The sequence below is a fragment of the Amygdalobacter indicium genome, from assembly GCF_029101545.1.
Taxonomy (GTDB): domain Bacteria; phylum Bacillota; class Clostridia; order Saccharofermentanales; family Fastidiosipilaceae; genus Amygdalobacter; species Amygdalobacter indicium.
Genome location: NZ_CP118866.1, coordinates 1,508,860 through 1,553,485 on the forward strand (window position 1 = coordinate 1,508,860; position 44,626 = coordinate 1,553,485).

Consider the following 44,626-nt stretch of genomic DNA (forward strand, 5'->3'; position numbering starts at 1 on the left):
TACAACAGGACCAACGTTTCCGTATCTGAAACTGAGGTAACGGCAAGCGAAAAAGCTCCGGCTGCAACAAGTCAAATCGAGCCGCAAGTTACGCAAACTGTCACTCCGAGTAAGCTTAAGCCCGAGGAAACCGGCAAAAAGCCGCTTTTGCGTCTGCCCGTTGCTCAAGCTCAAAGCAAAAGTGCTCCGGTTCAAACTGAACTTGTTCCTGTAAATAATGAGCAGGAAGCGGCGAATGAAGATCTGCCCGTTTCCGCCTCGAACGGCGCCTCGAACGCCGGCACGAATGCCGGTAACACAGCCGGCAGCGAAAATACCGCCGATGGCGCGCAAATGCCCCGCCCTGCAGACAAGCAGGAAGAGCCGGCAGGCGTACCGGATACTGATAACTCCGCCCCGCAAGACACACAGGACTCAGCTGATACTGCGAATGATCATGACCGCCAAAACCCGACAGGCAACAGCGAGCCTGAGGTCGACCCCAAGCAACATGACCCGGAAAGCACCCCCAATCCTGCCGATACTCCCGAGCAAGGCCCGGCAACTCCCGGCCACAAGCAAGCGGAAAACACACCGACAGATACGCCGAACGAACAGCAAACAGTAAAGCCGGAAGAACAAAAGAAGCAGGAAATCCAAGCTCTGGCCAAAGAAGCAAAAGCAGCCGACCTCAATTATCTCGCCGACTTTATCAGCAAATCTCAACACAGCTCTATCGCCGCCCTGAAGAACTTACTCGACTTGGCCAAGCAGGCGAAAAAAGCCCAAGGAACTGCTAAACCTCCCCAAAAGCCGAACGACTCTTCCAATCCTACCGGCACAGGTGCACAGCCCGGAACCCAAAAGCAAACTCCGGCAGTCATCCCGGAGCAGCCGCAACCAACCGAAGAGAACTTAGAAGAGCTCAAAGCTTTACTTACAGCCCACAAGGCCAAACTGGATGCCGCCGTTAAAGCCGATTTAACTCAAGGATTCAATGAATTCCTGCAATACGTCATCAGCGACAATTCTTTCAGCGCCCAACAGAAAAAGGATGCCGAAAGAGCCTTGAATGTTCTGCAGGGACGAGCCGATAAAGAAATCGTGCGCCAAAACATGCCGCCTGCCAAACCGTCCTGGTATGATGAGCGTGTCAAATTGGGTACTGAAGATCCGAATAAAGGCGATGATATGCGTAATCTGAAAGCTTCCGTATCTTATATGAAGACGTTGAATAATTATCGCCAATCCCGCAAATTAAACTCCTTGAACGTCAGTTTGACCAACGTCGCTACAGCCGTGATTAATTCTTTTTACTCGGATGAAAATATTGCCCATTCCAAATACTATAACGTTTATGAAAATCTGGCCTGGAATCCGAAAGTTCAAGTTGCTGCGGACTACAGCGGCGATCCTGCGGCGGTAAAGGAAGAGCAATTAAAAGATTTCTACGAGCAATGGATCAGCAACGAAAAGAAAGTTTATGATGCTGCCGTGGCTGCCGGAAAAACGAAAGAAGAAATGAATAAAGAAGCGGCACAAGATAACCAAAAACAAGTCGGTCACTACTTGAATTTCATCGAACCCTCTATTCATTCCATGGGTTTCACGCTGGCACATAACGCCAAAAATGCTTACGGCACAACAGGTGTCTGGAATGCCGGTTTTGCTGCAAGCGACATGACAGTTCAGGATTACGAAAATGCAATCAGTCGCTTTGCCATAGCCAAAATGACGGAAAATAAGCGGGCTTCTGCACAAAAAGAATACGATACTTATATTGCTACTTTGGCAAAAATTGAAAAAATCGAGCAAAAAGCGCAAAAGGTCGAAGGAAAACAGAAGACCCCCTCTTCGCCTGTTGTCAACCCGGCGACCGGCACTGAGAAAAGCAACTGAGTTTTGAAACTCTCCTCCAAAGCACAAGCCTGATAAGCAAAACTTATCAGGCTTTTTTTTTGTTAGATTTACGGTCTACTTATTGAAATACACTAAATTAAAGGTGGATAACTATCACGATAATCATTTCAGTACTTCTTCTGATTTGCAAGCGGCTTAATATTTATTTCTCATTTTGTTTGAAAATAAGAAATAAAAAAAAAAAAAAAAAAAAAAAAGCAACAAATAACGAAAGTTGAGCATAACATGAATTTATGCATCAATTATATCAATTGGCAAACGGTTGGATAATTGATCAACCAATAAGTGGGAGGAATCCGTAATGAAGAAAACAAAAAGAATCATTTCTGCGGCGACCGCCTTGGCCCTCGCTTGCGGATTAGTTGCTTGTAATAGTCACCATAAGGATGTTTCGGTTAATAAAAATCGTTCATCAGTGACAGCAACACAAGAAGAAAAATCAACCGCTGATGCACCAACAGCCTCTGACGCTGATAAAAATAGCGAAGCTGCAAATAAGAGCGAAAAGAAGACTGAAACTGCAAGTCCAAAAACTAATGCAGTAAAAAAGGTCAACCCTCAAACAGCTAAACCGGTTTTGTCTATGGGCACCGACAAATCTGTTAACGAAGAGCAATCAGAGCAAAGCTCTGCAGTGATTTCTGACAACGAACCGGAGGAAAATTCATCAGTAACACCGGATGACAATCCGACAGTAACACCGAATGACAACCCGACAGTAACACCGGATGACAACCCGACAGTAACACCCACCCCGGACAAAGAACTTAAACTTCCTCAAGAAGTTCTCGCTTTGATAAAAGAAGCGGAAGATGCAGGCTTACACTACACAGCTGAAATTATCCGCAATTCTAAACACAGTTCTACCGCCGCTTTAAGAAACTTGCTCGATGAAGCTGAGAAAGCGCAAAAAGAACAGATGGAGCAGGCTCGAGAAGCTTTGGCTAAAGAAGCTGAAGCTAACGGTTTAAGCGATTTTGCTAAGCAAATCCGCGATTCAAAAAATCAAAGTCTTGTTTTGTTGCGCAACTTATTGAATGCTAAACTGCAGGAGAATTTAGTAAAAGAAGCTGAAGCTGCCGGTTTGAGCTACACAGCAGAGCTTATCAATAAATCCAGTAAAAGTTCTATCGCCGCTTTAAGAAATCTCCTCGATGAAGCTAAGAAAGCGCAAAAAGAACAAAAAGAAAAATTGGAAGAAGCTGCCTTGGCACGGGAAGCTTTGGCTAAAGAAGCTGAAGCTAACGGTTTAAGCGATTTTGCTAAGCAAATCCGCGATTCAAAAAATCAAAGTCTTGTTTTGTTGCGCAACTTATTGAATGCTAAACTGCAAGAGAATTTAGTAAAAGAAGCTGAAGCTGCAGGTTTGAGCTACACTGCTAAGATTATCAACCGTTCTTCGCACAGCTCAATTACAGCATTACGGAACTTGCTCGATGAAGCTAAAAAATCCAAGAAAAATCAAGAAGTTCTCGCTTTGATAAAAGAAGCGGAAGATGCAGGCTTACACTACACAGCTGAAATTATCCGCAATTCTAAACACAGTTCTACCGCCGCTTTAAGAAACTTGCTCGATGAAGCTGAGAAAGCGCAAAAAGAACAGATGGAGCAGGCTCGAGAAGCTTTGGCTAAAGAAGCTGAAGCTAACGGTTTAAACGATTTTGCTAAGCAAATCCGTGATTCAAAAAATCAGAGTCTTGTTCTATTACGCAATTTATTGAATGCTAAACTGCAAGAGAATTTAGTAAAAGAAGCTGAAGCTGCAGGTTTAAGCTACACAGCAGAGCTTATCAATAAATCCAGTAAAAGTTCTATCGCCGCTTTAAGAAACCTCCTCGATGAAGCTAAGAAAGCGCAAAAAGAACAAAAAGAAAAATTGGAAGAAGCTGCCTTGGCACGGGAAGCTTTGGCTAAGGAAGCTGAAGCTAACGGTTTAAGCGATTTTGCTAAGCAAATCCGCGATTCAAAAAATCAAAGTCTTGTTTTGTTGCGCAACTTATTGAATGCTAAACTGCAAGAGAATTTAGTAAAAGAAGCTGAAGCTGCAGGTTTGAGCTACACTGCTAAGATTATCAACAAATCAAGTAACAGTTCAATCGAAGCTTTAAAGAACTTGCTCGATGAAGCTAAAAAATCCAAGAGAGCTCAGGAAATTCTCGCTTGGGCTAAAAAAGCGGAAGATGCCGGCTTGGACTACGTTGCTAAAATTATCCGTAATTCTAAAAACAGTTCAGATGCTGCTTTAAGAAATTTGATCGTTGAAGCTTTGGCAAAGCAAGCTGAGGAAGCCCAATTAGACTACACTGCTAAAATTATTCGCAATTCTCAAAACAGTTCAATCGAAGCTTTAAAGAATTTGCTCGATGAAGCTAAAAAAGCCAAGAGAGCTCAGGAAGTTCTCGCTTGGGCTAAAAAAGCGGAAGATGCCGGCTTGGACTACGTTGCTAAAATTATCCGTAATTCTAAAAACAGTTCAGATGCTGCTTTAAGAAATTTGATCGTTGAAGCTTTGGCAAAGCAAGCTGAGGAGGCCGGTCTGGATTACGTTGCTAAGATTATCCGTGATTCTAAGCACAGTTCTATCTCAGCCCTGAAATATTTGCTCGATCAGGCGAAAAAAGGTAAATCTCAACAAGCCACCGAGGAGCAGCGAAAAGAATTAATAAATGAGGCCAAAGAGTTCGGCATTAACGACGATTTTGTGGAACAAATTGTTAACGCCGAGGCAAAAAGCTTGCCTGCTTGGCGCGCAATTCTGAAGACAAAGATTCAAGAAAAGCTGGTAGACGAAGCTCAAAAGGCCGGCTTGAATGACGTTGCCCAAAAGATTGCAATGGCAATCGATAAGCCTGTTACAGAATTAAAGAAAATGTTGGATGATGCACTCAAACTGAAACAAGCTCAGGAAGCCGAGAAAGCTAAAAAAGCCAAGAGAGCTCAGGAAGTTCTCGCTTGGGCTAAAAAAGCGGAAGATGCCGGCTTGGACTACGTTGCTAAAATTATCCGTAATTCTAAAAACAGTTCAGATGCTGCTTTAAGAAATTTGATCGTTGAAGCTTTGGCAAAGCAAGCTGAGGATGCCGATCTGAAGTACGTTGCTAAGATTATCCGCAATTCTCAAACCAGTTCAATCGAAGCTTTAAAGAATTTGCTCGATGAAGCTAAAGAAGCGCAAATGAATGCAAAACGGGAAAATTTGGCTAAAGAAGCTGAGGATGCCGATCTGAAGTACGTTGCTAAGATTATCCGCAATTCTAAACACAGTTCTATCTCAGCCTTGAAATATTTGCTCGATCAGGCGAAGAAAGGTAAATCTCAACAAGCCTCTCAACAAGCCACCGAGGAGCAGCGAAAAGAATTAATAAATGAGGCCAAAGAGTTCGGCATTAACGACGATTTTGTGGAACAAATTGGTAAAGCCGAGGCAAAAAGCTTGCCTGCTTGGCACGCAATTCTGAAGACAAAGATTCAAGAAAAGCTGGTAGACGAAGCTCAAAAGGCCGGCTTGAATGACGTTGCCCAAAAGATTGCAATGGCAACGGATCAGCCTGTTACAAAATTGAAGAAAATGTTGGATGATGCACTCAAACTGAAACAAGTTCAACAACTTGCTAAGGAAGCTAAGGATAACGGTTTGAGCTACACGGCTAAAATTATCCGCAATTCTAAACACAGTTCACCCGAAGCTTTAAAGAATTTGCTCGATGAAGCTAAGAAAGAGCACCAAGCGCAAAGAGAACCGCTGGCTAAGGAAGCTGAGGCTGCCGGCTTGAACTACACGGCTAAAATTATCCGCAATTCTAAAACCAGTTCACTCGAAGCTTTGAGAAATCTGCTCGATCAGGCGAAAAAAAATAAAGCACAACAAGACGCACAACAAGCCACCGAGGAGCAGCGAAAAGAAGTAATAAATGAGGCCAAAGAGTTCGGTATTAACGGCGATTTTGTGGAACAAATTAATAAAGCCGAGGCAAAAAACTTGCCTGTTTTGCGCACAATTCTGAATACAAAGATTCGAGAAAAGCTGGTAACCGAAGCTCAAGATGCCGGCTTGATTGACGTTGCCCAAAAGATTTCAATGGCAATCGATAAGCCTGTTACAGAATTGAAGAAAATGTTGGATGATGCACTCAAACTGAAACAAGCTCAACAACTTGCAAAGTAGAAAAAGGCAGAAACCAGGGAGAAAAATTAACAGCTGAAATGCAAGAACAAAAGCAGGATATTATCAAAGTAGCAAAAAGTTACAATTTAAATAATTTAGCTGATAAAGTTTGCAAAGCGGATGCACAACAACTTCCGAGTTTACTTAACAAATTGAAAAGTAAAATCAGAGAGCAGTTGATAAAAACCGCTGAAGCAGAAGATTTGCCTCCTAATGTGGCCGAAATGATGGAAAATTCTCCTCTGCCGGTTACAACTTTGAATGCTATATTGCAGGAACAAATTGGAGAGCAAAAAGCGCAAAGAGCGAAAGAAGTTGCACGACTGCTACAAGAAGCTGAAGCTAATGCTTTGGAATCTGTTGTTAAAGTTATAAAAAGCTCGCCCAACGCTTCAATCACGACTTTAAAAACTCTTCTCGAGGTTGCCAAGGAAACTGCTGCCAAGGAAAATAAAGTCATATTTTTGACTGAAGAAGTTGCTAAAAACAAATCGGATATAGCAAGTAGAATAATTACGAAGGCCGCTCTGAATACTCCCTTTGCGATTATGAAAAATGTTTGGGATGCGTCTGTTGCAGCTAAAGAGGCTACAGAAAACAAAAAAGCTGAATTATCTAAACGTGCCGAGGAGTACGGATTCAAAGATTTAGTTGAGAATCTTAGTCAAGCGGGCAGCAAAAATATCGGCGTTTTGAATAATATTCTGGATTCCAGAATTAAAGTCAGGCTGGTAGACGAAGCTGAAAAGGCCGGTTTGCACGATTTAGCTGTAGAAATTGCCACGTCAACGCAAGCTGTTAATGCCTTAAAGAGCAAGCTTGATGAGCAAATTAAAGCTAAGAAAGCTGCAAATGCGGCCGATGAACAAAAGGAACAAAGCGAAAAAGAAATTACGGCGCCTGTAAAAAAGCCGGAATCAAAGGATAATACCACCGCTCCCGCTCCTTTTGTCAACCCGGCGACCGGCACTTAGAAAAGCAACTGAGTTTTGAAACTCTCCCCCAAAGCGCAAGCCTGATAAGCAAAACTTATCAGGCTTTTTTTGTCAGATTTACGGAGAAAACGGATTATGACTTATAGCCGCTTAACTCAATCAAAGCTTCGGCGATATCCTCGGCAGCTTTGGGGAACGCCAGTTTTTCAGCTTGCTTACCCATTTGCTCTACTTTTTGCGGATCGGCAGCCAGTTTTTGCCAAGTTGCTTCCAGGAAATCTGCCGTAAGTTCATTGTCCGGACACAAAAGCGCCGCCTGCGCCTCCACAAAAGCACGGGCATTATACGTTTGATGGTCATGAGCAGCATAAGGATAGGGTACGAAAATTGCCATTTTACCGGTAGCTGCTATTTCTGCCAGCGTTAAAGCTCCGGCTCGACAAACCAGCCAGTCACAGGCTGCATAATATTTTTCCATATCATAAATATAATTGCGACAATCAATCAGATCCCCGTATTCCTGCACTGCAGCAGTATACTGTTCACTACCTTTAGCTCCAAGCGCCAGAATAATGTGATAAGGCAGCGGTTTGCGGGCCGCACGATAGCGGCGGGCCAGTTCAAAGACCGCATCATTCAGGCGTTTGGCCCCCAGACTACCGCCGACGACCAAAATATATTTACCGTTTTGGTCCAAGCCCAATTCTTCTCTGGCTTGACAGCGATCCTGATGAAAGAAACGTTCCGGCACGGGATTGCCTGTAAGCTCAGTACGCTTGGCGGCACTGAAGGCAGCTGCCGTAGCAGGGAAGCTGTAACAAACTAAATCAATATTTTTGGCCAGAAATAAATTGCTTTTACCCGGGAAAGCATTCTGTTCATGTAAGGCCGCCTTAATATGAAGCGCCTTGGCCGCACTGATAAGCGGGGCTGAAACATAACCGCCGGTACCGAAGACCAGCAAAGGTTTCAGTGCTTTGATCAAACATCTTGCCTGCATGTGGCTGCGTGCCAACGTCCACACGGCGCGCATCAAAGCCGTCGGATTTTTATGGAACGGGCGAGCCGGCAAGGCAAAAAAAGGATAACCCGCTTTTTCTACCAGATGGCGTTCCAGTCCTTGCGGGCTGCCGACAAAAACAATTTGCAACGCGGGATAATTTTGCTTAATATATTCCGCCACGCTCAACGCCGGGTTAATATGTCCGCTTGTTCCGCCGCAAGTAAATAATAAAGTTGCCTTGCTGCTGTCCAATCGCTTTTGTAAATCTTTTAATTGTTGTCCGAAATTACTCATTTTCCAGCCTTTCCCTCTTTCATTGCGTCACTTATTCTGCTCCTGATTGCTGTCCTGCACCGGCTTAACTATTGCTGAAACCGCTGCTAAACACGAACGCCCTTATCTCGATATTTCTGCTTGATTTCCGCCTCCACCTGCATAATTTCCTGTCGTTTGGCAAGTGAAGGGCGAACGGCGAATTTTGAAATAGATAATATACAGCCGGCAGCAAAAAGGAAGAATACATTTGAAGTACCGCCGAAGCTGAAAAACGGCAGAGAAATACCTGTGGGCGGGATAACTCCGACATTAACAGCGATACTCAGTATGCCCTGAATCGTTAAAAGGAAAATATAGCCTAGACTTATCAAGCGTGGGAATATACCGACGGTTCTGGTGACAATCGAGCAGCCGATTAAGAAAAAGACGACAAACATGCCCAAAACGAAAACGCCGCCGATAAATCCCAGTTCTTCCACAATATTGGAAAAAATATAGTCGTTATGTCCCTCCGGTAAATAATTAAGTTTCTGTTTGCCCTGACCTAAACCTACACCGGTCAGGCCGCCGCCGGCAATGGCGATAAAAGCTTGCGTGCTGTGATAAGTATCAACATCACTTTTAACGGAAACTTTCGCCTCCTCATCCGCCTCCTTGTTTTGCACACGGAAAATTTCCAAGCGCTTGGTTAAATGGTCCCAGCGACGAGTAAAATTAGCCGGCAAAAACGGCCGAGCCAACAGGACCATTAATAAAAAGGCCAGCAAAGCGCAGGTCAACTCCGTCCCGCCGAACAGCCAGGAACGCCAAGGTAAGCGCATGGCCAGTAAGAGTACAAAAGTCAAAAGCAACATAATAAAAACTGCCGACATATGTGACTGCATAGAGATTAAGGCACACCAGGAAAGGACAATGGCGACAGGAATTACGACATCGACCAGGCCGTCGAACCAACGCTGCTTCCATGATCCGTTAAGCGTCAACCCGCCCTGCTCGCGAATTTTTTGTAAGCGGGAAAAATAAAAAGCTAAAACAAAGGGTACTCCTACTTTAGCTATTTCCGACGGTTGGAACGTCGTGTTGGACATAAACGGTATTTTCAGCCATCTTCTTTGGCCGTTATAGTACGTCCCGATGCCCGGGATTAAAACGAGAAACAGCAGGCCCAAGGTGCCGATATAATACAATTTCACCCAAATGGCGCGATTAAATGCCCGAATATCAATATTCGCCACGACAAACATTACAACTAAACCCAACATGGTCGCCATATATTGCCGTTTGATATAAAAGAAAGGATTGTTCTGACTGTACATGCCGACATTCATGCTGGCGCTGAAAATCATCACCATCCCGAAACAAAGCATGGCAATAATCATCAACAGGATTCCCAGATGCATATGTTTTTGCTGTAATAAAAGTTGGGTACCGTCAACGGTGGCATAGTCAATCGGCTTCGCTCCCGGTAATTTCCAGCTTTTGCGCGCACCGACGGGATTAGTCGTTTTACCGTCGGCCGGTGCAGCGCTCATAGCGGCCGGTGAATCTGTTGTCGGTTTGGAAGTTGTAGCGGCTTTTTTCCTCGAAGATTCGGCAAAATCGAACTTCAAAGCCTCACCGGGGCGGCGGGCTGAAGCACTCTCACGCTTAGGAAGCTGCTTTTTACCGCCGGCAACATAAACGTCATCCAAACCGTCTTTAAATTCCAACTCGTTATTATTCACTTTTTTCATAATTTACCTGCATGCCGATTCAAAGGCTGAAAAGCCAAATCCCCAGGAAACAGCCTACTGCCGTAACTGCGGAAAAAACTGCAACAATCTTAACTTCCGACCAATTACTTAATTCAAAGTGATGGTGAATCGGCGCCATTTTGAAGATTCGCTTACCGCCGGTTTTGCGGAAATAAATAAATTGAATAAGGTCGGATAAAATTTCTACCCAATAAATTACGCCCAGGAACAGGAAAGCGAGCATCCACCCGAATTGCAAAAGATACAGAGATACGACCGTTCCCAAGGCTAAACTGCCCAAGTCGCCCATAAACACCCGTGCCGGATGAAAATTGAAAACCAGAAAAGCGAGCAGACAGGCAATTAAAGTAACGGCTGAAAAAGCGAAATTATCCAGCTGAATAAAATCCCTGAGATTCGAAGCTTTCCCTATTTGCAAGTGCAGCATATATGTCAGAGCTGCCAGTACCACTATAGTTACCGAAGAGCAAAGGCCATCTACGCCGTCGGTAATATTGACGGCATTGGAACAACAATACAAATAGAAAACAACAAATAAAACAAAGAGAATTTTTAACGGCCAGGCGCTGAACGTTACCGTCCCGTAAAAAGGTAAAACGAAGAAACTTTGCGGATTTTGCTGGACAAAAACAAAATACAGCGCATAAAGCAGATAAATCACCAACAAATATTGACTTTTGCGTTTCGGGGTCAAGCCCTCCTTATCTTTGCGCACTTTCACATAATCGTCGTAGAATCCCAAGATTGCCGTCAACACGATACAGAGCAGAGCCGCTGCAAATTCGTAAGTTACGCCGCCTGCGATATTGTTGTGCCACCAGTGTAGAAGCGAAATGAAAACGAAGGGAATTAAAAAGATAAAACCGCCGAATGTCGGTGTCCCCTCCTTGACCAGATGCGAGTTGGGGCCTTCCAATCGTTCATGCTGACCTAAATGCCACGAGCGCAAATAAGGTAAAATAATGCAACCGATTAATAAGGCGGCAGCAAAAGCTATCAGAATCAATATTCCCTGACCTTGCAAAATAAACATAACAATTCTCCTTAATATTTCCCGTTTTGGACCCGATAATTCAGCTCATCCCAAACTTTTTCCACACTTTCGCCCAAAGCAAAACTGTGCGAACCTTTGAAAAATATCAGTTCGTCCCGCTGTAATTCCCGCAGCAAATCTTCATCCAAGTCTTCCCTTTGCCGATACGTCTTGCAGCGCGCCGCTTTGCGACCTTTATCTTCACAAGCTGTGAGATACGCCGCCTGCATATAGTAGGCTCCATGACCGACAAAATAAATTCGTTCCAGGTTATGCTCCGCCAGATAAGTTCCGACTTTGCAGTGTTCACTTTCGCTATATGCTCCCAGTTCATTAATTGAACCGCAGACAGCTACCATCTTGGGCAATCTGTATTGACGGCACAGCAGTTCCGCCGTATCAAGCACCGCTTTGAAAGAGCTGCTGGCAGCATTATAAGAATCATCTAATAAAACCGTATTGGCAATTTTCAAAATTCGTTCTCTGCCGTTGGCCCCTTTGTATTCGGCCAAATTACGGGCTGCCGGTTCAATCGGCAGATGCAAAGCGACGTTGCAGGCAATAGCCAAACAGGCGTTTTGGGCGTGATGTTGCGCCGGTGTAGCCAAAGTAACGCTTGTCGTTTGACTTATTTCCTGCTTATCACCTTGGAAATGAACAATATTGACTTTAAAAGTCTGCTGCAGCTGTCCGGCGGCATTTTCCGCTAAAGTTCTCTGACCGCCGATAACCCAAGTAACATCGGCCGGAAATTCAGCTGCCTTGGCCGGTACAAAATCGCTTTCCAAGCCGTACAAATAAAGATGCAGATGAGCGGCCAACTTATGAAATTCAGCATACTTGATAAGTAAGTCGTCGTTAAAAGGCAATAATAGGCTGCCGTCGGGACGCAGACCGTTAAGGATACTGGTTTTTTCACGTAATAGTATTTGGCGATTCTGGAAATGGTCGATATGCGAAAAGCCGATACCAGTAATTATCGCCACATCCGGTTGTACCAAAGCTGTTTCGCGCGCCATTTCGCCGATGCTGTCAATTCCCATTTCAACAATCGCATAAGCAGCTTCCTGTTCGTGGAGTCGTTCCAACGTTTGGCTGATGCCGACTTCATTATTAAGGTTGTACTCCGTCTCGACAATATTTCCCTGCCCTTTGAGGCTGCGGCTGATCATACAGCGGGAAGAAGTTTTACCGACAGAACCGGTCACGGCTATTACCGGTCGATGAAATTCACTGCGGCAAAATGCTGCAAATTTATAAAAGGCGGCCCAAGTATTAGGAACTTTAACAACTGAACAATGCTGATTATCAGCTGTCTGCTGCAGCTTTTCATCCAACTTGGAACTTTGATCGATGACTACCGCCACCGCGCCCCGCTTGATTGCCGGCAGCAGATAATCATGCCCGTCGAAGCGTTCCCCTTTCAAAGCAATAAATACCTGATTATGTAAATCTGTCCGGCTATCTGTCTTAATATTGGCAAAAGTTTGTGTCGCCTGTCCGCAAATTAATTGGGAATCAGGCCATATTTCGAGTAATTTTGCAATGGTCAATGTCTCCATATTTTACCTTTCAGTGCTTCTTTGTGCCTTTTACCGGCGGCTGTTGTCCGGCTGTTTTACCTGTTTTTTTCCCTGTTGCCGTACCTGCAGGCGGCGAAGCGTCGGACTTATTTTGAGTCGGTCTGACTTGTGCCTGCTTGAAATTCGAAACAACATCATCTACCTCCGGGTCATAAGGTTTTGCTGTAAAGCGCAAACGAACTACGGCCCATTTACGAATTTGATTGACAACGCCCGCTTCATTATAGCGACTTATATCCTGGGAAATAACCACACCCTTAGGGTCAACGCCGTCAATACAAATATTGATATGGGCAGCCTTCGCCAAAGCTTTGGCTTGGACGATATTCAAACCGGTAAAGTCCGGCACATCCGTATTACCCTGAATATTTAAGGACGAAAGCGGATGCTTGGCCGTACCGACGAAGACCTTGCCGTCATCTATCATTCTCGCGTCAGGCGCCGGCCACTGTTCGGTAATCGGCTCATCCAGAGGGTCGGTCCCAATCGGCCACACCAGCTCCAGGCCGCGAACTTCCGTAGCATCCATATAAGCATGTTGCAGTGTTAAGCCTTTATAATTCAAAACAATATGTTTACGCCAGGCATTACTATAATCGTAATCGGTAAATTCTGCTTTTTTATGCAACTCATTGTGCGTAATTAATGCCAATCTTCTGGCCGCAGTCTGCACTGCCCAGGTACCGTAGGAGTTATTGTCCAAAGGCTGCAAAGTCGCTATTAAAATAATGTATTCCGGATTAGAAGCCGAGCCGATAACCACGGTAGAAAAACAGGACAGATCATCTTTGCCGTCACCGTCGACATCGACAGTCGAAGTACCGGTTTTGCCGGCTAAATCCAAACCGGTAGAATAAATATACTGACCCGGATAGCCGTCATGGGTCGTACCGCGCATCAGCTCCACAACTTTACGGCTGATTTCCGGCGAGAAAACACGGCGGACGTTCTTGGGACGAATTTCTCTCTTAATATTACCGTTGGTATCGGTAATTTTGCTGACAATATGCGGTTCCATCATATTACCGCCGTTGGCCAGCGCAATGTAGGCGTTCATAATCTGCATCGGAGTCGCCGTCGCCTGTTCGCCGAAAGCTAAAGTTGCCAAATCCGCCATGTCCAACGAATTTAAGGCATGTTGTACGCCCACACCTTCTCCGGGCAAATCGACACCGGTTTTATCATAGAAGCCCAACTTAACCACATATTCAAAGAACGGATCCAGCCCGATTCTCTCCGCCAGTCTGGAAAAAGGCGGGTTGCAGGAATACCACAGAGCCTGAGAAATCAGTTCCGTCCCGTGATTGACGCCGAACATATTTTCCGACCAACATTTAATCGGATAAGCCGTCCAACCCTCAACCCACAAAGGGGAATCCGAGAAATAATCTTTTTCCAGATCCACAGCATTGCGCTGCAGGGCGATTGCCAACGTAAAAGGCTTAAAAATGGAGCCCGGTTCGTACGATTTCTGCACGCAGAAATTAGACCAGACTTCGCCGGTCAAATACGCCATATCCTGTTCGTTCTTGAAAGGATCGAATTCCCCGGTAATACTTCGCTCTATATCCGCTCTTTTTTTGATTTCTGTCGGATCCAACGTAGTTTCTGCCGTTGTCGGCAAAGTTTCGCCGCGAATTTTCGCCCAGGTCTCATCATATTCCCGTTTTTTCCGCGCCTTTTCTTCCCGCTTTTTCCGGTCCTCAATATCCTTAATCAAATATTTGATGCGTAAATCATTAAGACGAGGTTTCTCGTAAGGTTTGTTCAAATTAAAAGTCTGACTTTGGGCCATCGCCAATATTTCACCCGTATCAGGTTTGGCAATCAGGGCAAAAGCGCCAAGACGCGGTTCGGTTATATTTGTCAGCGCATCTATCTGCCGCTGAGCCTCTTCCTGAATATTTTTGTTAATTGTCAAATAAACATCATCGCTTTTTTGCGGATTGATATCCAGATTAAGCGAGTTATTCAACGGTTGGCGGTTAAAATTGTCCACTTCTTTGTAACTGACACCCTTTTGCCCGGACAATTCGGCATTATATTGACGTTCAATGCCCGTCACACCTTCAATCATATCGTCCTGCTTGGAGGTAAAGCCGATAACCTGCGATAAATATTCATTCTGCGGATAATAGCGGGTCATAACCGGGTCGACAACAATGCCGTAAATGTTCTCCTGCGTCAAATACTCCTGCAATTTATTTTTTACTTCCGCCGCTACATTACGTTTTAATTGAATATACGGCTTGTCCGTCTGCTTGATTATTTCCTGCATTTTGCTGTTGTCTATTTCCAGTATTTTACCAACCTGCTCGGCAATTTCGCTGCGTTTGGGCGCCCGGTCGATTAAATAGGAGCGCAAAGCGGAAGGGGAAATACCGATATTGTAGACATAAGTAGTTAATGCCAGCAAAGTGCCGTTACGATCATAAATATTGCCCCGCTCGGGATAAGAAACACTGCGTTGTAAGCGTTGATTCGCCGCCTTGCCGACATATTCTTTGTGCTTAATAACCGTTAAATCGAACATTTTGACAATACTGGCCAAAGACAATACAGCGACCAGGGCAAAAATTACCAAAACATAAGTGATGCTGTTTTTGCGACTTTTGTCCGTTTCGCTGCGATAAGTAGCATAGGCATTCTGATTGGCGGTATTGGCTTCGGTAAATTTTTTTATCGCGCCTTTATGTGCTTTCCAGTTCCACAAAGTCCGACTGTGCCGTTTGATTTCAGTTGCCGTCTTTGATGCTGCCTGCTTGGACAAATTTCGGGCGGCGGACGCCGGCATGCGCCAATGCAAATCCGTATTATAACCGGCAGGTGCGTATACCTGCGGCTCTTCCTGTCCCTTTTCGGATTTTTTTGAATTTGAAAAAGGCAATTTCATCAATGCGCTTCTCCTTGTTTCCTACTTTGTTTATTATTCGCTTCCGCCCGGCTCGTTCGCGGCTGCATTGGTCGCCCGGATTATCGCCCGGACTTTAAGATAAGCTTCGCCGAAGCACTGCACTTTACTTAGCAGCCGTCGTTTCAGTACTGCCTGTTTCTCCAGGAGCCGAGCTTGCTGCAGGCTCGCTTGCCGTTACGTCCGTTGTCGGCGCCGGCTTTTCTGTTTCGGCCGCAGGCGTAGCCGGGGTTCCGGACGTTGCTTTGGCTGCATTCTCTTTCACTTTACGCAAATACTCCGCATCGACCTGATTCGGTTGCCGTAACAAAACACCGTCAGCACTCTCGTCGGCATAGTTAATGTCACTTGTCCCGGCAGAATTCTGCGTCTGCGCTCCCCCTGCCTTTCCTCGGTGCAACTGTTCATAATAGTCCGCCAAATTTTTATATATCAGCTTATAGTCGACCGCCGAATTTTTCTTTTGCCAGTTCTCGGCATTAGCCGCCTGTAAATTTATCGCCAGTTGGTTTATTTGCGGCACGGGCACATAAATTATCTGCTCCTGTCCCGGCTTTTCCAAACCGATTTCATTCGCCTTTTCCGTTAAAGTTTTGGCATCGAACAACTTGGCCAATTGCTCTTTGCGGCTCTCATTCGCCAGCTTCAAATCCTTAATCTTTTTCGTCAACTCGGCGTTGGCATAGCGCTGCCGTACCAAATTCGTTTCACGCAACAGAACAAAGACAAAGCTCGCCATCACAATAGCAATAATAATCAAAGTAGCACGTACTACCCGATTACGCTTGCTCTTAAAACGTTGAAACAACAAACGATTAATACCGCGTTTAATTTTTTTATCGCTGTCGGCCTGTATTTTTTGCCGCTCATTGCTACCTAACATTATCTGCTCGTTCTCTTACCTTCACACTCATATTCATTTTATCTTAGTCTCTTTTGGCAAAAAAAGTAATACAAGCTAATTACATTTTTTCAAATATTCTCAATTTCGCCGAATGGGCCCGGAAATTAGCCTCGCATTCAGCGGCAGAAGCTGTAAGCGGTTTGGGGGTCAAAACTCTACCTGCAGGTTGGCGACCGCAACAGCAGGGCAAATCCGGCAAACAGGTGCACGGATGAGCAAAAGCATGGAACTGCCGTTTCACAATCCGATCTTCCAAAGAATGAAAACTGATAACCGCCAAACGACCTCCGGGCGCCAATAAATTAACGGCAGCCTGCAACATCTCCTGCAAAGCCGTCAATTCATCGTTAACATAAATGCGCAAAGCCTGAAAAGTTCTCCTGGCCGGATCCTGTTTTTCTTTCAAAGCCGCTTTCGGTACAGCCGAACGAACTATATCCGCCAAAGTTAAAGTATCCGTAATTGCCCGTTTTTCACGATAAGCGACAATTTTAGCGGCTATTCTGCGACTGTAACGCTCTTCTCCGTAAAGATGAATAATATCGGCCAATTGTTCGTAAGTCAGCGTAGCCAGAACTTCAGCGGCACTTTGACCGCGACTTTGATCCATCCGCATATCCAAAGGTCCGGCCAAACGATACGAAAAGCCGCGCTCCGGTAAATCTATTTGCGGCGAAGAAACACCGATATCGGCCAAAATAAACTGCGCCTGTAACGAAGGCTGCGTCGAAGCCCACTGCCCCAAAGCGGCAAAATCATTTTTTACCAGCGTCAATTCGACCCCGGCCGCCTCAGCTTGCGGATAAAGCAACTTACCTGCATAATCCAGGGCACTTTGATCTTTATCCATGCCGATTAAGCGGGAGCCTTGCGGCATTGCAGCCAAAATAGCCGAACTGTGGCCACCTAAGCCTAAAGTCAAATCAATTACCGTATTTAACGGCGTCGGTAAATTCTGCAGCACCTCCTGTAAAAGGACCGGGACATGCAACAGCCTGCCTTCAGCTTCGTTCACTCCGCTTTCTCCTCTACTTTAACTTGAAGATACTTTTTACCGTAAAGAACATAGACAAAGCAGTAAATTATCCCGGCTATCAGCATAATCAAGGACAATAACTGCGAAACTCGCAAATTGCTCGTGCCGATATACAACGCGTCCGTCCGCAAACCTTCCACTACAAAACGCAAAGCGCCGTAAAGCATCAGATAACCCGAAATTATTAAACCGGCGTCAAAGCCCAGCCATTTATGATGCGCCTTCAACAGCAGATTCTGTCCGACAAGCAAAGCGGCGAAAATCAGCAAATTACCTAAAAATTCATAGAAAAAAGTCGGATGTACCGGAAGGTCGGGGTTAAGATTCGGCAAATTCAAATACTCCAGATACGACCTTGTACCTTCAGAAATCATGCCCCAAGGTAAATTCGTATTGCAGCCGAATGCCTCCTGATTGAAGAAATTGGCAAAGCGTCCCACACCCTGACCGAGAGCTAAATAAGGAGCCATATAGCCCATCAGCTTCAAAACATTCTGCTTTTTATACAAACTGACACAATACAAGCTGATACAGCCGCCGATCACGCCGCCGTAAAACGCCATACCGCCGCTTCTGATATCCGGAATTGCCCATAAATTGGAGCTGAAATCACGCCAGCTGAAAGCCACATAATAAATTCTGGCGCCTACAAGACTGCAGGGAATTAAAAACAGGAAGTAATCGAGCAGATCCTCCTGCTTCCAGGCAAATTTCTTACTCCGATTAAAAGCAAGCGTCATCGCCAGGGCCAAGGCCAAAGCGGCAACTACTCCATACCACTTAATGGAAAACCCGAAAATATTCACAAATTCACGGCTTATAGGTAAATCATGGATACCTAAACCCGGAAAACTGACATTATAATCCATATATTCCTCTTTCTTACAACTTGTATACCGTCTCGGCAGCCTCTGCCGGTTCTTCCGGCTTTTCCGACTTCTCCGTCGACAACGGACTGACTATGTGTAAAGATTGCAGACTTTCGTTCAGAACAAACTCCGCTTTTTCCCACAAACTCTGCACGTCCAGTTGATTATAAATAGATAACTCATCAAACAGATCCAAATTGCGCAGCAGCAACTCCGCCATCTTATAGCCGCTGGAACTGATGCTGTCCAACGACAACAGAAACGCTCCCGTTTCCGCCTTCACTTTCAGGGCAAAATCAGCTCCGCCCAAATCCCGATTTCTGACTGCCTGTTGCAGAGCCTGATAAATTGCCGTTGCCGCTTTGTGCGGATCTTCCGAATAGCTGGCACACATCCAATAGGCGTAGTCGCTGCCGACTTTGAACTCGTGATAAAAGCTCTCATCAATCAAGCCTTCAGCGAACAATTCATTATAAACCCGGGAACTCTCGCCGATCAGCAGATCAAACAACAGGCTCAAACCGATTTCATAGCCTACAAGTTCTCGTCCCTGCATACTGAATTTGGAGTTGACATCCGGATCTTTAATGCCGAAACAGAAATACGGCCGGGCGATTTGCATACTTGAGCTGCTGACGGTTTTGCCGGCGGCAGAAGGCTCACTGACTTTGGTCGTCAAAACTTTAGGCAACTTCTCATCCTGCATATGCGGCTCAAGAATCGCAAAAATTTTGGCAATAACTTCTTCTTCGTTCACATCGCCGACAATTGAAATCTTCATATTACTCGGGCGATAAAAACTGCTGTGCAGTTTTTGCAAATGTTCCGGCAAAATCGCCGCCAGAGATTCGCGCGTTCCCACAATATCATTACGCACCGGATGATTGACATACAAAGAGCAAAGCAGTTTTTCGGCGGCAAAACCGGCAACATCGTCCTGATACATTTCCAATTCCGACAAAATAATTCGCCGTTCTTTGTCGACTCTCTCCGCCGTCAAATCAGGGCTCAGCAAGGACTCCAGAAAGAGCTGCAAACCTTCATAAAGGTGGTCGACGCATGAGAAAAAATAAAGTGTATGGTCATTGGTCGTATAAGCATTGGCATTGATACCGTAACCGGCCATCACATCGTCAAAATTAAAATCATGGCCGTGCTTGAACACGCAATGTTCCATAAAATGCGCCGTTCCGGCAGGCACACATACAGGCTTACCGGCTTTAGCATAGAAGTTAAGATGATCTGCTCCGACAGGCAGCGCAATGGAAACAAATTTACGATTAAATCCGGGTTTCGGTACAAAACTGATTGTTAAACCGGAATAATGTTCATAAACATGCTGACTGGTATGCGTAAAATTTTCCACTCTTTCACGCTTAATCATTTTTCGCTCATTATTCATTACCCTGTTTCTCCTCGTTCTTGCGACTTTCAATCAAATGATAAAAACCGCGATAGGTCATTTCCCGCGCTACCTGAATAACCTGCTCTTTCGTTATCGCCTGTAAGCTGTCCAAAAGTAACGTTTTGTCCGTAATTAAATTGCGCAACTGCTGATTCATATAATACGACATCAGTCCGAATAACGAGTCTGTCGTGTTAAGTATTTCATTGCGCAAAAGTAATTTCGTATTGTTGAATAATTCATCACTCAATTCCCCGGCCTGCAACATCTGAATAATCTTCATAGTTTCGACTTTCGCCAATTCCACCTTATCTTCGTTCAAGGCCAGAATAAGCACCAGACAATCCATAAAATTCAGCAAGTCATAATTTATTCCGTAAACCAGACCCAATTCTTCCCGGATTTTCTTAAACAGCAAAGACTGCACATCGCCGACCAGCAAACTCAGCAACAGCTGTAAAACCAGGCTGTCATTGGAAGAATAGCGGGGTAAATTGCCGAAGAACAGCAAATAGCGGCTGCGGACAAAACTGCAATATTCCGTCTGCTGCAACAATTTCTGCAAGCGGAAAGGCCGTGGCTGCACGTTGGCCGTCATATGATAGCGGACGGTGGAAGACGGGAAATCATCCAGATGTTTTTTCAATCCGTACAAAGTCTTCTGACCGATATTACCGCCGGTAAAAAGCATTATCTGCGCCCGCTGCAACAAATCCTGCCAAAAAGCGCTTAATTCCTCCAAAGTCAAAGCCTGCAGACAAGCTATTGCGCCGTGCGGATCGGCGGCATAATCAGTTCCGGCGTATAATTCTTCCAAGGCTTTCTTCAAAGCATAACTGTCCCGGTCATCAATTTTAGCCTCCAAATCCGACAAAAGATTTTTCTTTTCCTGCTCGAAAACCCGCCGATTCAACAACTGCGGTTCTTCTTCATCCATTAACGGATGAAAAATACTGTCAAAAAGTAAATCCGTGCCTTCTCTGAAAGTACTTGTGCCGTCGGGCGCTCGGAAAATAGATTGTAAATCCAACTGCAAAATTTCCACATTACCCAAAGCGCAAGTATCAGCTCCGATTTCCACGCCGTACAATTCATCCAGGCGTTTCAGATACTCCTGATGCGTCGGATAAGCGGCACTGCAGGAAGTTAAAATGTTGCCCAATAAAGTCATGCAGGTAGCATTACGTTCAGTCAAAGGCAGGGCCAGCAGCAAGCTGAGATTGCCGGAAATAAAGCGTTTGCTCGGCAAATGATAAAACGGTGTATCCTTGCTGTCATAGTAGCGATAAAATTGTTCCAAGCTGTCGTGATAATTGCGCGTCTGCTGCACATCTTCCTGAATTGCCGCCGTCAACACCAAAAAAGACGGATAACATTTTTCCACCCGTTGGAAATTCAAAAATTCAATTGTAATATCTTTATTATACAAATTCATTCGGACATCCAACAACGAAGTTTCCACCGTCGGTTCGTCCGTCGCATTGCTGACTGTCGGTCTGACGCCGAAATTGGATATGGCATTATAAGCGACATTATTAACTGTCGCTCTGGTAGCATAAACACCGTGGGGTAATTTAATTTGTTCCTCATTCCAGGCAGTATTCGCCGTAGGGAAATTAAAATAGCGGGCCAGGCCGCGGCCGTTTTTCACATGCCCGGCAACTTTGAAATTATGCCCCATCAACATGTTGGCCAGCTGAATTTCGCCCGCCTGCAATAATTTTCTAATCCAGGTAGTAGAAATAACTTCGCCGTTATAGCGCATCAAAGGAACTGTTTCCAGCACAATACCGTGTTGACGGCACAGCGCCGCAAGCTCCTCAACACCGGCCGACTGGCCCTGCGCGAAGCGGAAATTCTCGCCGACAAATAAATATTGAGTATGCAATTGAGCAACCAAGATTTTTTCAACAAATTCCGCCGCACTCAGGTTGGCAAAATCCGGATTGAATTCCTGTTCAATATATTCTTCCACACCCAAGCGCGCCAATTCCTGCCGTTTGTCCTGTTCGCTCATCACTTTGCCCTGCTGTTTCAACTTGGGCAATTTATCGAAGCTGTAACAGGTAGCAATCATAGAATGTAAATTAGCTGTATAAACCAGACGATTGATAATTTCCTGATGTCCCCGATGAACGGAATCGAACATGCCGATAGTCACAACCCGCTTAGCAGCGGCTGCCTTACCATCGGGCACAGGCATAGAGAAATTTTCGACGTTACTGACTGCCCGACCGACAGCCTCCTGCAGATCCGGACGGGAATTTCGTGGTAAACAGGCGGTAATCTCAGCGGAATTGCTTTGAATCAAATCTTCTTTATCACAGGCAGCCTTCTGCCCGTCAGCATTCACTTCGCCCAAAGCGGTTAAGCGGATTTCGCCTTCGTGCTCGATTTCCTGGAATATTTCTTCATACTGCCGCAGCATCTTACTGACCAGTTCCTCGGAACTTTGAGTAATTTTGGCACATTCCTCCACCAAATTAATTGCCCCCGTCTCATAGCGCAATTTATATATCTTCATGACTAAGCAACATCCTTTCAGCTTTGAGAACATACACAGGTTCAGCCTGAGCGGCAGTCGCAGAATCCTGCACTGCAAGACGCAACATCCCGACAACTTCGTCATCTTTGAGCGCCACAAGCAAACCGCCTTGTTTAATTATACTAGAAAGATTGGCGTTCGTTATTTTTTTCTGCAAATATTCAGTAGAAAATTCCGGCCTTTCAGCTGCATTTTTCGGATAAAATGTCAATAAACGGCCGCAAACGAAGGCGCGCAAACTTTCAGCGTCACAATTGAATATCGGATAAGCCGCTAACAAGCGGCGCAAACTTAAAGGTTCCGCTTGGCCCGCTGCCGCCAACTCCTGCCACTTCAGCTCGGAATTGGCTTGTTCCAGCTGCATTTCCCCGATGCGAGTCCTTAACAGGCGCAACGTACAGGCACCTGTCTGCAGACGGCGACCCAATTCATGCACAAGTGCCCGAATAAAAGCCCCCTTACTGACTGTAAACTCGATATCAAGATAAACATCGCACGGTACCTTGCTCCAAGCGGCAATTTCTGCCGGTGCCAAATATTCCGGCAAATATTTATCCGCCAGTTTCGCCTGCGCCGCTGGAAAAAGGCCGTCCCTCATCCAAGCTTGCTGTTGCTGCAACAACGCCTTTCGCCGATTATATAAACTTTCGGCCTCCGCATACGGTAAATCCCTTAACTCCGCCGCACTGATATAGCTTTGCCAGCCGTTAAGTTGAACCTTCTCCACCGTAATCGTCTTATATTGTTTTTCTAAATCTATTTGCCGACGAGCATACTCATACATCTTTTTGCCCTTAACTTTTTTCGCCGAATAAAGCGGAATTTCCTGGCGATTAACCCCGACAAAGTCCTGCAAAGCCTGCACAACTTTCTCCGCCCTGCCATGAAAAAGTTCATAAAACTTATCGAAACTCACCCCGGAAGCTGCACTTAAACGGCCGTTAACATCCAAGCTTTCGCTGCTCAAACCCAACGCTGCAAGGGCCCGATAAGTTTTCGTCCCGTTTTCCACATAAGGAATCATCCTTGTCGCCCGGTTCAGGAAAATCGGCAACAAGCCCTCGGCAAAAGGGTCCAAGGTCCCTAAATGTCCCGCCTTATCCGCCTGTAACAAGCGCTGCATCTGCGCAACGCAGGCAAAAGACGAAGGCCCGATACTTTTGTAGACAAGATACACACCCTGTTTGTTCCGTGTCATTGCTCTCCACTCTCATCCGTTCGCTCCAATTGTTCCCGACAAGCTTGCAGGAAAAGCGGTTCAGCTGCTTCCGGCGTACTGTTATAAATAGTAAAACCGCTGGCTCTTTTATGCCCGCCGCCGCCCAATTGCAGCGCAATTTTCTGTGCATCCGCCGTTAAAGAAGTACGAATCGAACCGATAACATTACCTTTAGGTGTCTGCCGTAACAAAACGGCAATTTCAACACCTTCCACTTCCCGCAACTTGGAGCTGATTCCGTCTATATCCTGGTCAGTCGCCTGCACGGCCTGAATTTGTGCCGCACTCAGTTTAGCAACCAGACAGCGATTGGCGAAAAAATACTTCGTTTGCGTAAAAGCCAAAGCTTCAATTTGCAGTTGCCGCCTGGAGCAAAGATGATAATGCAGACGATTAATCAGTTCCTGATCGGCGCCGCGATTTTTTAAGATTGCCATGATTAAATAGACTTGGGCACTCATGGCTTCATAACTTAACTGCCCGCTGTCGGTGACTATTCCGGTCATCAGACATTCAGCTGTATTTTTGTCAATCAAGTGACAATTCTCCGCCGCCTCCAACGCCAGCAGTAATTCACTTACCTGAACGCAACAAGCCACAATATCCGGCGCAATATCGTAAGCGGCTGATGCCGTAAATTGCGAAATATGATGATCAATAATTATTCTTCTCGCCGGTAAACAGGCATTGAACAAAATTTCCCGTGCACCTAAACGCGTAGACGGGGCGGAATTGTCAACTAAACAGACATAAGCCTTTTCCCGTATAATTCGCTCCCGCCAACACTCCGCTTCCTCCGCCGTTGCGCACACAGCATAATCACGGCAATCCAAATAATCATAAAGTCCGGACAAAGGTTCAGCAAAAACAGCCTGAGCGGCAAAGCCCTCCTGACACAAAGCCCGCTGCAAAGCCATAGCAGACCCGATCGCATCACCATCCGCCCGATGATGCGGCAAAATATAAAAATGCACCTTCTCGCCCTTAGCAGCCGCCTCCGCCTTAATTTTCAATAAATGTTCCGCCAAAAGCAAAGTTTGGCGGCGCCAATGCCACTGCAGTTGCGGTTCTTTCAACTCCATACGATTCTCCCGTAAATATAAATCTTCTGCAAAAAAGGACAACTATCCTCCGACAATTGCCCTTTAATTAATCAATTGATTTATTTGACCTCTTCGGTCGGTTCAGTCGGTTCAGTCGCAGACGTTACCGGCGAATCAGCCTGCTGCGCCTTAATCTCAGCCAATTTGGCATCGATCTGCATACCGTACTCCAAAGACGTATCCAAATAAAAGCGTAAATCCGGCGCCTGGCGCAAAGTAATCTGCTGCATAATTTCATGCCGCATAAAACCCTTCAGCTTTTCCAGGCGTTGTAAAGTCGCCTTTTTCACAGCCTCGGAACCGGGAATACTCATATAGCAACGAGCATAAGTCAAATCACGATTCATCTCAACCGCCGCACAATTAGTCAAAAGCGGTAAATTCCTCAACGTGCCGTCCGTGCACATCTTTGCCAAAATACGACAAATCTCATCTCCGACCCTTTTCTGTCTAATTATATTTGCCAAGATTATTCCTCCTTGACCTCTACCATCTCAAACAATTCCAAAGTATCTCCGACTTTAATATCGTTGTAATTCTCGATCGATAAGCCGCACTCATAACCGGCGTTAACTTCCTTCACATCATCTTTGAAACGCTTCAAGCTGCCGAGTTTTCCTTCGTAGATAATTTTATCGTCACGCAAGAGGCGCACACCGGCGTTTCTTGTCGCTTTGCCGTCCGTCACATAAGCACCGGCAATTGTACCGACGGAAGAAACTTTGAAAGTCTCTCTGACTTCTACATGACCGAGCACTTTCTCTTCATAAGTAGGAGCCAACATACCTTTCATAGCTTTCTCGATATCTTCGATCGCATTGTAAATGACCCGATACAAACGAATATCTACACCCAACTCTTTCGCCAAATCCGTAACATTGTTGTTCGGACGGACATTGAAACCGATAATAATAGCATCGGAAACTTCCGCCAAACGGACATCCGATTCTGTAATACCGCCGGCCTGGGAGTGAATAATATTAATCTTCACCTGGTCGTTGGACAACTTCTGCAAGCTCTGATTCATCGCTTCCACGGAACCGACAACATCGCCCTTGACAATAATATTCAAATCCTGCAGTTTACCCTCTTCCAAACGATTATACAAAGCGTCCAGACTGATTTTCGGATTTTGCCGAATTTGTTCTTCTCTGGCCGTATCACGCCGTTTATCGGCCAGCTGTTTCGCCATTTTTTCATCGGTAACCTGGTAGAAAGTTTCACCGGCTTCAGGTATTTCAGGCAAACCGATAATCTGCACGGGTACCGAAGGTCCGGCCTGCGCAATATGTTTACCGCGCGAATCGATCATCGCTCTGACATTACCGACAATTGAGCCGGTAACAATCGTATCGCCTTTTTTCAAAGTACCGCGCTGCACCAATAAGGATGCGATAACGCCCTTGTTTTTATCCAACGAAGCCTCCAGCACAATACCCTTGGCCTGACGATGCGGATCGGCTTTCAATTCCATCATATCGGCCGTCAGCAGTACCATCTCCAGCAACTTGTCGACATTTTCACCGGTCTTGGCGGAAATGGGCACCATAACGGTCGAACCGCCCCACTCTTCGCACAGCAAATCATAAGTGGCCAATTCCTGTTTCACCCGATCGGGATTGGCTCCCGGCTTATCCATTTTGTTAATTGCCACGATAATCTCGGTTTTAGCCGCTTTAGCATGGTTAATAGCCTCGACTGTTTGCGGCATGACGCCGTCATCGGCAGCAACCACCAAAATAGCAATATCCGTCGCCTGCGCACCTCTGGCCCGCATCGTCGTGAAAGCTTCATGTCCCGGGGTATCCAGGAAAGTGATGCGGCGATTATTCAAGCTGACTGTGTAAGCGCCGATATGCTGTGTAATACCGCCGGCTTCACCGGAAGCGACATTGGCATTACGAATATGATCCAGTAAAGTAGTTTTACCATGATCAACGTGACCCATAACAACCACTACCGGCGGCCGCTCTTCCAAATTACCCTCAACATCGTCGGAATCGTCGAAAAGAATATCTTCTTCTGTCACTTCCACCAACTTATCACAGGTGATCCCGAACTCATCGGCAATTGTCGCAGCCGTATCATAGTCAATTTCCTGATTCATATTGACCATAACACCGTAATTCATCAACTTCATAATAACTTCGGAAGCCGTCTTCTTAATCGCCTCGGCAAACTCCTTGACAGTCAACTGCTCCGGCAGAGAAACATGCGTGACAGCCGCCTTATTCTGCTCATTCTGCACGTTGTTTTGGCTCTTGCGCTTACCGCGTCTTCTCTCGTTTGTTTCTTCCTCATCAAAGTTATCGAAGCGGGCCCGGCGTTCATTGCGCATATTACCCTTAATCGGTTTCTTCGTTTTTTCTTCCTGCTCCGGCCGTTTCTTGTAAACATCTTTATTCTGGAAATTGCGTCTGGGAGCCTCTTTCGCCAACAACTCGACAATTTCAGTTTCCCTGCTGGCAGTTTTCGGCTTCCTGGAATGAGAAACGGGCTTACGCTCCTCATCCTGATCCTTATCGGCAAAAGCGTAGGAATTTCCCGCCCCACCATGCGACTTGTTGGCAGCAAAACCGTTACGTTCACTTCTGAAGCCCGGTTTACCGCCGCGTGTGAAATTACCGTTTGCAGAAGCATTGCCGGCTGCAGTTTCTTTACTCTTAGCTGCAGGGTATTTCGGCGGTAATTTGACTTTGCCGATAGGCTTGGGGACGACGAAATCGGTGGTCAAAGTGATTTCCGGTGCTTTTACCTGCGGTGCCTGTTTTTCTAATTTCTTGCGCCGCATGTTTTCCAAAGCTTTAGTTGCTTCGACTGCTTTTTTAGAAGCCTGATTGCGTCTTTCCTTTTCTTTTTCTTTTTCTCTCTGCTCTCTGGCTCGATTAATTGCAGCCTGATTAATATCGGCGATTTTGCCGAGTTTCGCCGGTAATGTGACATTAACGTTATCCAGCACCGGTTTGACTGCTTTCGGATTTTCTTTACGACGAGCTTTATTTTTCTCAAGTTTATCCGTTGCTTTAACAAGTTTTTCTTCTACCTGAGCAGCAGCTGTTTTTTCGTTTGTACTATCGGTGACAGCTGTTGTCGTTTCAAGGGCCTTCGACGCAACTTGATTTTCCGTAGATTCAACAGTTTTCGTAAGCGGTGTCGCTTCAATTTCCGCCGATTCTGCAGCTGCGGCAGTTTCCGTTACGGTATTTGCGTCTGCACCTTGAGCTGCCGGCGTAGCGACTGCAGTTGCATTGACAGGTTCAGCTGCCTGAACGTTTTCAGCAGCAGTTACACTGTCATTTGCAGTTTGTTCGCTGCTCGTCTCCGGTGTAATTGCCGCTGCAGATGTCGCACTTAGGCTCGGCTCTGCCGCTGTCGCCTCTTTGGCGGTAGCGACGGCAACTTTTTTCGATGCCGCTGCAGCTGTTTTATCTTTATGTAAGCTCAGACTGCCGACACTCTGTTTAACAACAGCTTTAACAGCTTCTTTGGTATCGGCCAACAAAGATTTGGCACCCGCCAAAACACCTTTTTCCGCCGTTCCTTCATTTGTGCCGTCTTCCTCGGGTTTGCTTTTTTTCTTGATTTTAACAACTTTAACTACACTGGCTATTTTTTTGCCCGAAAGGCCCTTCATAGTAATAATCGGAGCATTGGCTTCGGACGCCGTTGCCTGATTTTCCTCAGTTTCTGCAGTTGTCGCTGTATTCATTTCTTCTTTTCCTTCTTCCGGCATCAATCCTTGCCCTCCTCATACATTTTTGAGCGTTGCTGCCTGTTATTCGGCTTTCTGCGTTTATAACTTTGTCCGCCGCTTTTAGCAGCTGTAAATTTGCTTTTTCCCCATTTTTGCTTGTTGTCAGATCTGCCCGTCGATTTACCGCGCTCGAACTTATACGACTTTTTCCGGTCGGCGGATTTGTAATCGGACTTATCCGACCATTCGTGTCTGTCGCTTCTGTAGGAAGTGTCCGCTTTATGTTCCCGGCGCTGCGGGTACTCTTGCGGTTTACGGTACTCCCGCTTCCGTTTGTAATTACCGGCAGCCGGCTTCTCCCTTTCCCCGTTTTCCGCCGCAAAATATCGTCGTTTGCGCTTAGCCGTTTTCCCGGGAAGAAACAGCAGATACTCCGCCGTACAATCTATTTTATCAGATGTGGAACCCGTACCTACCTCTATCGGCGCAACAGCGGCTGCCGTGCAATAGGCTGCAAGTTCTTTTTGGAGAGAATACCCCAAGCCTCCCTTGGCAAGCGCCATAATCGATCTGGTTGCATCCAAACTCGCACACAGTGTTTCCGCACTGAACAAGCCGTAGACATAAAGTGTCTGATAGGAATTGCGCATCTGACTTTTTATCAGATTGAACAACTTGCGGCGACTCTCAGGCGCTAAATCGGCAGCCACCAGAACGAAATTCGTTTCACCGGTAGCGACGGCCTTACTGACAGCAGTAAAACCCGCATATAATTGCCCGGCTTTACGCGCCAGACCCAACTTGCCCTGCACCGTAGTAATCAAGGTCTGCAAGTCGTTTGCAGTTTCCGCCGGCTGCATTGCCGGGGTATTTTGCTCTGAATTTTGCTTCAAATTTTTCCTCCGCCGCTTAATGCGGCTTAATCAATATTATTCTTCAGCCTGTTCAAGCTCAGTTTTCTCAGCTTTTTCGTCATTCGAAGCAGCATCAGTTTCAGAATCGGACATGGTCTCAGCCGCCTGTTCTTCCGCTTGCGCAGACGCCATCTTGGCCAAAGCCCGCTCCGTCAAAGCATCGATCGATTCGGCTAAATCAGCTTCAGCTTTTTCACTGTAAGTACCGGCTTGCGAAGCACTCTTGATATCAATATGCCAACCTGTAAGCTTGGCCGCCAAACGGGCATTTTGCCCGGAACGTCCGATAGCTAACGGCAGTTGATTATCCGGTACGACCACCTCAGCCACATTATTGCCGTCTTCTTCATACAAAGAAACTTGCAAAATCTTAGCCGGGGCCAAAGCATTAATAATAAAGGTTTCCGGATCTTCATCGTACTGCACAATATCAATTTTTTCGCCGTGCAGCTCTTCCATAATATTATTAATACGCATTCTCCGATTACCGATGCAGGCACCGACGGCATCAACGTCCTTATCCGTACTGTAAACGGCAATTTTACTGCGGAAACCCGGTTCTCTGGCGACACTGTAGACCTGGACGATTCCTTCTTCAATTTCCGGCACTTCCGCCTCAAACAATTTGCGAATCAAATTAGGATGACTGCGGGAAACCAAAACAACCGGCCGACCGTGTTTCGTATCCACCTTAAGAATATAGAAACGCATCCGCTGCCCGAAATTGTAGACATCCTGGCGCACCTGCTCCCGCGGCTGCAAAATAGCATCGGCCCGACCGATATCGACAACTACTTCCCGCCGATCTTTCCGTTGCACAACACCGCTTGCCAACTCCCCGATTTTATTATTAAACTCGGAACTTATACGATTACTCTCCGCCTCAATTAACTTCTGATTAATTACGCTCTTAGCCGTCTGAGCCGCCAAACGTCCGAAATCCTGCGGTGACAACTCATACTCCAACAAATCGCCCAGCTCGAATGCGCTGTCAATATTTGCTGCATCTTCCAAACTGATTTCCGAATTGGGGTCCAGAACTTCTTCGACCACCTCTTTCATCAGGAAAACGTGCATCTCACCTGTCTCCCGATCAACTTCCGCCCGGATATTCTCCGCATTTTTAGCATTAAATTCTCTCCGATAAGCGGACACCAACGCTTCTTCTATCGCTTGGAAAAGCACTTCAGCATCAATTCCCCGCTCCTTGCACAAGTCTCTCATGGCTTGAATTAATTCCGCATTCATTGTAACTTCCTCTCTCATCTGTTCGGAACACTCCGAACTGTATATTTCACATTAAAATTCATAATAACGTTTGACACTGCTCCACTCGTTCGGGGCAAAAGTCAAAGACACGTCCGCCAAATCAGCTTCAGCTGCAATTTCCGTTTCTGCAGCGACTGCGGCCATTTCCGTCTGCAAATTTTGCCGGAAAGATTTGAACGCCTTCCTGCCCAGCAGCTTCTCCATCGCCGCAAAATCCAACAACAAGGTCACTGCACCGTCGGCATAAGCCTGCAGACAGCCGATAAACTGTTTGCAATCGGCAAACTTCTTATAAGTACTCAAAATTATCGGGCTGTCATAATAGCGCTTGAAATCAGCCTCCGTCTGCAAAGGTCGATCCAATCCGGCTGAGGAAACTTCAAGATTGTAGGCCTCGCTGAAAATATCGGTCGCATCCAATAAAGGTTCGACAATATTGTTCACCGTTTCGCAATCCTCAATCCCGATACCGCCGCGACGGTCGATAATAAAAGTCAGATATTTCTCTTGCCCTTCCCGGCGATAATTAACTTCCAACAATTCATAACCGGCTGCGGCAACAGCGGCCGCACACAATGTAACTGCCTGTTCTTCGTACTTATTCTTCGTTCTCATACCTGTCCTATACGCTCTTAAAAAGAAAAGAGCAAGACACAGGTCTTACTCTTTTCATCGAGTTAATTAACTTCAATTATACAGAAGATCGGGCGAATTACAAGTCCTTCCGTCTCATTTCGGCGGCGAAAGCTATAAGTCCGAGAATCAAACCGATAGCTCCGACACTGTCAGCCGCTTGGCCGGTCTTGGCAACTTTACGTTTATTCGCCATTTTACTTTCACGTTCCGCCGTTTTATTGCCGGTAGTCGGATTAGCTTCCTGCTTGTTAGCAGCTTTGTCAGCCTGTTGATTGCTGTCGGTATTTTTGGCTTTTGCCTGCTTATCTGCTTGCTCCGTTGCTATCTGACTGAGAGTTTTGGTCTTAAACTGCTCCAAAGTTTGGGCCAAAGTCATGCTTTTATTTTCAACTTCCTGCAATTTCTGCTTTTTCTCTGCCAAACTGCTCGTCCCGTCTGCCAGAATAGCCTTGTAATCATTCGCGAATTTGTCGATTTTCTCCTGCATAGCGGCAATTTCCGTAGCGGAAGGTGAACGCTTGTCCGCAGCTTTCAGCGAGTTGGTCAATTCCTGCAATTTTTGTTCATATTGCGCCTGCAGTTTTGCCAATTCCTGATTGTCGTTTTGAATCTGGTTGCCTTTATTTACTGCCTGATCCAAAGCTTCCTGTTCTTTCTGCACATCTTTGAGTAAGGTTGCAATAGCGGTGTCTTTGTCATTGGTAATGTTATCCAATTTGCCTAAAATTTGTTCCTGCTCTTCCAACAGTTGTTCAATCTGAGCAGCCAAAGCTTTGTTCTGCTGTTTTGCCGCCTCTAATTGTTGTTTCAAAGTTGCAGCTTTTTGTTTGATTTCCGTCACTCTTTCCTGCAAAGTCTGCATCTGAGCTTTAATTTCGGCCGGCTTTTGCAGGGCCTTAGCGATTTTATCCTTTACTTCCTGCACCTTTTCTATTTTTTGCTCATCGTCGAGGTGCTTGTTTTGACGAATCTCTTCCAGTTCTGCTTCCAAGTCGCCGATTTCTTTCTGCAAGTCAGCTTTATCTTTGGTGGAAGCAGCTGTTTGAGCAAATTCTTTTTGAGCATCTTGGGCTTTGCTCAATTCGGCTTTAGCTTCTTCCTCAGCTAAATCAAACGGTGTTTTTTCTTGGGCCTTGAGAGTTTTAGTTCTTGTTTCAAAGCCTTTCAAAGTATTGGTGTTATCTTTTAGCTTTGTTTGTTTTTCGACAACTGCGTCCTGACTTTTCTCCAATTCATTCAAAGCTTGTTCTAATGCCTTCAAGCCTGCTAAAACATCGGATTTTTCCTGTTTGTTGGCATCTGTTTCCGTTATTTTTTCGGTTTTGGCAATTTCTTTTTCGATTTTCTTCTTTAATTTTGCCAGTTCTTTTTTAAAATTCTCTTCCGCCTGATCCTGTTGCGGGGCCGGATTGGCAGCCTGATCCTGCTGCGGGTCTTGCGGCTGATTCTGATTTTGTTTCTGCGCAGCTGCTTTGGCTTGGTTCAACGCCTCCTGCTTTTGCTGTACTGTTTGTTCCTGCTGTTGCTTAGTAACTGTTAATTGTTGAACTTTTTGCTCCTGTTGCGTTTTAGCCTCTTCTGCCTGTTGGAACGATTGTTGAGCTTTTGTTACTTGTTCCTGTGTTTGTTGAACTTGCTTGCCAATCTCAGTTACAGCTTGTTTTGAATCATCCCAAGCTTGTTTTAATGTAGACTTTTCCTTTTTATGTTTATTAATTCTTTCGTTAATCTCTCTCATGCGTTGCTCCCGCACATTACCGCCATGTGTAGGATTAACTGTATAGGGTTCTAATTCCGTCTCTGCATCTTGCAAATTTTTTTCATTCTGATTATAAGCGTTTTCTTTCTCTTGAGCTTCTTTTTTCAGCTGTTCTTCTGTAGCCTTTATTCCCTTTAAAGAATTTTCAAAGCCTTCTTTTTCGTTCTTCTTTTCTTGATAATTAGCTTCTTCTTTTTGCAATTTTTCCTGCTCGGATTCTAATTCTTTTTTAGTTTTTTCAACTGCCGCTTCTGCTTCTTTAACAGCCTTCTCCGCCTCTTTTGTCTTATCGTCCTCGGCTTGTTTCGGCTGATTCTGATTCAACGCAGGCGGTGGATTTTGCCCATCTGCGCCGCCGGCAACGCTGCGTCTGGATCTAACTCTAACCGGAGCTGACACCGGTTGAGCCTCCGCCGGAGCTTGCGGCTCCTGCACGGTTGCCTGCCCCTGCTTTTTCTCAGCTTCTTTCTTCGCCTGCTCCAACTCTTGTTGCTTCTTTTGAACTTCTGCCGCTTTTTGTTCCTTATCTTTCAGTAATTGTTGCACCTTTTGCTCTGTCTGTTGCAAATCCTGCTTCGCACCGCTTACCTTGGCTTCATCGCTCTGCACTTCTTCAGCAACTTCAGTCAGCGCCTTTTCCGCTTCTGTCAGCGCCTGCTTGAGCTTCGGCTGTTCTGCAGTTGTCCGATCAATTATAATATCCAATCTTTTAAGAATAATTTCTTTAGTCGGCTTACCGTAAGTAGGATCATACTCTTTCTTACTTGCTTCCGCCTCTTGCTTTTCCTGATCATTTTTGGCAGAAGCTTGTTTCTTCTCGGCTACTTCTTTTTTGAGCTGCGCTTCTTTCACCTTCGCACCTTGCAAAGCTGCCTCTAAATTCGCCGTGCTCGTTTTCCGCTCTTGCAACTTCGCCTCTTCTTTCGCCAACTCTTTTTCTGTTTGCTCAAGCTCCGTCTTGGCCGCCTTAACAGCTTTCTCAGCCGTTTCCGCCGCACTTTCCGCTTTGACCAAATTGCTTAACGGTGCTGCGAGCAAGCTTAAACCGATTAAAGCACTGAGCAATAAAGTTACTTTTCTCTTCATAAATTTACCCCTTTATCCACTTTTTCGTTCTCTTCTTTAAAAGCAGCTTATTTCTGCCGCCGACCGATGATTGTACCGGCCAAGGTTACCAAAACACCTAAACCGCTTATAACTTGCGCCGCCTCACCGGTTTTGCCGACTTTACCGGTTTTCCGCTCAACACTGCCGTTCACAGATTTGTCCTTTGCTCCGGCTGCCATATCGGTGCTTTGCTCCTGTGCTGCTGCCTTGTGCCCCTGATCGGCACTCTGTCCGGCCGCAGCTCCCTGTCCCTGCTGCGGATTTGCCGGTCCTGCTTGCGGCGGATTTCCTTGACCCTGCTGCGGATTTCCGGCCGGCGGATTTTGCCCGGGATTTTGCTGCAACTCCTGTTCCAACTGATTAATTTGTTGCTCCAATTGGCGCATCTGGTCCTGTGCCTGCTGCAAAGACGCCTGATCCTGCGTAAAAGTCTTATCCAACGCATCAAATTCCCTTTTCAAAGGCGCATATTCCGCTTCTTTTTGAGCAAAAGCAGCTTGTTTCGCCTTGTATGTCGGATCGTCCATCGGATTTTTACCGGCTTTAGTTAATTGCTCCCCCAATGCGTCCAATTCTTTCTCTAATTTCGAAATTTCAAAGCTTGCCGCAGCTTCCTGCGCCTTCTTATCGTGATAATTGTCTACTTTCTCCTGTAATTTGATTAACCTTTGATCCAAGTCCTGCTTCTTCTGTTTCAAGTTCTCCAAGTGCTGTTGTTTCCCCTGATTAACGTCCTGACTCGCAGCACCTCCCACGGCAGCTGCTTGACTGTAATTAAAAGTCAACGGCGTAAACAATAAACTCAAACCCAACAAAACACTCGCAACAGTCTTTTTCATCTACTTTTTTCCTCCTGAAATCAAATAAAATCACCTAAATCTTCGTATAGATAGATTTTATCAAATGGAAAAGGGCAATTATGAAATGCAGATGAAATTGCTTTTTGTTAAAGAAAATTTACTTTTCCCGCTTTACCGCCAACAGACTAAATCCGCTTATCCCGGACATTTTCATAAAAAAAAGCGAGACGACCGAAGTCGTCCCGCCTGTTATGCAAACCTTCGCTTTTGTCAGTCGACAGATCGCCGCAAGACAAACAAATATTCATCCCCGGTAAAAGCCGGCTTATCCAAATAATGATTCGGTGCATAACTATTTAAATTATCATTTTGAGCAGAAGTAATATATGTTAAATGCGCCAAGGCTATTTCCTTAGTATCTAAGGTACTTTCATTGCCTAAGAGCTCTACGCTTTTAACCTTAGAAGCAGGAGCACTTATCTTTTGCGAAATAACAGCTGTATTCTGCGGACTGCTCACTCCAATTTGCAAAACAGGAGCATCTTCCTGATTCTTGTTTAAACCGAACATTATATATGTGTTATCGCTTAATTCTACACCGCGTTTAGCTGCAGCATCTTCCCACTTTCCATCTTTAGCAACTTTAACAAGCAAATCATATTTCACCGGCTGCTTCGTCTTAATCTTAAAAAAGGAATAATCTTTATCACGCCCGAGCAACAAAATTTTTTCAATCGGACTGTAGTTCGCATTTTTTACCGGGATAATTTGCCCTCCCATATCCTGCTTGGCACAAGCAACGACACAAGCCGTAAAACAGATTGAAATTACCACCGCACTTAATTTACGTTTTATACTGCTCATAAGTAGATATCACTTTCTATAACAATATTACTAACCAAAAGATCGTCCCCGTGCAGAAATCTAATTAGGCAAAAACTACAGCAACCGCACAGGGAAAACTATATCGCCGTTTTTATACCTATGGATGTTAATTCCTCTCATATGCTTTCCCTCTCTTTTATCCTAATGGTCTTGCTAAATAAATCTTACCGCCTACAACAATATAAAAAGCCTGATACTTTCCCCATTTTTTACTCATCCGGATAATTTGCTTATCTTGCTGTTTGAATAAAACAAAATCAGTCAGTGCATCATCCGCTTGCAGCAATTCTCCCAAATATTCTTGTTTCTGCTGGTCCTTGTATTCTACAAAACAGTCATAACGATGGTACATTTTGATGTTTTTATCTACCAGTTTCAGGTGAAGTAAGGGATATTTATCCAAGTTCTTATCTGTCGTCCCGCTATCTTTGGCCGCTTTAATTTTGGCAAAAACATCCTCATTACTACGTAGATGATCAAGTTTATATATTTCAACATAATCCTGGTAACCGCCATCAGGATTTACAACGTCAGTAGTAAATTTTTCACCCTCAAACAGAACCCATTCTTTCGGTATTTGTATGTTTTTCGTGTCTTTATTGCCGAAACGGAAGTAACAAAGACATATTCCCAAGACAACTATCAATAAAGCCGGCAAAATAAGATATTTACGTCGAGGATTATCAAATATTTTCATAATATTGTCCTGCTAATCTACTCTTTCTGTATCAAATTCAAGACTTAAAACCTCGCATTTAGTACTATAAATGTAATCATCATACCAATCATTAGACCCCAGCAATTTTCTTTTAGCAATAATGGGAGTTACTTTAGTCCAGCTTTTAACCTTAATTACATAAAAGCCGTCACTGGGAATATTTACGCTTGACCCAACATAACGATTTCTAGCATACTCCGCTAGAGGAAGCGTTACACTGGCAGAAGCAAGACCAAAACTTAATGAAAAAGAAACATCAACTGTTTTATCACTAATCAAATCTGTATTAATAATGACCGAACCGCCTCCAGGAATGGATATTCCTCTTGAAGGTCCAAGATAATCAACTTCCTCAACTATTTCTGCTTTGGAAGCATCCTCTTCGTACTCCCAAATATACTCCGGTAAATCTCTTAATTGTAACAAATTGCTACTGTCTTGAGCTTGTAAAAAATTAGCCGATTGGCTAAATAAAACTAAAATCATCAACACAAGAGAAACTATTTTTTTCATACTGTCCTCCCTAATTCAATATCAAAATAATTTAGTATATAAAATAGAATCTTCCCCGTGCAGAAATCTAATTAGGCAAAACTACAGCAACCGCACAGGGAAAACTATATCGCCGTTTTTATACCTATGAATGTTAATACCCTTCATATTCTTTCCCTCCAAGCTTCTTTATTAAATTATATCATTAGCAGCTTTGCAGTGTCAAACGCTGTGTATTAGTTTGTGCTATTAATCTGTGATAATTTCACCCTTGTAACAACTTGTCAAGGACTTTTTAATCATTTTTTATCGCTTTTTGATGTTTTTCTCTCTCCATTTCTTTAAGAATTATGCGTTTTAATTTGTCTTGCATTGTTTCCGCTGCATTTTCATTAAAGTGAACAACAACCTCATAGGTTGCTTTACCGATTTTCTTTATCGTTTTTGTTCCTGTATTCTGTTTATTTTTATTTTCTCGCATATAGTTTTCCTCCTGTTTATAAACATTAAAAACGACTAGATTTTTTATCTTCTAGTCGTTTCATTTTATTGTGACCTTGGACATTGCCAAATTATTCAATTATGCTTCAAGAAAATCGTCCATTAGCAAAAAGTCTCTGATTCCAACGTAGTAAATTCCATACTCATCGTATCTTGGCACTATATTATCTCTAACAATAATAATTTTCTTAAAAGAATCGTCAATCCGTTTTAGAGAGTTTCTTTCCTGTTCTTTCTTCTCCTCACTGTTTATAGCAAAAGCTGATTGAATATAATATCTGAGATTTCCCCTATTAATAACAAAATCAACCTCTAATTGTACTCTTGTTGTTTTTCCCTTCACGTTAGGAAAATATTCTACAACACCCACATCAACATTAAATCCTCTTCTTAGCAAGTCATTGTAAATGATATTTTCCATAATATGCGTTTCTTCAACTTGTCTAAAATTCAATCTTGCATTTCTAAGACCAATATCAGCAAAATAGTATTTAAGTGGTGTAGAAAAATATTTTGAGCCTTTAATATCGTATCTTTTAGCAGCATACAGAACATAGGCTTCTTCAAAATATGTTAAATACTTTGAAATGGTATTATTTGATATATTTATCTTCTTTTCCGAAGCATATCTATTAGATAGCTTAAGTGGATTTGTAAGTGAACCTACTGCTGATGAAACAAAATCTAGTAAAACTTCTAATACTTCCTCACTATTTTTTATCTGATTTCGATCTATGATATCTTTAATATAGGTTTCTTCAAATAGTTCTTTCAAATATCTGCTCTTCTCCTCAAAGGTTTCCATTTCAAGTACAAATGGCATTCCACCACAAAGAACATAATCTTCCCATGCTTTATCTTTATTCTCATAACAGCTACTCATCTCAGCAAATGATAAAGGATACAAATGTATTTCATCTCCCCTATCTCGAAATTGTGTCAAAATGTCTTTAGAAAGCATTTTTGAATTACTTCCGGTAACATAAATATCAAGATTTTTTCGTTTCATAAGTGAAAGTAATGTATCAACAAAAGTAATCTTTTCATCCTCATCATCAATATATGGATTTTTTACCGACCTTGAAAATTGTATCTCGTCAATAAAAATATAATATCTTTTATTATCAGTTATCTTATTTTTTATATATTCATTGAGCTTAAACGGATCTCTATACCCACTATTTTCGATGTCATCAAGAGCTATTTCAATAATTTGGTTTTCAGCTATACTATTTTTCAATAAATAATTCTTGTATAGTTCAAACAACAAATATGACTTACCACACCTTCTGATACCTGTGATGATTTTAATTCTTCCGTTATCCTTTTTCTTAATTAGTTCATCTAAATATTGCTTTCTTTCTATAATCATATCACGCACCCCTTCTCTGTAAATAATTTATATATTTTGCCACGCTTTTTATTTGTGTATATTTTATCACCGTTAAAGAGTAATCGCAGTCATAAGGAATAATTTGCGTGGCATAATATGTTTTTTATTCTATCTTCGAATTTTCACACACTCGCTGTTTCAATATAAACAAGTTAACTTTGTTTATAATCCTCCCCGGCAACAGTTCGTTACCTGGGGGGTGAAATTTTAATTGGTTAGTTACAGGGTGAAATTATCATAGATTAATAGCAGCCTCTTTGACATCTTTACACTTATACATAATCCTTTGATTGTGTCCCAAAGGAATACTTTTTATCTTTCTTTCAACATCCGACAATTGGGTTACAGATTGTAACCCAATTAAGTAATAGTTATAAAATAAATGCCAATATCTAAACGGAAATTTATCAAGCTGCAGCTGTAATGTATTGAACTAATACACCCGCCTGTACAAACGCAATATTAAGAATTACGCTAATGGTCTTGCTAAATAAATCTTACCGCCTACAACAATATAAAAAGCCTGATACTTGCCCCATTTTTTACTCATCCGGATAATTTGCTTATCTTGCTGTTTGAATAAAACAAAATCAGTCAGTGCATCATCCGCTTGCAGCAATTCTCCCAAATATTCTTGTTTCTGCTGGTCCTTGTATTCTACAAAACAGTCATAACGATGGTACATTTTGATGTTTTTATCTACCAGTTTCAGGTGAAGTAAGGGATATTTATCCAAGTTCTTATCTGTAGTCCCGCTATCTTTGGCCGCTTTAATTTTGGCAAAAACATCCTCATTACTACGTAGATGATCAAGTTTATATATTTCAACATAATCCTGGTAACCGCCATCAGGATTTACAACGTCAGTAGTAAATTTTTCACCCTCAAACAGGACCCATTCTTTCGGTATTTGTATGTTTTTCGTGTCTTTATTGCCGAAACGGAAGTAACAAAGGCATATTCCCAAGACAACTATCAATAAAGCCGGCAAAATAAGATATTTACGTCGAGAATTATCAAATATTTTCATAATATTATCCTTCTACTTTCTTGAAATGGTAAAAATCAGCCGATTAGCTGAATAAAACTATACTAACCGCACAGGGAAAACTATATCGCCGTTTTTATACCTATGGATGTTAATTCCCTTCATATTCTTTCCCTCCGAGCTTTCTTTATTAAATTATATCATTAGCAACTTTTCTGCGTCAATGCCCGCTCATTTCCCGTTTTCCGTCACCTATCCCCACTGCCACCTACAAAAAAACGTAAAAAAGCCCGCATAAAACTTACGCGGGCTGACGAACAATTCAAACTCAAATCTCTACGCAACTACTGCAATTCTTTCTCCTCATTACAAGCGGCAATAAATGTCTCGTCCAAATCCAACTCAATCGGACAATGATCCGAACCCATAATATCGGACAAAATCTTCGCACCTTTAACAGCCGGCACCAAACGCTCCGACACCAGAAAATAATCAATTCTCCACCCGATATTTCTTTCACGGGCACGAGTACGATAAGACCACCAGCTGTAACATTTCTCCTGTGGCGCCAACAAACGGAAAGTATCAACAAAGCCCCGCGCCAGAAGTTGACTGAAAGCGGACCGTTCTTCATCGGAGAATCCCGGATTAAAGTGGTTGCTGTCGGGATTAGCCAAATCTATCTCCTCATGCGCGACATTCAAATCGCCGCAAACAATAACCGGTTTCTCAACATCCAGACTTTGCAGATAATCGGCGAACTTCTCCTCGAAATTCAAGCGGAAAGGCAGACGTTTCAGGCCGTCTTGAGAGTTCGGCACATACGCCGTAACAAAGAAAAATTGCGGAAATTCCAAAGTCAAAACCCGGCCTTCCGCATCAACAGCCTCATCGCCTATCCCGTATCGTACCTTAAGCACCGGTAATTTGCTGAACACTGCCGTACCTGAATAACCCTTTTTCACAGTAGAATAATGCCAATACGCCTGATAATCAGGAAAAGGCTGATCGCTCATCTGCCCGGCTTGCAACTTCGTTTCCTGCAAAGCGAAAACATCAGCCTGCAAAGCGGCAAAATCCGCCGGGAAATTCTTTTTCCAAATTGCCCGTAACCCATTCACATTAAAAGATACAAATTTCAGCATTTTCACTCCCGCCGTTCACCTGCCGCCTGTCAAGCGACAGTGTATAATAATGTCAACATTATAACGAAAGTTCGGGCACATTAAAATGATTGAAATTAAACCTGTACGTGATGTCGCCGTTATTCTTTTATACAACAAGTACGGCGAATTTCTTTTAGGTCGACGCAAAGAAGGAAAATTTGCCGCCGGCTATTACGAACTGCCGGGTGGGAAGAGAGAAGACGGCGAATCTCTGTTGCAGACAGTGAAACGGGAAACTCTGGAAGAAATAAGCTACACTCTAAAGCGACCTCAACTTATCTACGAATGTCATGTCGATTACAGTATCGGTCAAATTCCCCTCCATGTTTTCGCCGAAGAACTCGAAGCAGAAAATTTGAGCGAAGCAGTTAAGGCCCGCAGTTCGGATTACAATCGCCCGAAATTTCCGGCCAATGAGGCGGCGGAACTCGTTTGGGTTACAGGTCATAAAGCTTTGAGCTTGAAACTACTGCCGATTATGCGGGCAATGCTGGACTTAACGCCATTTCGCCGGCTGCTGCCGAATATCGGCCCTGTCGATTTAAGTGTCGACAAAGACGTTCATATTTGACCGCTAAAAAAATAAGAAAGCTGCCCCGAAGGAGCGGAAAAGTTATATACTCTAATTGAACATATGAGCAGCACATAAAGGAGATATTTTATGAGCAATTTTGACATTAATAGAAAGCCTTTAAGTTCGGAAGAACGCCAAATGGGCCGGAACATGTTGGACTTTGTCGCTAAAAGTCCTGCCGCCTGGCAAGCCTGCGCTACAGCCGGAGAACTGTTGCAAGCTAACGGCTTCCACAAGGTTCAAGCCGGCGATCTGGTTAACAGTAAAGTCGGCGATAAAAATTTCATCACCATCAACGATTCGTCCCTGATTGCCTGGTCTATCGGCAAAGACAGCTACCAAAAAGGCGCTCGTATCTGGGGTTCGCATTTGGACTCCCCGGCTTTGCAGATCAAGCCCAACAGTTTAATTGAAAAAGAGGGAACATTAATTGTCAATTGTTCCGTCTACGGCGGACCTCTGCTGAACAGTTATTTCGACCGGCCCTTAGGTTTAGCCGGTATAGTCACCTTACGCAGCCACTGTGATCAAGCAGCTTACAAAAGTGTTTTAGTCGACTTGGCACCTTTGAAAATCGTTTTGCCGAGCTTAGCTATTCACTTCAACCGGGCCGCTAATGACGGCGTCAAAATTGAGAAGCAAAAAGTTTTACTGCCGCTCCTCGGTCTGTCCCGGAACGAGAAAGTCAAAACGGCTGCTGCCAGTTATACTCGGGCTGCCAATTATGCTGCAGTTTGCGAGCAGGAATCCGACTGTGTCGATAACGGCGGTACCGACTTGCAGGTCTTCGAACAGCTGATCAGTGAAAAACTGAATTGTCCCATGGAAGATATTCTCGATTACGATTTGCGCACCTATGTCTGCGAAGCTCCTTGTTTCGTCGGCCTGAATGAAGAATTGATGTCTTCTTCCCGTATGGATGATTTGGGCATGTCTATCCCCGGCGTTTACGGCTTTATCGCTGCTAACAGTGCTGACGGCAAATTCGCCCGGACTTTTAAGGAAAATGAGTTTGACGGTTTGAAAGTTCTGTATTTGGCGGATAATGAAGAAATCGGTTCCAACACCAAGCAGGGCGCTGATACTATCTGGCTAAGGCAAACAATTGAGGCTATTTGTCTGAGTTTGGGCATGCCGCAAGCTGAATTCCCCGAGGTTCTGGAGCATTCGATTATGATTTCCGCCGACGTGGCGCACGCCGTGCATCCTAACTATGCTGAATATGCCGACGCTACGAATCGTCCGCGTCTGAATGAAGGACCGGTTTTGAAAATTAATCCGGGCAAATATTCTACCGATGCCGCTTCCGCCGCTTCTTTCCGTTTGGTGTGTGAGGCAGCCGGCGTACCTTTGCAGACCTTCATGAATCGTACGGACTTGCCCGGCGGCACGACAATCGGACCGATTACCACGGCTTATTTGCCTATAAGTAATGTCGATATCGGCAATCCGATTCTGGCAATGCATTCCTGCCGTGAGCTGGCCGGTGTTCTCGACTCTTACTATGCTAAAGTTATGTGTGAGATGTTCTATCGCAAACCGCTGATTTGAGCTTTGATTAATTAAACAACTGAAATCCTCTTTATTTCAAGCCGAATTTTCCGGTTTTTGTGCAAATAAAGAGGATTTTTATTTAATTGCAATTTTACGGATTACATTTATGAGTAATCATATTCCACTTTACTCCCTTTCACTCTTCTCAACCCGCACACTGACTGCAGCTACAATCGCAACAATATTAACCACTATAAGCGCTGTTAACATCGGCCATCTTACAGGTTGAAAGAGATTGAATGTTTCTGTCCATGACCATTCATAGTGCCATAAAATCATAGTAAGAAACGGTAGAATTAAAGCGGCAATCAAGCCAAGCAGCCGAAACAATTGTTGCTTCCAATTACGCCAAAATAAAGGCCTCGGCAAACCAAATAACAACTGTAACAAATTAAAGATCGACAATGCCGTCAATAAGAAATAGACTTTAGCAATAAATTGCATATTACCTAAAATTCTCCGATTCGCTTCCAGGAAAAAATGCAAATCATTTTTCACCTTTTCTTCTTCCGTATTTTCCGTTAAAAAACGACTGACAATCTTCCCCTGTTCAAGTAACAACAAACTCGGAACGCCCTTAATATCGTACTTTTGCATAATTGTGGTAAAATTAGGGTCTTTCCGCCAAAAATCGGTATCCAGATAACGTAAATTCCGTGCTTCGGCCGCCGAAGTTGTCTGCAAGACTTGAGAAAAATCAACACATTTGGAACAAGTAGGACGGGTAAAATAAACGTATCCGCTGTATTTTTCCAATTCAGTTAAAGATTGCAAATCTTTTGCCTGCAAACAAGCTGAACTCCCTAAAAATAAGAATACAGTCAGTAAGAACAAACAAAGTCCCCTCTTTCGCATACTTCAATAACCTCCTTTCATCAAATATTATGTATTAAAATAATATCAAAAAGCACATTCAAAAATCAATAGTAGAATATCAATTAATACGTAACTGATAGTGCTAAAGTGACAACAAAAAAACACATAAACCCGTAAAGGTCTATGTGTTTCATTCTCGGGTTTCGAACACTGCCAAAACGCTGCATGCCGAATTTTCCGACTTCTGAGAAAATAAAGAGGATTTTTTCTGCTTACTCAAGTGCTTACTTAAGCCGCAACGCCTATAGTATCGGCAATATATTTTTTTATTCCCTCCGGCCGGGCAAAATTGTATTGGGCATTTTTATCTTCGTAATACTCCCTTATACTTGCTAATGTAATTTGATTTTGTGACGGTGTATCAACCGCACACCCTTCTCTAGCAATCTGCCACGGCTTTTCTGCATGTGTAATTTTTTCCAACATTTTGCCACCATATTTTCCAAACGTAGCAACAACTAAATCAATTATTTTTCGCTCATCCTCAGTAAGTTCCGATTCAACAGCAGCAAATGCGATGAAGCGTTTGTCTTCTATCGGATTATATTTAAAGTTGCGAAACAACTCGTATACTTCCGGAAATACCGGGCCATGAACCCATGCTTGACATTGTTCTGAAAATAAAGGCTTTTCATTTAATACACAAGATATACCCTGACA

Annotated in this window: 33 protein-coding genes (1 of these 33 cut by a window edge); 5 read left to right on the forward strand and 28 right to left on the reverse strand. The window is 44.2% G+C overall.

Annotation, left to right across the window (positions count from 1 at the left end):
* From PYS60_RS06405 to PYS60_RS06415, 3 genes are all read left to right on the forward strand, one after another.
* A protein-coding gene (locus PYS60_RS06405) for a CAP domain-containing protein (RefSeq protein ID WP_315568590.1) crosses the window boundary here: on the forward strand, nucleotides 1-1,878 show its 3' portion. 72 nt of this gene lie to the left of the window's left edge; only the last 1,878 of its 1,950 coding nucleotides appear in the window; the start codon falls outside the window, past its left edge; its stop codon occupies nucleotides 1,876-1,878.
* A 322-nt stretch (nucleotides 1,879-2,200) separates the two neighbouring features.
* Entirely contained in the window at nucleotides 2,201-6,064 is a 3,864-nt protein-coding gene (locus PYS60_RS06410; protein WP_315568591.1) for a hypothetical protein, read from the forward strand.
* 38 nt (nucleotides 6,065-6,102) lie between these two features.
* The gene (locus PYS60_RS06415) at nucleotides 6,103-7,038 is read left to right on the forward strand and encodes a hypothetical protein (RefSeq protein WP_315568592.1); all 936 of its coding nucleotides are present in this window, start codon (nucleotides 6,103-6,105) and stop codon (nucleotides 7,036-7,038) included.
* A gap of 94 nt (nucleotides 7,039-7,132) precedes the next feature.
* Here the strand turns inward: PYS60_RS06415 and murG are convergent, their stop codons facing one another.
* From murG to PYS60_RS06545, 26 genes are all read right to left on the reverse strand, one after another.
* On the reverse strand, nucleotides 7,133-8,296 hold the full coding sequence (murG, locus tag PYS60_RS06420; RefSeq protein WP_315568594.1) for an undecaprenyldiphospho-muramoylpentapeptide beta-N-acetylglucosaminyltransferase: 1,164 nt from the start codon (nucleotides 8,294-8,296) through the stop codon (nucleotides 7,133-7,135).
* Between the two features lie 86 nt (nucleotides 8,297-8,382).
* Complete coding sequence (locus PYS60_RS06425) at nucleotides 8,383-10,011, reverse strand: FtsW/RodA/SpoVE family cell cycle protein (RefSeq protein ID WP_315568595.1); 1,629 nt, start codon at nucleotides 10,009-10,011, stop codon at nucleotides 8,383-8,385.
* A gap of 19 nt (nucleotides 10,012-10,030) precedes the next feature.
* On the reverse strand, nucleotides 10,031-11,065 hold the full coding sequence (mraY, locus tag PYS60_RS06430; RefSeq protein WP_315568597.1) for a phospho-N-acetylmuramoyl-pentapeptide-transferase: 1,035 nt from the start codon (nucleotides 11,063-11,065) through the stop codon (nucleotides 10,031-10,033).
* 11 nt (nucleotides 11,066-11,076) lie between these two features.
* Nucleotides 11,077-12,627, reverse strand: coding sequence for a UDP-N-acetylmuramoyl-tripeptide--D-alanyl-D-alanine ligase (locus PYS60_RS06435; RefSeq protein WP_315568599.1), 1,551 nt, complete (start codon nucleotides 12,625-12,627; stop codon nucleotides 11,077-11,079).
* A gap of 10 nt (nucleotides 12,628-12,637) precedes the next feature.
* Nucleotides 12,638-15,541 carry a penicillin-binding transpeptidase domain-containing protein gene (locus PYS60_RS06440; RefSeq protein ID WP_315568601.1) on the reverse strand — a complete coding sequence of 968 codons (2,904 nt, stop codon included), beginning with the start codon at nucleotides 15,539-15,541 and terminating at the stop codon, nucleotides 12,638-12,640.
* A gap of 124 nt (nucleotides 15,542-15,665) precedes the next feature.
* Nucleotides 15,666-16,442 (reverse strand): hypothetical protein, encoded by a 777-nt coding sequence (locus PYS60_RS06445; protein WP_315568602.1) that lies wholly within the window; start codon nucleotides 16,440-16,442, stop codon nucleotides 15,666-15,668.
* Nucleotides 16,443-16,521: 79 nt separating this feature from the next.
* Nucleotides 16,522-17,478, reverse strand: a complete 957-nt coding sequence (gene rsmH / locus PYS60_RS06450; protein ID WP_315568603.1) for a 16S rRNA (cytosine(1402)-N(4))-methyltransferase RsmH — start codon at nucleotides 17,476-17,478, stop codon at nucleotides 16,522-16,524.
* Entirely contained in the window at nucleotides 17,475-18,368 is an 894-nt protein-coding gene (lgt, locus tag PYS60_RS06455; protein WP_315568605.1) for a prolipoprotein diacylglyceryl transferase, read from the reverse strand. The genes rsmH and lgt overlap by 4 nt, the downstream gene beginning before the upstream one ends.
* Before the next feature lie 13 nt (nucleotides 18,369-18,381).
* Entirely contained in the window at nucleotides 18,382-19,770 is a 1,389-nt protein-coding gene (gene yfmH, locus PYS60_RS06460; RefSeq protein WP_315569666.1) for an EF-P 5-aminopentanol modification-associated protein YfmH, read from the reverse strand.
* Nucleotides 19,763-22,297 carry a riboflavin biosynthesis protein RibF gene (gene ribF, locus PYS60_RS06465; protein WP_315569668.1) on the reverse strand — a complete coding sequence of 845 codons (2,535 nt, stop codon included), beginning with the start codon at nucleotides 22,295-22,297 and terminating at the stop codon, nucleotides 19,763-19,765. The genes yfmH and ribF overlap by 8 nt, the downstream gene beginning before the upstream one ends.
* Nucleotides 22,284-23,516: a pseudouridine synthase family protein gene (locus tag PYS60_RS06470; protein ID WP_315569669.1), complete on the reverse strand. Its 1,233-nt coding sequence runs from the start codon at nucleotides 23,514-23,516 to the stop codon at nucleotides 22,284-22,286. The genes ribF and PYS60_RS06470 overlap by 14 nt, the downstream gene beginning before the upstream one ends.
* Nucleotides 23,513-24,619 (reverse strand): DHH family phosphoesterase, encoded by a 1,107-nt coding sequence (locus PYS60_RS06475; RefSeq protein ID WP_315569671.1) that lies wholly within the window; start codon nucleotides 24,617-24,619, stop codon nucleotides 23,513-23,515. Before PYS60_RS06475 ends, PYS60_RS06470 begins: the two co-directional genes overlap by 4 nt.
* Before the next feature lie 80 nt (nucleotides 24,620-24,699).
* Nucleotides 24,700-25,107: a 30S ribosome-binding factor RbfA gene (gene rbfA / locus PYS60_RS06480; RefSeq protein WP_315569673.1), complete on the reverse strand. Its 408-nt coding sequence runs from the start codon at nucleotides 25,105-25,107 to the stop codon at nucleotides 24,700-24,702.
* A 2-nt stretch (nucleotides 25,108-25,109) separates the two neighbouring features.
* A complete protein-coding gene (gene infB / locus PYS60_RS06485) occupies nucleotides 25,110-28,373 on the reverse strand; it encodes a translation initiation factor IF-2 (protein ID WP_315569675.1) in 3,264 nt (1,087 codons plus the stop codon).
* Complete coding sequence (locus PYS60_RS06490) at nucleotides 28,373-29,227, reverse strand: ribosomal L7Ae/L30e/S12e/Gadd45 family protein (protein WP_315569677.1); 855 nt, start codon at nucleotides 29,225-29,227, stop codon at nucleotides 28,373-28,375. Before PYS60_RS06490 ends, infB begins: the two co-directional genes overlap by 1 nt.
* A gap of 36 nt (nucleotides 29,228-29,263) precedes the next feature.
* Nucleotides 29,264-30,496: a transcription termination factor NusA gene (gene nusA / locus PYS60_RS06495; protein WP_315569679.1), complete on the reverse strand. Its 1,233-nt coding sequence runs from the start codon at nucleotides 30,494-30,496 to the stop codon at nucleotides 29,264-29,266.
* Between the two features lie 51 nt (nucleotides 30,497-30,547).
* Nucleotides 30,548-31,132 (reverse strand): hypothetical protein, encoded by a 585-nt coding sequence (locus PYS60_RS06500; RefSeq protein ID WP_315569681.1) that lies wholly within the window; start codon nucleotides 31,130-31,132, stop codon nucleotides 30,548-30,550.
* A 97-nt stretch (nucleotides 31,133-31,229) separates the two neighbouring features.
* Nucleotides 31,230-33,998 carry a hypothetical protein gene (locus PYS60_RS06505; RefSeq protein WP_315569683.1) on the reverse strand — a complete coding sequence of 923 codons (2,769 nt, stop codon included), beginning with the start codon at nucleotides 33,996-33,998 and terminating at the stop codon, nucleotides 31,230-31,232.
* A 47-nt stretch (nucleotides 33,999-34,045) separates the two neighbouring features.
* Nucleotides 34,046-34,858, reverse strand: coding sequence for a hypothetical protein (locus PYS60_RS06510; RefSeq protein WP_315569685.1), 813 nt, complete (start codon nucleotides 34,856-34,858; stop codon nucleotides 34,046-34,048).
* A gap of 231 nt (nucleotides 34,859-35,089) precedes the next feature.
* The gene (locus tag PYS60_RS06515; RefSeq protein ID WP_315569687.1) at nucleotides 35,090-35,683 is read right to left on the reverse strand and encodes a hypothetical protein; all 594 of its coding nucleotides are present in this window, start codon (nucleotides 35,681-35,683) and stop codon (nucleotides 35,090-35,092) included.
* A 157-nt stretch (nucleotides 35,684-35,840) separates the two neighbouring features.
* Complete coding sequence (locus PYS60_RS06520; RefSeq protein ID WP_315569689.1) at nucleotides 35,841-36,401, reverse strand: hypothetical protein; 561 nt, start codon at nucleotides 36,399-36,401, stop codon at nucleotides 35,841-35,843.
* A 12-nt stretch (nucleotides 36,402-36,413) separates the two neighbouring features.
* Nucleotides 36,414-36,935, reverse strand: a complete 522-nt coding sequence (locus PYS60_RS06525) for a hypothetical protein (RefSeq protein WP_315569691.1) — start codon at nucleotides 36,933-36,935, stop codon at nucleotides 36,414-36,416.
* A gap of 274 nt (nucleotides 36,936-37,209) precedes the next feature.
* Nucleotides 37,210-37,395, reverse strand: coding sequence for a transposon-encoded TnpW family protein (locus PYS60_RS06530; protein WP_315569693.1), 186 nt, complete (start codon nucleotides 37,393-37,395; stop codon nucleotides 37,210-37,212).
* A gap of 99 nt (nucleotides 37,396-37,494) precedes the next feature.
* The gene (locus PYS60_RS06535) at nucleotides 37,495-38,787 is read right to left on the reverse strand and encodes an ATP-binding protein (protein WP_315569695.1); all 1,293 of its coding nucleotides are present in this window, start codon (nucleotides 38,785-38,787) and stop codon (nucleotides 37,495-37,497) included.
* 490 nt (nucleotides 38,788-39,277) lie between these two features.
* On the reverse strand, nucleotides 39,278-39,838 hold the full coding sequence (locus tag PYS60_RS06540; RefSeq protein WP_315569696.1) for a hypothetical protein: 561 nt from the start codon (nucleotides 39,836-39,838) through the stop codon (nucleotides 39,278-39,280).
* 302 nt (nucleotides 39,839-40,140) lie between these two features.
* Nucleotides 40,141-40,941: an exodeoxyribonuclease III gene (locus PYS60_RS06545; RefSeq protein ID WP_315569698.1), complete on the reverse strand. Its 801-nt coding sequence runs from the start codon at nucleotides 40,939-40,941 to the stop codon at nucleotides 40,141-40,143.
* An 85-nt stretch (nucleotides 40,942-41,026) separates the two neighbouring features.
* On the opposite strand from PYS60_RS06545, the gene PYS60_RS06550 reads away from it, so the two are divergent.
* On the forward strand, nucleotides 41,027-41,533 hold the full coding sequence (locus PYS60_RS06550; RefSeq protein ID WP_315569700.1) for an NUDIX hydrolase: 507 nt from the start codon (nucleotides 41,027-41,029) through the stop codon (nucleotides 41,531-41,533).
* A gap of 90 nt (nucleotides 41,534-41,623) precedes the next feature.
* The gene (locus PYS60_RS06555) at nucleotides 41,624-43,087 is read left to right on the forward strand and encodes a M18 family aminopeptidase (RefSeq protein WP_315569702.1); all 1,464 of its coding nucleotides are present in this window, start codon (nucleotides 41,624-41,626) and stop codon (nucleotides 43,085-43,087) included.
* 129 nt (nucleotides 43,088-43,216) lie between these two features.
* Here PYS60_RS06555 and PYS60_RS06560 read toward each other — a convergent pair whose 3' ends face one another.
* A complete protein-coding gene (locus PYS60_RS06560) occupies nucleotides 43,217-43,945 on the reverse strand; it encodes a thioredoxin family protein (RefSeq protein WP_315569704.1) in 729 nt (242 codons plus the stop codon).
* A 249-nt stretch (nucleotides 43,946-44,194) separates the two neighbouring features.
* Nucleotides 44,195-44,626: Panacea domain-containing protein (locus PYS60_RS06565; protein WP_315569706.1), on the reverse strand; the 432-nt coding region annotated here is incomplete at its 5' end.

Coding starts and splice junctions, on each gene's coding strand:
- PYS60_RS06475 (WP_315569671.1), bottom strand. CDS start 24,619: ATGGAGTTGAAAGAACCGCAACTGCAGTGGCATTGGCGCCGCCAAACT.
- PYS60_RS06525 (WP_315569691.1), bottom strand. CDS start 36,935: ATGAAAAAAATAGTTTCTCTTGTGTTGATGATTTTAGTTTTATTTAGC.
- PYS60_RS06445 (WP_315568602.1), bottom strand. CDS start 16,442: ATGTTAGGTAGCAATGAGCGGCAAAAAATACAGGCCGACAGCGATAAA.
- PYS60_RS06435 (WP_315568599.1), bottom strand. CDS start 12,627: ATGGAGACATTGACCATTGCAAAATTACTCGAAATATGGCCTGATTCC.
- PYS60_RS06515 (WP_315569687.1), bottom strand. CDS start 35,683: ATGAGCAGTATAAAACGTAAATTAAGTGCGGTGGTAATTTCAATCTGT.
- nusA (WP_315569679.1), bottom strand. CDS start 30,496: ATGAATGCGGAATTAATTCAAGCCATGAGAGACTTGTGCAAGGAGCGG.
- PYS60_RS06440 (WP_315568601.1), bottom strand. CDS start 15,541: ATGAAATTGCCTTTTTCAAATTCAAAAAAATCCGAAAAGGGACAGGAA.
- PYS60_RS06535 (WP_315569695.1), bottom strand. CDS start 38,787: ATGATTATAGAAAGAAAGCAATATTTAGATGAACTAATTAAGAAAAAG.
- PYS60_RS06505 (WP_315569683.1), bottom strand. CDS start 33,998: ATGAAGAGAAAAGTAACTTTATTGCTCAGTGCTTTAATCGGTTTAAGC.
- PYS60_RS06520 (WP_315569689.1), bottom strand. CDS start 36,401: ATGAAAATATTTGATAATCCTCGACGTAAATATCTTATTTTGCCGGCT.
- lgt (WP_315568605.1), bottom strand. CDS start 18,368: ATGGATTATAATGTCAGTTTTCCGGGTTTAGGTATCCATGATTTACCT.
- mraY (WP_315568597.1), bottom strand. CDS start 11,065: ATGTTTATTTTGCAAGGTCAGGGAATATTGATTCTGATAGCTTTTGCT.
- PYS60_RS06510 (WP_315569685.1), bottom strand. CDS start 34,858: ATGAAAAAGACTGTTGCGAGTGTTTTGTTGGGTTTGAGTTTATTGTTT.
- ribF (WP_315569668.1), bottom strand. CDS start 22,297: ATGAAGATATATAAATTGCGCTATGAGACGGGGGCAATTAATTTGGTG.
- PYS60_RS06410 (WP_315568591.1), top strand. CDS start 2,201: ATGAAGAAAACAAAAAGAATCATTTCTGCGGCGACCGCCTTGGCCCTC.
- murG (WP_315568594.1), bottom strand. CDS start 8,296: ATGAGTAATTTCGGACAACAATTAAAAGATTTACAAAAGCGATTGGAC.
- PYS60_RS06555 (WP_315569702.1), top strand. CDS start 41,624: ATGAGCAATTTTGACATTAATAGAAAGCCTTTAAGTTCGGAAGAACGC.
- PYS60_RS06540 (WP_315569696.1), bottom strand. CDS start 39,838: ATGAAAATATTTGATAATTCTCGACGTAAATATCTTATTTTGCCGGCT.
- PYS60_RS06545 (WP_315569698.1), bottom strand. CDS start 40,941: ATGCTGAAATTTGTATCTTTTAATGTGAATGGGTTACGGGCAATTTGG.
- PYS60_RS06425 (WP_315568595.1), bottom strand. CDS start 10,011: ATGAAAAAAGTGAATAATAACGAGTTGGAATTTAAAGACGGTTTGGAT.
- PYS60_RS06500 (WP_315569681.1), bottom strand. CDS start 31,132: ATGAGAACGAAGAATAAGTACGAAGAACAGGCAGTTACATTGTGTGCG.
- infB (WP_315569675.1), bottom strand. CDS start 28,373: ATGCCGGAAGAAGGAAAAGAAGAAATGAATACAGCGACAACTGCAGAA.
- PYS60_RS06560 (WP_315569704.1), bottom strand. CDS start 43,945: ATGCGAAAGAGGGGACTTTGTTTGTTCTTACTGACTGTATTCTTATTT.
- PYS60_RS06530 (WP_315569693.1), bottom strand. CDS start 37,395: ATGCGAGAAAATAAAAATAAACAGAATACAGGAACAAAAACGATAAAG.
- PYS60_RS06550 (WP_315569700.1), top strand. CDS start 41,027: ATGATTGAAATTAAACCTGTACGTGATGTCGCCGTTATTCTTTTATAC.
- PYS60_RS06415 (WP_315568592.1), top strand. CDS start 6,103: ATGCAAGAACAAAAGCAGGATATTATCAAAGTAGCAAAAAGTTACAAT.
- PYS60_RS06470 (WP_315569669.1), bottom strand. CDS start 23,516: ATGACACGGAACAAACAGGGTGTGTATCTTGTCTACAAAAGTATCGGG.
- yfmH (WP_315569666.1), bottom strand. CDS start 19,770: ATGAATAATGAGCGAAAAATGATTAAGCGTGAAAGAGTGGAAAATTTT.